The 57,671-nt window shown below is 63.0% G+C and carries 52 protein-coding genes and 1 tRNA gene (2 of these 53 only partly in view); 40 read left to right on the top strand and 13 right to left on the bottom strand.

The window, feature by feature from the left end; genetic code table 11:
* The 3 genes in view from PV760_RS05355 to PV760_RS05365 are tightly spaced (at most 58 nt apart) and all read left to right on the top strand, a layout consistent with a single transcriptional unit that may run on beyond the window.
* Window positions 1–1,325: the 3' portion of a circularly permuted type 2 ATP-grasp protein gene (locus PV760_RS05355; RefSeq protein ID WP_039241274.1), read on the top strand. The gene continues 232 nt to the left of window position 1, outside the view; the window shows 1,325 of its 1,557 coding nt (coding positions 233–1,557); the start codon falls outside the window, past its left edge; its stop codon occupies window positions 1,323–1,325.
* Window positions 1,326–1,383: 58 nt separating this feature from the next.
* Window positions 1,384–2,310, top strand: a complete 927-nt coding sequence (locus tag PV760_RS05360) for an alpha-E domain-containing protein (RefSeq protein WP_018777606.1) — start codon at window positions 1,384–1,386, stop codon at window positions 2,308–2,310.
* On the top strand, window positions 2,307–3,158 hold the full coding sequence (locus PV760_RS05365; RefSeq protein WP_018777607.1) for a transglutaminase family protein: 852 nt from the start codon (window positions 2,307–2,309) through the stop codon (window positions 3,156–3,158). The genes PV760_RS05360 and PV760_RS05365 overlap by 4 nt, the downstream gene beginning before the upstream one ends.
* A 65-nt stretch (window positions 3,159–3,223) precedes the next feature.
* Here the strand turns inward: PV760_RS05365 and PV760_RS05370 are convergent, their stop codons facing one another.
* Both PV760_RS05370 and glgC read right to left on the bottom strand, forming a co-directional pair.
* Window positions 3,224–4,675 (bottom strand): SDR family NAD(P)-dependent oxidoreductase, encoded by a 1,452-nt coding sequence (locus tag PV760_RS05370; protein WP_018777608.1) that lies wholly within the window; start codon window positions 4,673–4,675, stop codon window positions 3,224–3,226.
* 73 nt (window positions 4,676–4,748) lie between these two features.
* Window positions 4,749–6,161, bottom strand: coding sequence for a glucose-1-phosphate adenylyltransferase (gene glgC / locus PV760_RS05375; RefSeq protein WP_018777609.1), 1,413 nt, complete (start codon window positions 6,159–6,161; stop codon window positions 4,749–4,751).
* 93 nt (window positions 6,162–6,254) lie between these two features.
* Here glgC and glgA point away from each other — a divergent pair, with 93 nt between their 5' ends.
* Window positions 6,255–7,451, top strand: a complete 1,197-nt coding sequence (gene glgA, locus PV760_RS05380) for a glycogen synthase (RefSeq protein WP_194496961.1) — start codon at window positions 6,255–6,257, stop codon at window positions 7,449–7,451.
* Between the two features lie 115 nt (window positions 7,452–7,566).
* Here the strand turns inward: glgA and PV760_RS05385 are convergent, their stop codons facing one another.
* Together PV760_RS05385 and PV760_RS05390 are read right to left on the bottom strand one after the other, a co-directional pair.
* Window positions 7,567–9,669 (bottom strand): acyl-CoA dehydrogenase family protein, encoded by a 2,103-nt coding sequence (locus PV760_RS05385; RefSeq protein ID WP_354627315.1) that lies wholly within the window; start codon window positions 9,667–9,669, stop codon window positions 7,567–7,569.
* Between the two features lie 47 nt (window positions 9,670–9,716).
* Complete coding sequence (locus PV760_RS05390) at window positions 9,717–10,418, bottom strand: TetR/AcrR family transcriptional regulator (RefSeq protein WP_354627316.1); 702 nt, start codon at window positions 10,416–10,418, stop codon at window positions 9,717–9,719.
* Between the two features lie 61 nt (window positions 10,419–10,479).
* Here PV760_RS05390 and PV760_RS05395 point away from each other — a divergent pair, with 61 nt between their 5' ends.
* Genes PV760_RS05395 through PV760_RS05405 form a run of 3 tightly spaced genes read left to right on the top strand, consistent with a single transcriptional unit; the run spans window position 10,480 to window position 14,106 of the window.
* Window positions 10,480–11,832 (top strand): acetyl-CoA C-acetyltransferase, encoded by a 1,353-nt coding sequence (locus PV760_RS05395; RefSeq protein ID WP_018777613.1) that lies wholly within the window; start codon window positions 10,480–10,482, stop codon window positions 11,830–11,832.
* A 10-nt stretch (window positions 11,833–11,842) separates the two neighbouring features.
* A complete protein-coding gene (locus PV760_RS05400; protein WP_354627317.1) occupies window positions 11,843–13,183 on the top strand; it encodes a 3-oxoacyl-ACP reductase in 1,341 nt (446 codons plus the stop codon).
* Window positions 13,180–14,106: a MaoC/PaaZ C-terminal domain-containing protein gene (locus PV760_RS05405; protein ID WP_354627318.1), complete on the top strand. Its 927-nt coding sequence runs from the start codon at window positions 13,180–13,182 to the stop codon at window positions 14,104–14,106. The genes PV760_RS05400 and PV760_RS05405 overlap by 4 nt, the downstream gene beginning before the upstream one ends.
* 168 nt (window positions 14,107–14,274) lie before the next feature.
* Here PV760_RS05405 and PV760_RS05410 read toward each other — a convergent pair.
* Window positions 14,275–14,357: transfer RNA gene (locus tag PV760_RS05410), tRNA-Leu, on the bottom strand.
* 264 nt (window positions 14,358–14,621) lie between these two features.
* Between PV760_RS05410 and PV760_RS05415 the strand changes: the two genes are divergently transcribed.
* Window positions 14,622–15,926, top strand: a complete 1,305-nt coding sequence (locus PV760_RS05415; RefSeq protein WP_039241278.1) for a M20/M25/M40 family metallo-hydrolase — start codon at window positions 14,622–14,624, stop codon at window positions 15,924–15,926.
* Window positions 15,927–15,954: 28 nt separating this feature from the next.
* Window positions 15,955–17,115 (top strand): acyl-CoA dehydrogenase family protein, encoded by a 1,161-nt coding sequence (locus tag PV760_RS05420; RefSeq protein WP_079581441.1) that lies wholly within the window; start codon window positions 15,955–15,957, stop codon window positions 17,113–17,115.
* Window positions 17,116–17,151: 36 nt separating this feature from the next.
* Here PV760_RS05420 and PV760_RS05425 read toward each other — a convergent pair whose 3' ends face one another.
* Window positions 17,152–17,385, bottom strand: a complete 234-nt coding sequence (locus tag PV760_RS05425; RefSeq protein WP_011774832.1) for a DUF5703 family protein — start codon at window positions 17,383–17,385, stop codon at window positions 17,152–17,154.
* A 39-nt stretch (window positions 17,386–17,424) separates the two neighbouring features.
* Between PV760_RS05425 and PV760_RS05430 the strand changes: the two genes are divergently transcribed.
* From PV760_RS05430 to PV760_RS05490, 13 genes are all read left to right on the top strand, one after another.
* Window positions 17,425–17,685, top strand: a complete 261-nt coding sequence (locus PV760_RS05430) for a hypothetical protein (RefSeq protein WP_018777618.1) — start codon at window positions 17,425–17,427, stop codon at window positions 17,683–17,685.
* Window positions 17,686–17,955: 270 nt separating this feature from the next.
* Window positions 17,956–19,632: a sugar transferase gene (locus PV760_RS05435; protein ID WP_079581439.1), complete on the top strand. Its 1,677-nt coding sequence runs from the start codon at window positions 17,956–17,958 to the stop codon at window positions 19,630–19,632.
* A 60-nt stretch (window positions 19,633–19,692) separates the two neighbouring features.
* Entirely contained in the window at window positions 19,693–20,802 is a 1,110-nt protein-coding gene (locus PV760_RS05440; RefSeq protein ID WP_018777620.1) for a Gfo/Idh/MocA family protein, read from the top strand.
* Entirely contained in the window at window positions 20,799–21,818 is a 1,020-nt protein-coding gene (locus PV760_RS05445) for an NAD-dependent epimerase/dehydratase family protein (protein WP_055975791.1), read from the top strand. Before PV760_RS05440 ends, PV760_RS05445 begins: the two co-directional genes overlap by 4 nt.
* Window positions 21,815–22,978, top strand: a complete 1,164-nt coding sequence (locus PV760_RS05450) for a DegT/DnrJ/EryC1/StrS family aminotransferase (protein WP_189075565.1) — start codon at window positions 21,815–21,817, stop codon at window positions 22,976–22,978. Before PV760_RS05445 ends, PV760_RS05450 begins: the two co-directional genes overlap by 4 nt.
* Window positions 22,978–23,640 carry an acetyltransferase gene (locus tag PV760_RS05455; protein ID WP_039241284.1) on the top strand — a complete coding sequence of 221 codons (663 nt, stop codon included), beginning with the start codon at window positions 22,978–22,980 and terminating at the stop codon, window positions 23,638–23,640. Before PV760_RS05450 ends, PV760_RS05455 begins: the two co-directional genes overlap by 1 nt.
* Entirely contained in the window at window positions 23,637–25,103 is a 1,467-nt protein-coding gene (locus PV760_RS05460) for an oligosaccharide flippase family protein (RefSeq protein WP_354627319.1), read from the top strand. The genes PV760_RS05455 and PV760_RS05460 overlap by 4 nt, the downstream gene beginning before the upstream one ends.
* A complete protein-coding gene (locus PV760_RS05465) occupies window positions 25,100–26,374 on the top strand; it encodes a glycosyltransferase (RefSeq protein WP_354627320.1) in 1,275 nt (424 codons plus the stop codon). Before PV760_RS05460 ends, PV760_RS05465 begins: the two co-directional genes overlap by 4 nt.
* Window positions 26,374–27,555 (top strand): glycosyltransferase, encoded by a 1,182-nt coding sequence (locus PV760_RS05470; protein WP_354627321.1) that lies wholly within the window; start codon window positions 26,374–26,376, stop codon window positions 27,553–27,555. Before PV760_RS05465 ends, PV760_RS05470 begins: the two co-directional genes overlap by 1 nt.
* Entirely contained in the window at window positions 27,545–28,447 is a 903-nt protein-coding gene (locus PV760_RS05475) for a glycosyltransferase (protein WP_354627322.1), read from the top strand. Before PV760_RS05470 ends, PV760_RS05475 begins: the two co-directional genes overlap by 11 nt.
* 53 nt (window positions 28,448–28,500) lie before the next feature.
* Window positions 28,501–29,283 carry a hypothetical protein gene (locus PV760_RS05480; protein WP_018777628.1) on the top strand — a complete coding sequence of 261 codons (783 nt, stop codon included), beginning with the start codon at window positions 28,501–28,503 and terminating at the stop codon, window positions 29,281–29,283.
* A 2-nt stretch (window positions 29,284–29,285) separates the two neighbouring features.
* Window positions 29,286–30,002 carry a hypothetical protein gene (locus PV760_RS05485; RefSeq protein ID WP_354627323.1) on the top strand — a complete coding sequence of 239 codons (717 nt, stop codon included), beginning with the start codon at window positions 29,286–29,288 and terminating at the stop codon, window positions 30,000–30,002.
* A gap of 31 nt (window positions 30,003–30,033) precedes the next feature.
* A complete protein-coding gene (locus PV760_RS05490) occupies window positions 30,034–31,338 on the top strand; it encodes an O-antigen ligase family protein (protein ID WP_354627324.1) in 1,305 nt (434 codons plus the stop codon).
* A 73-nt stretch (window positions 31,339–31,411) separates the two neighbouring features.
* On the opposite strand, the gene PV760_RS05495 is transcribed toward PV760_RS05490, so the two are convergent.
* The 5 genes from PV760_RS05495 to rfbB form a co-directional block, all read right to left on the bottom strand.
* Window positions 31,412–32,248 carry a glycosyltransferase gene (locus PV760_RS05495; protein WP_354627325.1) on the bottom strand — a complete coding sequence of 279 codons (837 nt, stop codon included), beginning with the start codon at window positions 32,246–32,248 and terminating at the stop codon, window positions 31,412–31,414.
* Window positions 32,248–34,155 carry a WecB/TagA/CpsF family glycosyltransferase gene (locus PV760_RS05500; protein WP_354627326.1) on the bottom strand — a complete coding sequence of 636 codons (1,908 nt, stop codon included), beginning with the start codon at window positions 34,153–34,155 and terminating at the stop codon, window positions 32,248–32,250. Before PV760_RS05500 ends, PV760_RS05495 begins: the two co-directional genes overlap by 1 nt.
* A gap of 224 nt (window positions 34,156–34,379) precedes the next feature.
* A complete protein-coding gene (locus PV760_RS05505; RefSeq protein ID WP_354627327.1) occupies window positions 34,380–35,708 on the bottom strand; it encodes a hypothetical protein in 1,329 nt (442 codons plus the stop codon).
* Between the two features lie 105 nt (window positions 35,709–35,813).
* Window positions 35,814–37,232: a sugar nucleotide-binding protein gene (locus PV760_RS05510; protein WP_354627328.1), complete on the bottom strand. Its 1,419-nt coding sequence runs from the start codon at window positions 37,230–37,232 to the stop codon at window positions 35,814–35,816.
* A 3-nt stretch (window positions 37,233–37,235) separates the two neighbouring features.
* Window positions 37,236–38,240 carry a dTDP-glucose 4,6-dehydratase gene (gene rfbB / locus PV760_RS05515; RefSeq protein WP_179128358.1) on the bottom strand — a complete coding sequence of 335 codons (1,005 nt, stop codon included), beginning with the start codon at window positions 38,238–38,240 and terminating at the stop codon, window positions 37,236–37,238.
* 47 nt (window positions 38,241–38,287) lie between these two features.
* Between rfbB and rfbA the strand changes: the two genes are divergently transcribed.
* Window positions 38,288–39,154 carry a glucose-1-phosphate thymidylyltransferase RfbA gene (rfbA, locus tag PV760_RS05520; protein ID WP_026267147.1) on the top strand — a complete coding sequence of 289 codons (867 nt, stop codon included), beginning with the start codon at window positions 38,288–38,290 and terminating at the stop codon, window positions 39,152–39,154.
* A gap of 5 nt (window positions 39,155–39,159) precedes the next feature.
* Here the strand turns inward: rfbA and PV760_RS05525 are convergent, their stop codons facing one another.
* Window positions 39,160–40,092: an aldo/keto reductase gene (locus tag PV760_RS05525; protein WP_018777637.1), complete on the bottom strand. Its 933-nt coding sequence runs from the start codon at window positions 40,090–40,092 to the stop codon at window positions 39,160–39,162.
* 52 nt (window positions 40,093–40,144) lie between these two features.
* On the opposite strand from PV760_RS05525, the gene PV760_RS05530 reads away from it, so the two are divergent.
* Window positions 40,145–40,978 carry an undecaprenyl-diphosphate phosphatase gene (locus tag PV760_RS05530; protein WP_039241297.1) on the top strand — a complete coding sequence of 278 codons (834 nt, stop codon included), beginning with the start codon at window positions 40,145–40,147 and terminating at the stop codon, window positions 40,976–40,978.
* Window positions 40,979–40,993: 15 nt separating this feature from the next.
* Window positions 40,994–42,271, top strand: coding sequence for a cysteine--1-D-myo-inosityl 2-amino-2-deoxy-alpha-D-glucopyranoside ligase (gene mshC / locus PV760_RS05535; protein WP_354627329.1), 1,278 nt, complete (start codon window positions 40,994–40,996; stop codon window positions 42,269–42,271).
* Between the two features lie 69 nt (window positions 42,272–42,340).
* On the opposite strand, the gene PV760_RS05540 is transcribed toward mshC, so the two are convergent.
* Window positions 42,341–43,246 carry a PAC2 family protein gene (locus PV760_RS05540; RefSeq protein ID WP_354627330.1) on the bottom strand — a complete coding sequence of 302 codons (906 nt, stop codon included), beginning with the start codon at window positions 43,244–43,246 and terminating at the stop codon, window positions 42,341–42,343.
* Between the two features lie 30 nt (window positions 43,247–43,276).
* On the opposite strand from PV760_RS05540, the gene PV760_RS05545 reads away from it, so the two are divergent.
* From PV760_RS05545 to tatC, 15 genes are all read left to right on the top strand, one after another.
* Window positions 43,277–44,089 carry an HAD family hydrolase gene (locus PV760_RS05545; RefSeq protein WP_079581426.1) on the top strand — a complete coding sequence of 271 codons (813 nt, stop codon included), beginning with the start codon at window positions 43,277–43,279 and terminating at the stop codon, window positions 44,087–44,089.
* Entirely contained in the window at window positions 44,090–45,253 is a 1,164-nt protein-coding gene (locus PV760_RS05550; RefSeq protein WP_018777642.1) for a site-2 protease family protein, read from the top strand. It begins immediately after the preceding gene.
* A 113-nt stretch (window positions 45,254–45,366) separates the two neighbouring features.
* Window positions 45,367–46,431: a tRNA (adenine-N1)-methyltransferase gene (locus PV760_RS05555; RefSeq protein ID WP_026267150.1), complete on the top strand. Its 1,065-nt coding sequence runs from the start codon at window positions 45,367–45,369 to the stop codon at window positions 46,429–46,431.
* Window positions 46,432–46,527: 96 nt separating this feature from the next.
* Entirely contained in the window at window positions 46,528–48,336 is a 1,809-nt protein-coding gene (gene arc, locus PV760_RS05560) for a proteasome ATPase (RefSeq protein ID WP_018777644.1), read from the top strand.
* A gap of 50 nt (window positions 48,337–48,386) precedes the next feature.
* The gene (gene dop, locus PV760_RS05565; protein ID WP_018777645.1) at window positions 48,387–50,006 is read left to right on the top strand and encodes a depupylase/deamidase Dop; all 1,620 of its coding nucleotides are present in this window, start codon (window positions 48,387–48,389) and stop codon (window positions 50,004–50,006) included.
* A gap of 120 nt (window positions 50,007–50,126) precedes the next feature.
* Window positions 50,127–50,330, top strand: coding sequence for a ubiquitin-like protein Pup (locus PV760_RS05570; RefSeq protein WP_018777646.1), 204 nt, complete (start codon window positions 50,127–50,129; stop codon window positions 50,328–50,330).
* Window positions 50,331–50,408: 78 nt separating this feature from the next.
* The gene (gene prcB, locus PV760_RS05575; RefSeq protein ID WP_018777647.1) at window positions 50,409–51,218 is read left to right on the top strand and encodes a proteasome subunit beta; all 810 of its coding nucleotides are present in this window, start codon (window positions 50,409–50,411) and stop codon (window positions 51,216–51,218) included.
* A 1-nt stretch (window position 51,219) separates the two neighbouring features.
* Window positions 51,220–51,927 carry a proteasome subunit alpha gene (gene prcA / locus PV760_RS05580; RefSeq protein WP_039241301.1) on the top strand — a complete coding sequence of 236 codons (708 nt, stop codon included), beginning with the start codon at window positions 51,220–51,222 and terminating at the stop codon, window positions 51,925–51,927.
* A gap of 1 nt (window position 51,928) precedes the next feature.
* The gene (gene pafA / locus PV760_RS05585) at window positions 51,929–53,293 is read left to right on the top strand and encodes a Pup--protein ligase (RefSeq protein ID WP_018777649.1); all 1,365 of its coding nucleotides are present in this window, start codon (window positions 51,929–51,931) and stop codon (window positions 53,291–53,293) included.
* Between the two features lie 129 nt (window positions 53,294–53,422).
* On the top strand, window positions 53,423–54,346 hold the full coding sequence (locus tag PV760_RS05590; RefSeq protein ID WP_039241302.1) for an FKBP-type peptidyl-prolyl cis-trans isomerase: 924 nt from the start codon (window positions 53,423–53,425) through the stop codon (window positions 54,344–54,346).
* A gap of 74 nt (window positions 54,347–54,420) precedes the next feature.
* Entirely contained in the window at window positions 54,421–54,816 is a 396-nt protein-coding gene (locus PV760_RS05595) for an FKBP-type peptidyl-prolyl cis-trans isomerase (RefSeq protein WP_017200957.1), read from the top strand.
* 95 nt (window positions 54,817–54,911) lie between these two features.
* Window positions 54,912–56,930: a helix-turn-helix transcriptional regulator gene (locus PV760_RS05600; RefSeq protein WP_200888249.1), complete on the top strand. Its 2,019-nt coding sequence runs from the start codon at window positions 54,912–54,914 to the stop codon at window positions 56,928–56,930.
* A gap of 9 nt (window positions 56,931–56,939) precedes the next feature.
* Window positions 56,940–57,290: a hypothetical protein gene (locus tag PV760_RS05605; protein ID WP_064722161.1), complete on the top strand. Its 351-nt coding sequence runs from the start codon at window positions 56,940–56,942 to the stop codon at window positions 57,288–57,290.
* A 36-nt stretch (window positions 57,291–57,326) separates the two neighbouring features.
* Window positions 57,327–57,611 (top strand): Sec-independent protein translocase subunit TatA, encoded by a 285-nt coding sequence (tatA, locus tag PV760_RS05610; protein ID WP_018777653.1) that lies wholly within the window; start codon window positions 57,327–57,329, stop codon window positions 57,609–57,611.
* Window positions 57,612–57,617: 6 nt separating this feature from the next.
* On the top strand, window positions 57,618–57,671 hold the start of the coding sequence (gene tatC / locus PV760_RS05615; RefSeq protein ID WP_018777654.1) for a twin-arginine translocase subunit TatC. 783 nt of this gene lie beyond the right edge of the window; 54 of the gene's 837 nt are visible here — the first part of the coding sequence; its start codon is at window positions 57,618–57,620; its stop codon lies off the right edge, out of view.

Below are 57,671 nucleotides of genomic sequence, written 5' to 3' on the forward strand. Positions count from 1 at the left end.
TCGTCCCGCGTGTCATCCCGGCTGACGAGTGGGATGTGCTCGAACGCGGAGTTGCCCAGCGGGTCAAAGCACTTGAAGCATTCCTCAACGACGTTTACGGGCGGATGGCCGTAGTGGCCGATGGCGTGATTCCACGCCAGCTCGTCACCACCAGCGCCCATTTCCACCGGGCGGTCCACGGTTTTGAACCCTCCGGCGGCGTCCGCGTCCATGTTTCGGGCATCGACGTCGTCCGTGACGCTGCCGGCACGTTCCGGGTACTCGAGGACAATGTTCGTGTCCCGTCCGGCGTCAGCTACGTGCTGGAAAACCGCAGGGCCATGGCGAAAGGCTTGCCCGAAGCCTTCGGGCAGCAGCACATCAGGCCGGTTGAAGAGTACCCGCGGCGGCTACTGTCGGCGCTGCGCAAGACCGCACCCGCCGGCGTCGATGATCCGACAGTGGTTGTCCTGACCCCGGGTGTCTTCAACAGCGCATATTTCGAACACACACTCCTGGCCGGGCTGATGGGCGTGGAACTGGTGGAAGGCCGGGACCTCATTTGCCGCGGCAACCGCGTCTACATGCGGACCACGGCCGGCGAACAGCGTGTGGATGTCATCTACAAACGCATCGATGACGATTTCCTCGATCCCCTGCAGTTCCGCTCGGATTCGATGCTCGGCTGCCCTGGCCTGGTCAACGCCGCCCGTGCCGGGGGAGTGACCATCGCCAACGCGGTGGGCAACGGCGTGGCCGATGACAAGCTCGTCTACAGCTACGTGCCTGACCTGATCCGGTACTACCTCCACGAAGAACCCATCATCGCCAACGTCGACACTTTCCGGCTTGAGGAAAAGGAAGCCAGGGAACATGTCCTGGACCGCCTCGAGGAACTGGTGGTCAAACCCGTCGACGGTTCGGGTGGAAAGGGGCTGGTCATCGGTCCCGACGCTTCCAAGGAAGAACTGGACGCCTTGCGCAAGCGCGTCATCGCCGATCCCCGCGGCTGGATTGCCCAGCCAGTGCTCCAGCTTTCCACGGTTCCGACACTCTCCGGAGACAAGTTCGGGCCCCGCCACGTCGACTTGCGGCCTTTCGCAGTGAACGACGGCGACGACGTCTGGGTTCTGCCCGGCGGCCTCACCCGGGTTGCCCTCAAGGAGGGCTCGCTGATCGTCAATTCCAGCCAGGGCGGTGGTTCCAAAGACACCTGGGTTCTGGCGAACTCGCCCCAGATGCCGGCCGAGGTGATCCCGCGGCAGTCTGTCACCCTGCGGGAACAGGTTTCCGTATGGCCGGTCGAAAGCAACTGGCGCGACCGCCAAACGGAGCAGCAGCAGTGAACCCGTTCCAACCACCACTTGAACTTCGACATGCACCACGCGAAGGAGGCACAGCCGCATGCTGAGCCGTATTGCTGAGTCACTCTTTTGGATCGGCCGCTACGTAGAGCGGGCCGACGGTACTGCCCGGATCCTGGATGTGCACCTGGAGCGCCTGAACCACCTGCCCCTTGAGGAGCAGCGCAGCGTAGCCAGGGAACTCCTCGCTGTCATGGGTGCCAAGCCCCAGAGCGACGATTTCGGCCTGCCGGAACTGCTTCATGCCCTGGCCTACGACAAACAGAGTGCCTCGTCCATTGCAGGGTCCCTCGGGGCAGCCCGTGAGAACGCACGTCGTGCCAGGGAAACGGTGTCCCAATCCCTTTGGGAGAGCCTGAACACTACGTATTACGGCTTGAACCAGCATCGCAAGGACGTGGTGGGAACGTATCGTTTCTGCAACTGGGTGTTGGAACGAACGGCCATGGTGCGCGGCCTTGCCGACACCACGGTCAGCCACGACGAAAGCTGGCTGTTCATGGTGCTGGGCCGTTCCCTGGAACGTGCGGACATGACTGCCCGCATGCTGTCCACCCGCGATGTCCAGTCCGCTGGTATGTCATGGGTGAACATGCTGCGCTGCGCAGGCGCCTACGAATCCTTCATCCGCACCAGGCGGGCGGCGTTCGGCGACCAGCACGCGGCCGAATTCCTGCTCCTGGACCGCCTGTTCCCGCGCTCCATCGTGTACGCATTGCGCGATGCCGACGAGTGCCTCGCGAAACTGGACCCCTCGGCACAGCGCGTCGGCTTCATCAACGATGCCCGCCGCATTGTGGGACAGGCACGTACCTTCCTCGAGTTCCACCGCACCGATGACCTCATGTCGGAACTGCCTGAGCACATGGAACGTGTGCAGAAGGCCGTGACGCAGGCATCGGACGCGATTTCCCGTAAGTACTTCAATCAGGCTGATGAGCACGCCTGGGTGGGAGAAGTTTCATGACCCGGCTGAGCATCGTCCACAAGACGGCTTACAAGTACAACCGCCGCGTGACGTTGTCCTACAACGAGGCCCGGATGACACCGCTGACCGACGGCCAGCAGGTGGTCCTGGAGTCCTCACTCAAGGTCTCTCCCAACCAGGCCTCGGTCAGCACCTACCGCGACTATTGGGGAACCCGCGTCACCGCTTTCGACATGCAGATGCCCCACGAGAGCCTGGAGGTCCTTGCCACGGCCACCGTGGAAGTGCACCGCACAGAGCGGGTCGCCGTGGAGGACGACATCGTGGGATGGGACGTCATGGCTTCCGAAAAAATCCAGGACGAATTCAGCGATTGGCTTCCGCAGTCACGGCTCAGCGGGCCGGGGGAGGAAGTCCTCGGCATCGTTCCCGGGATTGTCGACGGCAAGAATCCCCACGAAGCCGCACTGGCGGTTTTCGCATGGATGGCCGGCGAGATGACCTATATGAAGGGCACCACCGGGGTGACGACAAACGCAGAACAGGCGTGGTCACAACGGCAGGGGGTATGCCAGGACCTGGCCCACCTTGCCATCGGAGCCTTGCGTTGCAGTGGCATCCCGGCGCGTTACGTTTCCGGCTACATCCATCCCCGGTCCTCGGCAGACATCGGGGAGACGGTGGCCGGCCAGTCCCACGCCTGGCTGGAATGGTGGGACGGGGAATGGCGCAGCTGGGACCCCACCAACCACAAGCCCGCGGGCGACTACCACGTCACTGTTGCCAGGGGACGCGACTACAGGGATGTGCCACCCTTGAAGGGCATCCTCTCCGGCGGCGGCGGATCCGGGCTCTCCGTGTCCGTGGAGATCACCCGGCTCGCATAGGAATCCAAAGACAAGCAAGGCCCCTAAGAAGCATTCTTAAGGGCCTTGCTTGTCTATAAACATTTTTACCAGGGAGACGGTTTGTAATCCTTGAGGAAGACGCCGTACTGGTCCTCGCCCTTTTCACCCATGACGATAGGGTCATACACGCGGGCCGCACCGTCCACCAGGTCCAAGGGAGCGTGGAACCCCTCTTCCATGAGCCGGACCTTGGTGTAGTGGGGACGCTCGTCAGTGATCCATCCGGTGTCCACAGCCGTCATCAGGATGCCGTCAGTGTCCAGCATTTCCTGGGCACTGGTGCGGGTCATCATGTTCAGGGCAGCCTTGGCCATGTTGGTGTGGGGGTGCCCCGGTCCCTTGTAGGCCCGGGAGAACTGGCCTTCCATGGCCGATACGTTCACGATGTATTTCCTGTGGGCCGTGGAACGCTTCATCGCGTCCCGCAACCGGCTGACCAGCAGGAAGGGCGCGGTGACATTGCAGAGCTGGACTTCCAGCATCTCCAAGGGATCCACTTCATCGACAACCTGGGTCCAGCTGTTGATGGAGGCGAGGTCGGGGACCAGGCCGCCGGCGTCGATCGCCGTCCCTGATTCAATCCGTTCCAGCGACGCCGAACCAGTGGAAAGCGCCAGCGAGGTAATGGCGTCGCCTGCCAGGACCGGGTGCTCGGTTACGCTGCTGGCCAGCGCCAATGGATGCTTGTCGTGGGCATGTCCGAACGTCACCAGCTCAGGGCCACCATTGGCAGCGTCAAGCTCGGCAGGCAGCGGCTCATCTTCGGCGTCGACCAGGGGCTTGTAGGCATTTCCTGACCGCCGCACGGTCTGGGCCGCGTTATTGATGATGATGTCCAGGGGACCGGCTTCGTTGAGGGAGTCCGTCAACGCCATGACCTGTGCCGGATCGCGGAGGTCGATGCCAACAATCCTGAGACGGTGCAGCCACTCGCCACTGTCCTCCATCGCTGCGAACCGGCGCGCTGCGTCCTTCGGGAAGCGGGTGGTGATGGTGGTGTGCGCGCCATCCCGGAGAAGGCGCAGGGCAATGTACATGCCGATTTTCGCGCGGCCGCCTGTTAGCAAGGCCCGGCGACCCGTGAGGTCCGTGCGGGCGTCCCGCTTGCTGTGGCTGAATGCTGCACATTCAGGGCACAGCTGGTGGTAGAAGGCATCCACCTGGGTGTAGTGCTTCTTGCAGATGTAACAGGGCCGTGAGCGGATCAAGTGTCCGGCAATCTCACCGGTTGCGGACGGGGCCAGCTTGTTGCCCCGGGTCTCGTCGTCGATCCGGTCCGGGGCGGCTGTTGCCGTCAAAGCGATGACTGCCCGGTCGGCCTCGGCAATGGAATCGCGTTTGGTGACGCGGCGATGGCGCTTGACGGCTTTGAACATCTTGCCGGTGGCACGCCGGACAGCAACGTAGTCCGGGTGCTCCTCGTCGTAGACGTGGATCGTGGTCAGAACCTTGAGGCAGGCCTGGATCTCTTCAGGCGTCAGATCGGTGGAGCTCATTGACCTGATTTTACAGCCTTGGGAGTGTCCGGCCTGCCTCGGGTTCTGTCCGGGTCAGCGCGATGGGCGCAGCCTAGTTCGCGGCACCCTGCGATGCCGGCCCGGCCACGCGGGACTGGATCCCTGCGGCCACCTTTTCTGCGGAGTCGCGAATGTCGGGGTCGTGGTGAGTGGCTGCCTTGACGGCCTCAGGCAGCCCGCGGCGGTACTGGGCAGACAACGCGAGCTCCGCCTCACCGGGTTCCGGAACCAGCTGTCCCTTGGCGAGGACGGTGATGCCCGACTCCGTCACCTTGTACCCGCGGGCTTTATCCAAGGCGGGGTCAAGCCCGATTGCCGCACCCGCGGGCACCTTGACGTTCTTGTCCAGGATGGCCCGCTTGATCACAGCCCCTTCACCGACATAGACCTTGTCCATCAACACCGAGTCCTGGACACGGCTGCCTGCCGCAACGTAGGCATCGTTGGACAGGACGGAGCCTTCCACGATGCCACCGGAAATAACGACGCCGCTGGCCACGATGGAGTCCAGGGCCGTTCCCACCGTGTTGTTCCCGCCGCGGACAAACTTGGCCGGCGGAGAGATGCTCTGACGGGTGTAGATCGGCCACTCGGAGTTGTAAAGGTTGAACACCGGAACGGGGGAGATCAGGTCCATGTGCGCGTCATAGAACGAGTCGATGGTACCGACATCACGCCAGTAGGTACGGTCACGGTCGGTGGCACCGGGAATGTCGTTGAGCGTGAAGTCGTAAACTCCCGCTTCGCCTTGATCGACGAAGTAGGGGATGATGTCGCCACCCATGTCATGTTTGGTATCGAGCCGCTCAGCGTCGACATGCAGAGCCTCAACCAGGGCATCGGCATTGAAGACGTAGTTGCCCATGGACGCCAGGAACTGCGAGGGATCGGCTGCCAGTCCGGGGGTGCTGGCAGGTTTCTCCACGAAGGCGGCGATCTTCTGCGGGTCGTTCTGGTCCACTTCGATGACACCGAACTGATTGGCCATGTTGAGCGGTTGGCGTACCGCCGCAACCGTGGCCTTCGCGCCGCTTGCGATGTGCTGCTCCACCATCTGGGAGAAGTCCATCCGGTAAACGTGGTCCGCGCCGACCACTACCACGATGTCCGGGGCGTCATCATGGATGAGGTTCAGCGATTGGTAGATGGCATTGGCACTGCCAAGGAACCAGCTCTTGCCCACGCGCTGCTGCGCCGGAACGGAAGCCACGTAACGGCCCAGCTGCGTGGACATGCGCCACGTTTCCGAGATGTGCCGGTCAAGACTGTGTGATTTGTACTGAGTCAATACCACGATTTTCAAATATCCCGAATTAACGAGATTCGACAGCGCAAAGTCAATTAACCTGTAGCCGCCAGCAAACGGAACGGCCGGCTTGGCCCGATCCGCCGTCAGCGGCATGAGTCGGTTGCCTTCGCCGCCTGCCAATACGATTGCCAAAACTTTCTTCAACGCCATGGTCACAGCTCCCCGTACGTCTTCGTATCCCCCAAAAGTCCGATTTTCCGGACCCTTTCACACTAGAACACATACGCCGGAACGACTACGTTGGTTAGCGTGCGAATAGACATTGTGACTAAAGAATTCCCTCCGGAAATTTATGGCGGTGCCGGTGTCCACGTTGCCGAGCTCAGCCGGGTGCTGGCGAAGCACGTCGACCTTCATGTCCGGGCGTTCGGCGCGCCCCGTGATGCCGATTACCACGGGGCAACCGTGGCCTCCTACGCCACTCCCGAAGACCTCGGCGGTGCCAACGCTGCACTCCAGACCTTGGGCGTTGATCTCAGGATCGTTCCGGACATTGCGGGAGCGGACCTTGTCCACTCGCACACCTGGTACGCCAACATGGCCGGTCACCTGGCATCGCTGCTGCATGGCATACCCCATGTACTCAGCGCCCACAGCCTGGAACCGCTGCGCCCGTGGAAAGCCGAGCAGCTCGGCGGCGGGTATGCCTTGTCATCATGGGTCGAAAAGACAGCCTACGAAGCTGCCGCCGCCATCATTGCCGTCTCCGATGGCATGCGCCAGGACATCCTCCGCAGCTATCCCGACGTCGATCCCGACAAGGTGCGCGTGGTCCACAACGGCATTGACGTCTCCCTGTGGGAGCGCGACGAGGAAGATGATGCCATTCGGGCGTTGGGCATTGATCCCGCCAAGCCCAGCGTGGTGTTTGTTGGCCGCAACACCCGCCAAAAGGGCGTTCCGTACCTGCTTCGCGCGGCGTCGAGCCTCCCCGACGATGTCCAGTTGGTGCTGTGCCTCGGCGCGGCGGACACTCCCGAGCTTGCCGCTGAAACGGCACGGCTCATCGAGGAGCTGCAGACCAAGCGGCAGGGTGTGGTTCTCATCGAACGGATGCTCCCGCGCCGGGAGCTGATCCAGGTCCTGAGCCATGCCACGGCTTTTGCCTGCCCTTCCATCTACGAACCCCTGGGCATCGTGAACCTGGAAGCGATGGCTTGCGGCGCAGCCGTCGTGGCCAGTGCCACCGGCGGCATTCCGGAAGTGGTCCAGCACGGTGAAACCGGCCTGCTGGTTCCCTTGGAACAGGTCACCGACGGCACCGGCACTCCGCTGGACCCTGGGAAGTTCGTCAGTGATTTCGCCGCCGCCCTCAACCAGGTGGTGTCGGATCCCGCGCGCGCCCGGGAGATGGGTATCGCTGGACGGCGGCGGGCCGAGGACCACTTCTCCTGGGAGTCCATTACGGAGACAACCCTCGAGGTGTACCGCTCAGTGCTGCGCTGACGCCCAGCTTCCCGGGTCCGTCCCGAAAGCACGCCAAACCACGACGGCGCCGCCTCCCTCGGTGGGGACGGCGCCGTCGCGGTTTATCTTCCCAGGCTGTTTGCCGGAAGGTGCATCACTTCGACGGGCGGGATTTTGCCGCTTTCAATGCCAGCAGCGCCTTCTCGTCCGAGGGTGCGCTGCCGCTGGCACGCATTTCGCGGAAATGCCGGCGCGCCTCATCCTGGCGTTCCGCTTCTGCGCCGGTGGCGATCCTGGCCCGGAGGTGCTCGGGGCCATAGCCGAACGCATCAACGAGGTCGACCGCGTGCGGACGGATCTTCACCAGGAGGCGGTTGATGTAAGTACCCACGGTCCTGCCGCGCTGCATGGAAAGCCGGCCGTTCATGAGGTACCAGGAGAGGTGCTTCTCAATGAGGGACAGGCCGAAGAGATCGCGCAACCAGGTGAGCACCCGCTTGGTTCCCTCGTCAGGCGTGCGGGCCAGGGCCTCGGTGAAGGCCTCCCACTGGAGCAGTTCGGCATGGGCCTGGGCTGCTTCGATCAGTTCGTCCTGGTGCTGGTTGAAGAGGGCCGCCGCCTGGTGCTGGGGGAGCTTATTGGCTCCCTTCAACGCCGCGCCGACCTCGGCAACCATGGACTGGACACGGTCCGCGAGCAGTGTGCGCTGGCCTTCTTCGTCGCGCAAGGCCAGGGCGGCTTTTTGCACCGAGCCGGTGTCGGCCACGAACTGGGCAACCTGCCTCAGGCCTGTCCGATGCAGGGCGACACCCGCGGCCTGGTCCACGACGTAGCGGGCCAGCACGCCAAAGTCGGCACTGCGGAATTCCTTGGCGTAATCGGCCAGGAGCCGCTTGGCGACCAGTTGGAGCAGGACAGTGTTGTCACCCTCGAAGGTTACGTAGACGTCGAGGTCCGCACGCAGGGAGGCAAAGCGGTTCTCGATCAGGAAGCCCGCGCCGCCGCATGCTTCCCGGCATTCCTGCAAAGTATCCAGTGCGTGCCAGGTGCTCAGCGGCTTGAGTGCAGCTGCCAGCGTCTCGAGGTCCTGCCGGTCGGCGTCGGTGTCATGGGCGCCGGAGAACACGTCGTCGAACTTCTGGAGCAACTGCTCATGCGCAAAGCTGGCCGCGTAGGTGGTGGCCAATCGCGTGAAGAGCCGGCGCTGGTGCCGCTGGTAGTCCAGCAGCACTTCTTCATCCGTGGGGGAGGAGGCATTGAACTGCCGGCGCTCAGTGGCGTATTGGATGGCCGTCTTGAGGGCTACCTTGCTGGCGGCAACGGCTGCACCATCGAGGGAGACACGCCCCTGGACCAGGGTTCCCAGCATCGTGAAGAAACGACGGCCGGGGCTGGCGATAGTGGAGGTGTACGTGCCGTCCACTGCGACATCGCCGTAGCGGTTTAGCAGGTTGGTGCGCGGGATCCGGACGTTGGTGAAATGGAGGCGTCCGTTGTCGATGCCGTTCAGTCCACCCTTGATGCCATCATCCTCACCGCCGATGCCCGGCAGGAACTCCTTGGTGGCGGGATCCCGGAGTTCCACATAGAAAGCGTGGACGCCGTGGTTGACGTTCCGGGTGATCAGCTGGGCGAACACCACGGCTGCCAGGCCGTCATTGGCCGCGTTGCCGATGTAGTCCTTCCATGCTGCACGGAAGGGGGTGTCGATGACGAACTCCTGGGTGCTGTCGTCGTAGGTGGCCGTAGTGGCGATGCTTGCAACATCAGAGCCGTGGCCGGTCTCCGTCATCGCAAAGCAGCCGGGAATGTCCAGGCTCATGATGCCAGGAAGCCATTTGTCGTGGTGCTCGGACGTGCCCAGGTGCATGACGGCAGAACCGAAGAGGCCCCACTGCACACCGGCCTTGATCTGCAGCGAGGGGTCGGCGGTGACCAGTTCCTCGAAGCCGGCGATGTTGCCGCCGTGGTCGTCCGAGCCACCCAAACGCGTGGGGAAGGCACGGTGGACAGCATTGTTGTCCACCAGGAACTTCAATTGCTCGAAAACGCGGGCGCGGTGCTCCGTGTGGTGCAGCCCCTCGATTTTTTGCACAGCGGGGTTGCCCGCCACCTCACGGGCCTGATGCCGTATATGAGCCCATTTACCCAGGAGTTGCTCGCCGAGCGCCGCGACATCGACCACGGGTTCGGCGGCAGCAACGTCGCGGCTTGCCGGCTTGTTGGCCGATGAGGCCCGATCCACTACTTCAGTCATGTTGTTTCCTTCTTTGGTTCCGATAACTGATGAGTCATTTGCTGGTGTCAGGTGGTGGTCTTGAGTTGAGGTGCGATGCCAAGGCAAAGCCAGTCGGTAATCTGCCCGGCCATGGCCGCCTGGTCGGGCTTGCCAGCGCCTGCGGGGCTCCCCAGCCACATCTCTCCGGCGTTTCGCACCAGCCCGATGGCGGCAGTGGGCCAGTAGACGATCACCGATTCCTTTTCTTCGCCCAGGTGCTCACGCATGGGGGTGGCGATCATCTCCGTGATCTGCTCAAAGAAGTTGCCCAGGGCTCCCGAAGCCGCAATCGCGTCCTGCGCGGAAGCTTCGCCAGGAGACAGGCGCGTGATGAAGGCATAAACGTTGGGACTGGACTCAGCCATCTGCAAGTAGGCCGAAACCATCGCATACAGTCCCTCGCGGGGGGTTTGGGCCAGTTGCGCAGCTTCCTTCATCCGGCGCTGCATCTGGCCCAGGACTACTTCTCCCATGGCCTGTTGCAGCCCTGCCTTGTCACCGAAATAGCGGTAGAACACGGATTTGGAAGTGCCCGCCGCGCCGGCGATGTCCTCCATCGAGGCATCGCTTCCCAGCCGGTGGACGGCCCTGCGGGCTGCCTTGATGAGTTCGCGACGACGTTCCTCGCGGTGGGATTGCCATCGCGCGGCCCTGCCGTCTACGGCGGAGGGGGCCTCTCCCGGGAGAACCTCGGGGGCGGTGGGGATTTCCTGACGGTGGCTGTTCACGATACCCAGCGTATCAGGTACGCTGGGTATCAGTAACTGGCATTAATCGAAGGAGACAAGCATGGCTGCAGCAGACGTGACCCCGGGCGAGAACCCCGAGCGCACTACGACACCCGCGGCAACGCGCCGCGCCTTCATTGTGGGCGGCAACCGCATCCCGTTCGCCCGCACCGGCGGAGCCTACGTGAAGTCCTCCAACCAGGACATGCTCACAGCAGCACTTGAGGGGCTGATCGCACGGTTCGGGCTGCAGGACGAACGCATCGGCGAGGTAGCGGCCGGGGCGGTGCTGAAGCATTCACGGGACTTCAACCTCACCCGCGAAGCAGTGCTGGGCTCGGCCCTGTCACCGGAAACCCCTGCCTACGACCTCCAGCAGGCCTGCGCAACAGGCCTGGAGACCGTGCTGGGGTTGTCGAACAAGATCAAGCTGGGCCAGATAGAGTCCGGCATTGCCGGTGGCGTCGACTCGGCGTCCGATGCGCCCATCGCGGTCAGTGAAGGCCTCAGGGAGATCCTGCTGGACCTTAACCGCGCCAAGACTCCCGTTCAGAAGCTGAAGATCATCGGCCGCATCCGCCCCAAGGATCTGGCTCCCGATGCCCCCAACACCGGAGAGCCCCGCACGGGCCTGTCCATGGGAGAACACCAGGCCCTCACCACAGCCCAGTGGAACATCAGCCGCGAGGCACAGGATGAGCTGGCCTTCAACAGCCACCGCAACCTCGCAGCCGCCTACGAACGGGGCTTCTTCGATGACCTCCTGACCCCGTACCGGGGCCTCAGCCGTGACTCCAACCTCCGCCCCGACACCACGCTCGAGAAGCTCTCAACGCTGAAACCCGTGTTTGGCAAGAACCTTGGGTCCGAGGCAACAATGACCGCCGGCAACTCCACGCCGCTGACTGATGGCGCATCAACAGTACTTCTGGCCACCGAAGAATGGGCCGATGAGCACAGCCTGCCCAAGCTGGCCACCGTGTTGGACGGCGAGGCGGCCGCCGTCGATTTCGTCCATGGCAAGGACGGGCTCCTGATGGCTCCGGTCTTCGCCGTCCCGCGCCTGCTGGCCCGCCACGGCCTGACGTTCGAGGACATTGACTTCTTCGAAATCCATGAGGCCTTCGCCGGAACCGTCCTGAGCACCCTGGCTGCCTGGGAGGATGAGGAATTCGGCCGCACGCGCCTTGGGCTTGACGGCGCCCTCGGCAAGGTCGACCGGGCCAAGCTCAACGTCAACGGTTCATCCCTGGCCGCAGGGCATCCCTTTGCCGCTACCGGCGGACGGATCGTCGCCTCCCTCGCAAAGATGCTGCACGAAAAGGGATCCGTGGACGGGCGCCCTGCGCGCGGCCTGATCTCCGTATGCGCCGCAGGCGGCCAGGGCGTCGTCGCGATTCTGGAAGCAGCCTAGGGGGAACTCCATGACAGACAAGTACACACAGATCGTCAGCCACGGACTGGGCAGGAACGTCGCCCGGAAACTGGGACTGCCACAGCCGGTGGAGCTTCGACGCTACCAACCCGGAGCACCGCTGATAACCGGCCCCGTACTGGTCAGCGGTGACAGCGCCGGAAGCGACGACATCGCCACCACCCTTCTCGGCTGGGGCCTGGACGTCCGCCGGAATGCGCTCCCCAAGGAAAAGCTGGGCGCCATCATCCTTGTGCTGGATGCTGTGCAGCACCCGGAGGACCTTGGCAAGCCTGTCCTCAAGGCGGCCGCCTCCCTGCGGGACCTCGCTCCCAACGCCCGGGTGGTGACGATTTCGCGGACCCCCCAGTCCGCACCGTCACCGGCGTCGGCGGCCGCCCGCCAAGGCATTGACGGACTCCTGCGGTCCCTGGCCAAGGAGCTGCGGGCCGGGGCGACAGCCAACGGAATACTCCTCGACGACGAGCTGGCAACAACCAGTCCGTCTGCGCTCGGCGCCCTGCGCTTCTTCCTGTCGGGCCGCTCGGCGTACGTTGACGGACAGTTCCTGACGGTCTCCTCGACGTCGGGGGCGCTGCCTACGGACTCCGACAAGCCGCTGGCCGGCAAGGTCGCAGTTGTTACCGGAGCTGCCAGGGGCATCGGTGCTGCCATTGCCCGCACCCTGCACCGCGATGGGGCGAAAGTGGTCCTGGTGGACATTCCGGCGGCCGGCGACCATCTGGCCGCTGTCGCCAATGACGTCATGGGCACCGCGCTCCAGCTCGACATCAGCCGTGATGACGCAGGGCATCGGATCATTGAACACGCCGTGGAACGCTACGGCCGGCTGGACATCGTGGTGCACAACGCCGGAATCACCCGCGACAGGCTCCTGGCCAACATGGACGAGGTCCGGTGGCAGTCCGTGATGGCGGTCAACATCGCGGCGCAACTGAGGATCAATGAGGCCCTTCTGGCATCGGAGCACTTCAGGACCTCTCCGCGCATCGTTTCAGTGGCCTCCACCAGCGGAATCGCCGGCAACAGGGGCCAGACCAACTACGGGGCGTCCAAAGGTGGCGTGATCGGCATGGTCAGGTCGACGGCGGCCCTGCTGGAGCCATACGGCGGCACCATCAATGCCGTCGCACCTGGATTCATTGAAACCGAGATGACAGCCAAGATGCCTTTGGCCATCCGCGAAGCGGCAAGGCGGCTGAACTCCCTTAAACAAGGCGGCCAACCACAGGACGTAGCCGAAGCAATTGCCTTCCTCGCCAGCGACGCCGCCGGCGGGATCTCCGGAGGAGTGCTGCGGGTCTGCGGGCAACAGCTGGTGGGAGCATGAACACGCCACACGCGGTGGTTCTTGAGGAGCTTCCGTCGCTGTCCCGGCTTTACGTCAACGCAGCGACGACGGCGGCCCGCCGGCGCGTACTGGGCGCAAATTCAGGCGGAACCAGGTTGCCGGCGGTCAGCCACGAGGTCCGGGACGTCAGGGCCGACGTCGAAAACCTGACCGCCTACCAGCACTTGGTGGGGGAGACGGCCAGCGACACCCTCCCGGCCGGCTATGTCCATGCACTGGCGTTCCCGGTGTCCATGAGTGTGATGAACCGGGACGATTTCCCTTTACCGCTCCTTGGCATGATCCACCTCAGGAACCATGTGGAGCAGCACATGCCCATCCACTTCACCGAAACCCTGGACATCAAGTCCTGGGCGGAGAACATGACAGGGCATCGCGCAGGGACCCAGCTGGACGTTGTTGCTGAAGTCCGTTCCGATTCCAATGGGACGCTGCTGTGGCGCGGGGTGTCCACCTACCTCGCCAAAGGCGTTTTCCTGCCGGGCATCGATAAGGCGGGAACCGCACATGGATCTTCCGCCCCAGCCGATTTTTCACCTCCGGATCCCACAGCCCTCTGGCAGCTTGGCCTGGACATCGGGCGGAGCTATGCCGCGGTGTCGGGTGACTTCAATCCAATCCACCTGAGCGTCCTGTCAGCGAAAGCACTGGGCATGAGGGGCTCGATTGCCCATGGGATGTATCTGGCCTCCCGGGCGTTGGCAGACGTTGGAGCTGCCAAGTCGGAGGCTTTTACCTGGAAGGTCACGTTCGAGGCTCCTGTTTTCCTTCCTGCACGGGTGGCCTTGGATATTGCGACAGTCCAGTCCGCGTCGGGGGCGTGGGAGCGCTCGGAGTACATCGCTTGGAATCCGCGCAGCGGTAGGCGCCATTTCCTGGGCTCCGTTTCAGCATTGTCGTGAACCATGTCCGGTAAGCGGCGGCCCCTTCGGTGGGCGCCGCTTACCGGATCGACAAATGAAGAAACAATAGTGACCAACGTCGCAGAGGCGGCCTCGACTACGGCTCGCAGCAGTTCGTGATGGAAACAAACAAGGCCTGGAATCCGTGGATTCCAGGCCTTGGTATTGTGCGCGGAGGGGGACTTGAACCCCCACCCCCTTTCGAGGACTAGCACCTCAAGCTAGCGCGTCTGCCATTCCGCCACCCGCGCAGGTGGTGTTCAGCAGGAGCAGTAAGCACCTTGCGGCGCTTCATATTCCTCCGAAGCAGCGAGAAAAACTCTAACACGGTTTCAGGTGCCTGAAAAATCGGCAGGAGCCGCCAGGCACGGGTGAGGCCCCGGGGACCCTTGGGGCCGTGGAGTTCCTGACTCGGGGCGCAACTGGTGAGTAGGCTAAAGGTACACGGGACGGGCTGCGGATGAAGCAGTCCGCGTCGCCGGAACCTGCAGCCCAGCCACGCAAGGAGAGTTTCCATGTCTGCCATCCGCCCTGAAGACGAAGTTGTCAGGATCTGCCAGGAGCTCATCCGCATCGATTCCTCGAACTACGGCGACGACACCGGTCCCGGGGAGCGGGCAGCAGCCGAATACACGGCCGGACTCATCACTGAAGTAGGCCTGGAAGCGGAAATTTTCGAATCGGCCCCTGGCCGCGCCAACGTCGTAACCCGCATGGCAGGCGAAGATCCCGGTGCGGACGCGTTGGTTGTGCACGGACACCTGGACGTCGTGCCCGCGCTGAAGGACCAATGGAGCGTGGATCCCTTCAGCGGCGAATTGAAGGACGGGCTGGTGTGGGGCCGCGGAGCCGTGGACATGAAGGACATGGACGCGATGATCCTGTCCGTCATGCGTGACTTCGCCCGGACCGGCCGCAAGCCAAAGCGGGATATCATTTTCGCTTTCTTCGCCGATGAAGAGGCCGGCGGCACCTACGGTGCCAGGTACGCGGTGGAGCACCGCCGTGAGCTGTTCGACGGGGCCACGGAAGCCATCTCCGAAGTGGGTGGTTTCTCCGCGACCATCGGCGGGCAGCGGACCTACCTGCTCCAAACTGCCGAGAAGGGCCTGTCCTGGTTGCGGCTGGTGGCCCACGGAAGGGCGGGACACGGTTCCCAGATCAACACTGACAACGCTGTGACCAGGCTGGCAGCCGCGGTTACCCGTATTGGCGAATACAAATGGCCTGTTGAGCTGACCCCTACCACCCGGCAATTCCTGGACGGCGTGACTGAACTGACCGGCGTCGAGTTCGACGCTGACAACCCTGACATCCTCCTCAAGGAGCTCGGCACGGTCTCACGCTTCGTGGGTGCCACCTTGCAGAATACGTCCAACCCCACCTTCCTGCGTTCGGGCTACAAGCACAACGTCATTCCCGAGTCCGCCGAGGCCTTCGTCGACTGCCGTACCCTGCCTGGGCAGCAGGAGCTGGTGTTCGAGACCATCAAGCAACTTGCCGGCGACGGAATCGACATCAGCTACGTCAATAAGGACGTTTCCTTGGAAGTGCCTTTTGCCGGCAACCTTGTCGATTCCATGATCGATGCCCTCCACTCCGAGGACCCCGGGGCCAAGGTCCTGCCCTACACCCTCTCCGGCGGCACGGACAACAAGTCACTGAGCAAGATCGGCATCACCGGGTACGGCTTTGCGCCCCTGATGCTGCCGGACGAGCTCGATTTCACCGGAATGTTCCATGGTGTTGACGAGCGGGTGCCCGCAGAGTCACTCCAGTTCGGCGCCCGCGTCCTGAATACCCTGCTGAGCAACTACTAAACGGCACCCACCACAAGGAGGCCCTGCTTTGACTCCCGAAGAAATCCTTCCCGACGCCCTGCTGGAAAGACTGCGGGGCCGTGCTGCCGGGTACGACCACAACAACCAGTTCTTCCATGAGGACCTGGAAGAACTGGCAGCCGCCGGTTACCTCAAGCTGTTCGTGCCGGAGCACGACGGCGGCTTGGGGCTTGGTCTCGAAGCGGTAGCTGCGCTGCAGCAGCGGCTCGCAACGGCTGCCCCGGCCACCGCCCTGGCGGTGAACATGCACTTGGTGTGGACCGGCGTCGCGCGCGTCATGGCGGCCAGGGGTGACGATTCCCTGGACTTCGTCCTCAAGGAAGCCGGGAAGGGCGAAATCTTCGCCTTCGGTATATCGGAGGCCGGCAATGATTCCATGCTGTTTGATTCGGGCACCGTTGCCGAACCTTTGGCTGACGGCAGTTACCGCTTCACCGGCCGGAAGATCTTCACCAGCCTCTCGCGTGGCTGGACGCGGCTGGGGACGTTCGGCAAGGACCCGGAAGCCAGGGAGGGTGAGGGCGAATTGGTGTTCGGCTTCCTCCGCCGTGACGAACCCGGGCATGAGACCCTCAGCGACTGGGACACCCTGGGCATGCGGGCCAGTGCTTCGAACACGACGCTGCTGCATGGAGCGGTCATCCCGGCCGAACGCATCTTCCGGAAACTGCCTGTGGGTCCCAACAAGGACTTGCTGATCTTCGCCATCTTCGCGTGCTTTGAGACGTTGCTTGCCGCCGTCTATACGGGCGTTGCCGAGAGGGCGTTCACGCTTGCGGTGGAGAATGTGAAGCGTCGCGTGTCGGCGAAATACGGTGGCCGCAGTTACGCGCAGGACCCGGACATCCGGTGGAAAGTGGCCGACGCTGCTTTGGCGATGGACGGGATCTACCCTCAGATCTCAGCGGTGGCCCGCGACGTCGACACCATGGTGGACCACGGGGCCCAATGGTTCCCCAAGCTTGTGGGGATCAAGTCCCGCGCCACCGAAAACGCCCGGCATGTGGTGGACCTGGCCATCCGGGTCACCGGAGGATCAAGCTACTTCCGTGGCTCGGAGATGGAGCGGCTGTACAGGGACGTCCTGGCGGGAATCTTCCATCCATCCAACGACGAATCAGCCCACAACACAGTTGCCAGCGCCTGGCTGGGACCACTCGAGGGCTAGTCGAACGAACTGCGTGCGTCGAAGGAGCTTGGGCACCTAGACGGTGCGCTGCACGGAGTAGACCTTGCGGCGCAGCCAGAATCGTCGTCCGCCACCGAGATAGAGGACGCTGCGCTCCAGTTCCCACTTGCCGTACTCTGAGTGCTCGGCCAGCCGGCGCCGGGCGTCGGGCAGTGAATCATCAGGCCCCACCGTCAGAACGAGGTATTCGTACTGACGTGCGTAGTCTCGTTGGCGCTCCACGGAGCTGCCTGGAAATTGTTCTCTCATCCCTCTCCATTTTCGTCTTTTTCCGGCTAACGTGAAGTCATGAGCATCGATCCGCGTGTCGCGCTTCAATCATTTACCGCCGCCCTGGAAGAACATCTCGCCGCTGCATCGGCACGACGCGGTGAGGGCGACCCCACCGTCGAAGCCGCCTTCTTCGCCGTTGCTGACGCCTTCGAAGTCTACGAAGACGCCCTCTACGAGTCATTTTCAGAGGTCACGCCTCTCCAGGTTTTCGAGGATGAGGATGAAGATGAGGAAGAGGACGACGAAGACGAGGCGCTCGAGAGCGTAGACGACTGATTTTCCGTTGTACCGGCCGCCACACGGCGGCCGGTTTTTTGTGCCCTTTTCGCGGGTTCGGCCTTGGTGAAACGGTGCGGATTTCCGGGCTTTTCCCTGTCCTCGCGGTCAAGCAAAACACGTAGTGCCCCGACGGCCAGCTAGGTACTCGCACGTAGGACCCTTGGGCAATACTGCGCAAACTTGAGTACCGACTACTGGTGCGCCCCCTTGCGGCCAAAGCTTCACTGATATGTAGGCAATGGACGGTCTGCAAAGAAGGCTGACAAGGTGAAAGTTCCAGTCGTACGTTTAGGCAAGGCGGCAGCACCCAAGGGTGCGGGCCATGCTGCCGTGGGACCAGCCTTCCCAGTGGACCCGGTCACTGCCCACGTCAATCCGCCGGTGTCTCCCTGGATTGACAAGTCCGTTGCTGCACAACGGACTAAAAAGGCGGGACTGGCGGCGCCCAGGCCGGATGTCACCCTGGACCTCGTGCCGCCAGTCACCCACCGCCACTCACGCGTCAAGCCCCCGCAGCGGAACCGGCTGGGCTGGACGCGCTTCCTGACCACCTCCCTGACAGTCTCCGACACCATACTGGTCTCAGCCGCCGTCTCAGCCGGCTATGCACTCAATACCGGGGGACTGCCCTTCACAGACGGAACTTCCGGGTTCCCGCGCCAACTGACCCTGGTGGTGATCCTGGGCATCATCTGGCTCGCCGCCCTGGAGGTCTACCGGACCAGGGATCCGAAAGTACTGGGAGTTGGACCGGAAGAATACAAACGGGTGCTCTCAGCGAGCTTCAGGGTGTTCGGCTTCCTGGCAATCGTCGCAGTGGTTTTCCGTGTTGAATCGGTAAGCTCCTACGTTCTTGTCTCCCTGCCACTGGGCATCGTGGCGCTGACAGGCAGCAGATGGGGCTTCCGTAGGTGGCTGACCCGCGAAAAATCACGGGGGCGCTGCCTGACCCGCGCCATCGTGGTGGGAGAACCACAGGACGTCCGGTACGTGATCAAGCAGATCAACCGGAAGTCAGGTGCCCCCTACGACATCCTCGGCGCATGCCTCCCGGGGGCCAGGCGTGGGGCGGTGCTGGTCGTAGACCAGGTCCGTGTCCCCGTTCTGTCATCCATCTACGGGATAGCGCACACGGTCCGCCAAACCGGAGCGAATGCCGTCATCGTCGCCGGACCCTTGCCCGGCGGAAACCAATTCATCCAGGAACTCGGCTGGCGCTTGGAAGAAGACGCCGCCGAACTCGTCCTGGCCGCAACGCTGACCAATGTGGCCGGCCCCCGGATCCACTGGCGGCCCGTGGAAGGCCTGCCACTGATGCACGTGGACATTCCGCACTACTCCGGAGGCAAGCACACCCTCAAGCGATTGATGGATATCGCCGTTTCTTCCCTGGCACTGGTTGTCCTCTCGCCGGTCCTGTTGGCCCTTGCCATGATCGTCAAAGCAGACAGTCCCGGTCCTGTGCTCTTCCGCCAGCAACGCATAGGAAAGCAAGGCACCACGTTCCAGATGCTCAAATTCCGTTCCATGGTGGTTGACGCCGAAGCGCGCTTGGAGGAACTGGACAACCAGGACGAAGGAGCAGGCGTACTTTTCAAAATCCGCGGTGACCCACGTGTCACGACATGTGGCCGGTGGATGCGCAAGTACTCCTTGGACGAACTGCCGCAGTTCTGGAACGTCCTTGCAGGCGACATGAGCCTGGTCGGCCCACGGCCACCGCTGGCGCGGGAAGTGAATGGGTATGAACGACACACCCATCGCCGGCTCCTGATCAAGCCCGGCATCACCGGGCTCTGGCAAATCAACGGACGGTCCGACCTCCCCTGGGATGAGGCTGTCCGGCTCGATCTCTACTACGTGGAGAACTGGTCCATCGCGGGGGACTTGATGATCATGTGGCGCACTTTCCGGGCCATGATCCGGCCATCGGGTGCCTATTAGCCACCGCCCGCAAGGCAAGGCAACAAGAAACCTGCTACCTATACAGAATCCGAGTGGGAAATGAGCATACGAACTATTCCATCTGGACAACTCAACGGCAACGGTCACCGGCCCAAGCTGCGCATTGCGGTGGTCGGCGCCGGTTATTGGGGTCCCAACCTCGCACGGAACCTCAAAGCCAGCCCGGACTGGGATCTCGTAGCCATCTGCGACCTGGACGTTGAGCGCGGCATGAAGCTCGCCGAATCGGTGGGTGGGGTGGCCGTCGTCGAGTCTTTGGACGAACTGCTGGACGACTACAACCTGGACGCCGTGGCCGTCGCAACCCCGGCGCACACGCACCACGGCGTAGTGATGACGGCCCTGCGCGCGGGCAAGCACGTCCTGGTGGAGAAACCGCTGGCTGACAGCCGCGCCAAGGGACTGGAAATGGTGGACGAAGCCAAAGCCAGGGGACTGGTGCTGATGGCCGACCACACTTACTGCTTTACCCCGGCGGTCCTCAAAATCCAGGAACTGGTGGCCAGCGGCGCCTTGGGCGACATCCTCTATGTTGACTCGGTCCGGATCAACCTCGGGCTCGTCCAACCCGATGTCAACGTGTTCTGGGACTTGGCGCCCCACGACCTCTCCATCCTCGACTTTGTCCTGCCGGGCGGCCTGCACCCCACCGAAATTTCGGCCCACGGCGCGGATCCCCTCGGTACCGGCCGCGACTGCGTCGGGCACTTGACCTTCGGACTGCCCAATGACGCCATGGTCCACATCCACGTCAACTGGCTCAGCCCCACCAAAATCCGGCAGATGATCATCGGAGGGTCAAAGAGGACCCTCGTCTGGGATGACTTGAATCCGCAGCAACGGCTCAGCGTTTACGACCGCGGCGTCAGCCTGGAGCAACAACCCCGATCGGCTGCAGACAAGAAAGCTTCGGCCATCTCGTACCGTCTTGGCGACACGTGGTCACCGGCCCTCCAGGAGCGCGAACCGCTGGGACAAGTGGTGGCTGAACTCGCTACCTCCATCCGGAACCACACGATGCCCCGCACCAGCGGCGAATCCGGGCTCAGGGTCTTGTCCGTCCTGGAGGCCGTGACGCAAAGCCTCGGCACGGATGGACGGTCCACCATCGTGGCCGGCAATGAGACGAATCTCCAGGTTGTGCGATGAAAGAGCTCTTGGGCGCCAACGTGCTGGTCACCGGAGGCGCCGGAACCATCGGCTCCACCGTGGTGGACCAACTGCTCGACGCAGGCGTGGCCCACGTCGACGTTTTGGACAACCTGGTGCGCGGCAGACGCGCGAACCTGGACCAGGCTTTGGGCGGCGAGCGCGTCTCCCTGGTCGAAGGTGACCTGCGGGACCGTGACCTCGTCAACGACCTCACCCGCGGCAAAGACCTCGTGTTCCACCAGGCCGCCATCCGCATCACCCAGTGCGCAGAAGAACCACGCCTGGCACTCGAAGTTCTGGTGGACGGCACTTTCAACGTCTACGAAGCAGCCGTGGACCACAAAGTGGGCAAACTCGTCTCCGCGTCAAGCGCGTCCGTGTACGGGATGGCTGAACAGTTTCCCACCAGGGAAAACCATCACCACCACAACAACGACACCTTCTACGGCGCGGCAAAGTCCTTCAACGAAGGGATGGCCAGGAGCTTCCGGGCCATGTCCGGCCTGGACTACGTCCTGCTGCGCTACTTCAACGTATACGGACCCCGCATGGACGTCCATGGGCTCTACACCGAAGTCCTCGTGCGCTGGATGGAACGGATCGACGACGGCCAGCCACCCATGATCTTCGGCAGCGGTGACCAAACCATGGACTTCGTCCACACCCACGACGTCGCCCGGGCCAACATCCTGGCAGCTGTCAGCGATGTGCGTGAAGGCGTCTACAACGTCGCCAGCGGAACCGAAACCAGCCTGGCTGAGCTGGCGCAGACCCTCCTGAATGTCATGGGTTCAAGCCTGCATCTCGAGCACGGTCCGGAGCGTGCCGTCAACGGCGTGGCCCGGCGCCTGGCGGACACCACCGCAGCACGTAAAGACCTGGGTTTCGAAGCAGCCATTGGACTGGAGGACGGTCTGCGTACTTTGGTCTCATGGTGGCGGCCGCTCCGTGCGGAAATAGCAGCCGCCCGCCTCGTGGCCCACCCCGCCGTCCCCGCAGCAGGTGCGCGATGACCATCTCCGAGACGCGCCTGGCCCGTATCGACGTCATGAAACCCTGGCTTGGCGAAGAGGAAGCCCAAGCAGTGGCCGAAGTGATTGCCTCCGGGTGGGTGGCCCAAGGACCCAAGGTCCGTCAGTTCGAAGAAGCCTTCGCGGCGGAGCAATTGGCAGGTCACGCAGTGGCTACCTCCAGCTGCACTTCAGCCCTGCACCTGGCGCTCGCGGTCGCCGGCGTTGGACCGGGTGATGACGTCGTTGTCCCGTCATTTTCCTTCATTGCCACAGCGAACGCGGCTACTTACATGGGAGCACGCCCTGTGTTCGCCGACGTCGACCTCCAGACAGGGTGCGTGACAGCCGAGACCGTGGAAAGAGCCCTGACTCAGGAAACCAAGGCAGTCATCGCCGTGGACCAAGGCGGGGTGCCCGTTGACCTGGATCCCATCAGGGCCCTGTGTGAGCCCCGCGGGATCATCGTGGTGGAAGACGCAGCCTGCGCCATTGGCTCCCGCTACCACGGCCGCCCTGTCGGTGCCGGCGCGGAGGTGGCAGCCTGGTCCTTCCACCCGCGCAAGATCCTCACGACGGGAGAGGGCGGCATGCTCTCAACTCCACGGCAGGACTTCGCGGACAGGGCACGACGCCTCCGGGAACATGCCATGAGCGTTTCGGCCTCGGACCGGCACGCCAGCATCCTCGCACCGGCCGAAGAGTACCTCGAAGTCGGGTTCAACTACCGCATGACCGACCTTCAGGCCGCCGTCGGACTCGTCCAACTGGGCCGCCTCCGGGAAGCCGTCCAACGGCGTCGTGAACTGGCCGCAAACTACGCGAACGCGTTTGCCGGCGTCGCAGGCCTCCGCCTGGTCGGCGACCCGGACTACGGGACCGGCAACTTCCAATCCTGCTGGCTGGAAATCGGGCCGGCGTTTCCCCTCGGGAGGGACGGACTGATGGGCCATCTTGCACAGGACGGCATTTCAGCCCGGCGGGGCATCATGGCAGCCCACCGCCAACCCGCCTACGCGGGCAAGGACACCGGCGGGGCGTCCCTTGAGGTCACGAACTGGCTGACTGACCATACGCTCATCCTGCCGCTGTACCACCAGCTGGCCCTCCACGACCAGGTCCGGGTCATCGACTCGGTCCTGCGGGCATCGAGGCACCCATAATGAGCGAACTTCTCCTCATCGCTGCCAGCGGCCTCGCCCGTGAGGTACTGGCCATGGTCCGCAGCAGCGGCCCGTTCGACGTCATCGGAATCCTCGACGACGACGAGGACAAAGCCGGCCGGGTGGTCGACGGTGCACACGTCCTTGGGCCCATCCGTGACGCCCTGAAGTTCCCCCACGCGTTGCTGCTGGTCTGCATCGGATCAGGTAGCGGCCGCGAGGGTGTGGTGATGCGGTTACGAAGCCTCGGGCTTGACGAAGAACGCTACGCCACAGCCATAGATCCCTCCGTCAACGTTCCGGAGGGGTGCGTGATCGGCCGGGGGAGCATCATCCTGGCCCACGTCAGCATGACGGCGTCAGTGACCATCGGCAATCACGTTGTCGCCATGCCCGGGGTCACCTTCACCCACGACGACGTCATCAGTGACTTCGCCACATTCGCATCAGGCGTTTCCCTGGGCGGCAACGTTCGGGTCGGCCGGGCGGCCTACATCGGCATGAACGCCAGTGTCCGGGAGGGCCGGTCCATCGGGGCCAAAGCGACCATTGGCATGGGAGCGGCCGTTCTGAACGATGTTCCCGACGACGAGACCTGGGCCGGTGTCCCGGCCCGGGTGATCAGGCGCGGCAATACGCCTGCGCTGGAGGGGGCCCAGTGACGCTCAAGAGCCCGGTTACCCAGCGGAAGGGACCAACCCCCACAAGGGCGTTCGTGATCAGCGTCGTCAACGCCTTTATCACCAAGCTGGGGACCATTGGAATCGGTATAGCGTTGGCGCGGCTGCTGGGGCCTGAGGAATTCGGGACCTACGCGGTGGCGTTCATTGCGCTCGTCGCCGTCCTGAGCTTCAACGAATTGGGCGTCAGCCTGGCGATCGTACGCTGGCCGGGGGACCCCAAGGAAATAGCCGCCACAGTCACCACCATCTCCGTAGTCTGCAGTGTCCTGCTGTTCGGGCTCTCGTACGCGGTTGCACCCCTCTTCACAGCGGCCATGGGAAACGAGGCAGCAACGGACGTGGTCAGGGCCTTGGCCTTCTGCATCGTGCTCAACGGGCTGGTGGCCACGCCCGCGGCCCTGTTGCAGCGCAACTTCCGCCAGGGACAACGGATGGTCATCGACCAAGTCAATGTGTGGCTCGGGGCGGGCGTTTCGTTGATCCTGGTGATCGCCGGAATGGGAGCCATGAGCCTGGCAGTGGGCCGGGTCCTGGCCAGCCTCGTAGCGGCCGTCCTGTTCCTTGTTTACTCGCCCCTGCCGTACCGGTTCGGATTCTCACCGCTCTCCGCGAAACAGCTCCTGGCTTTCGGACTTCCCCTGGCAGGTGCGAGCGCTGTGGTCTTTGCCGTGGGTTACGTCGACCAACTCATCGCCGGGCGGCTGTTTGGCCCGGTGGTCCTCGGCTTCTATGTCATGGCCTTCAACATGGCCGGGTGGCCCTCGAGTTTGTTGTCCCAACCCCTGCGAAGCGTGGCGCCGCCGACCTTCGCCAGGCTCCAGGACCGGCCGGATGACATGAGGGCGGCCTTGCTGGCGATGATCGGAGCAGTGTCGGCCATGGTGTTGCCCGTCTCGGCGGTGATGGTGGGGTGCGCCCTTCCCCTTGTCAATGTCGTCTACGGTGAAGCCTGGGCCCCGGCGGGCATGGCGCTGATGTGGTTGGCGCCCCTCACGGTCCTCCGGATCCTCCATGAGCTGCTGTACGACTACCTCGTGGTCCTGGGTTCGTCCCTGTCCATCTTGAATGTGCAGCTCGTGGCTCTGATCGCGCTCGTTCCGGCGCTGCTGGCAGGCGGTGCGCTCGCAGGGATGCCTGGGCTGGCAGCGGCTCCTGTGCTGGTGGCCCTGCTGGTGACCTCGCCGCTGTATCTCCGGGCTCTCCGGAAGGCAGGTGTGCCGCTCCTGGCCGTGGGAAAACGCTTGGGACTTCCCACGGTCATGGCAGCACTGACTGCAGCCGGCTGCTACGCAATCACCCGGTTCCTGGATTCCCCTGTGGTCGCTGTCCTCGTTTCCACGGGACTGGGAGTCGTCGCGATGGCGGCAATCATGGGGCTTCGACGGCAGGACCTGCGGGACGTCCGGATGTGGGGGCGTGGACGGGAGGTGGCCGCGACATGAGGATCCTGATCTACCCGCACGATCTGCGCATGGGCGGCAGCCAATTGAACGCCATCGAACTCGGTGCCGCAATCAGGCAACTGGGCCATGAGGTCATTCTCTTTGGACAGCCCGGGCCCCTCGTCGAAAGGGGAGCAGAGCTTGGGTTGGAGTTTGTCCCCGCACCTGCACCAGGGAAGCGACCTTCCCCATCGGTCATCAGAACTTTGGTGCGCACCGTCCGCGAGCGCCGGATCGACGTCGTTCACGGCTACGAATGGCCCCCGGCGCTGGAGTGCCTGGCGGCCTCCAGGCTGGTGCCGGACACCACCGCGGTGGCCACGGTGATGTCCATGGCAGTGGCTCCGTTCATCCCCAGGTCCATGCCGCTGATGGTGGGCACTGAACAGATCCGGCAGGGCGAGCTGTCCTCCGGACGCCACCGTGTCCATTTGCTGGAACCGCCCGTGGACATCATGGCCAACCGCGTGGTCGATGACGCGGACCTGGAAGGGTTTCGCGCACGGTGGGGACTGCATGGCGACTTTTTCACGATGGTTTGCGTCTCCCGCTTGGCCAAGGAACTCAAGCTTGAAGGCATCCTGTCGGCGATTGATGCCGCGGGACAACTCGCCCGGGATCTCCCGGTGCATCTGCTGATCACAGGTTCAGGCCCGGCGGAATCCGTGGTCAGAGCCCAGGCCGAACGCGTCAACGCGGCGACAGGGGAAAACACGGTTATTCTCACCGGTGAACTTGCTGACCCCAGACCGGCCTACGCTGCTGCCGACGTCGTCCTGGGCATGGGCGGCTCCGCCCTCCGGGGGCTATCGTTCGCCAAACCGCTCGTTGTCCAGGGCGAAGGAGGCTTCTGGGAACTTCTCACTCCAGAGTCCCTGCCGGTGTTCCTTTGGCAGGGCTGGTATGGTTCCGGTCCGGGTTCGACCGGTACCGGGACCGACGCGCTGGTAACCATCTTGAGGGCTCTCCACACGGACGAGCTGCTGAGGAAGTCATTAGGCTCTTTCGGCCGATCGGTGGTCGAAGACAGGTTTTCACTCACTTCCGCGGCGCAACACCAAACCGAGTTGTACCAGCGCTTCCTGGCCGGCGCTCCCGCGACGCGGTCCCGTTTGTGGGCTGAAACCATCGCCGGGGTGCAGTACTCCTCCTATGTGGTTCGCCGACGTTATCAGCGCCTCCGTGGCCACCAGCCCGCTGAAGACTTCAACGCCCGTCCTGTCGCCGTCCGTGCTGCCGCGGCCGGGCAACTCGTCTCAGGGGAGGCGTGATGGACACGATCATGTACATCTCCGGTGGCCAATGGGATGGCCTGCCCGGAACTGATCGGCTGCTGGCTGAGTCCTTGGCAGAGACAGGCCCGGTCCTCTGGGTTGACCAACCTGCCCCTGTCTTCCGGTTCGCAGATGTCCGGAACCACACGGTGAGGAGTCTTCGCGGGATCCCGGAGACCATGACACCGCACTTGTCGCGCTTGCGGCTTCCTGCTCCGCCGTTCTTCAGCAGCACGCTTGGCCGTCCCCTGACCGAAGCCATTGCACGTCACTGCATGGATAACGCCATGAAGACCGCAGGCGGTCCAGTGTCGGCGGTCGTCAATGCCTCCCCGGTTGTAGCGTTCCCTGACCGTGGCAGCGGCGTGCGGCTGCTGCATCTGACGGATGACTGGCTGGCCGCAGCTGAATTGATCGGATTTCCCTCCGGCTATCTGAGGCGCTCCCTGGAACGCAACATCGGGACGGCCGATGTCATCACCGCTGTCTCAGCAGGCCTGGCCGCCAAGATGTCCCATTTCTCGGGACGGCCCGTGCAGGTTCTTCCCAATGGGTGCCGTCCACCGGCCAGCCCGTCCACAGACGAGCACCGGAGGCCGGTCGCGGTCCTGGTGGGACAACTCAACGAACGATTGGACCTTGACGTGCTGGAGTCGTTGGCCGACGCCGGGCTCAGCCTTCTGGTCATTGGTCCGCGGACTGAGTCCAACCCGATAACCAGGCTGAGGCTGGACGCCTTTCTGGAGCGAAGCAACGTGGATTGGCGTGGACCTCTGGCCCCTGATGACGTACGGCGGCTGCTTCTGACCGCAGCCGTCGGGATCACCCCTTATGCCGACACGGAATTCAATAGATCCAGCTTCCCCCTGAAAACGTTGGAATACCTGTCGTCGGGCTTGCCCGTGGTCGCCACGGACCTGCCTTCCGTTCGATCGCTGCAGTGCAGCGCTTTAGCTGTGGCAAGCAGCCGTGCGGCATTCGTGGATCTGGTCAGGGCTGCCCTGCAGGAGCCTCCGGACCGGGAGCAACGTGAAGAGATGCGGCGCGTCGCGGAGGCGAACTCCTGGGACGTCCGGGCCGCCAGTATCAGGGATCTGTGCCGGCAACCGGGAGGCGGGCGCAACACCAAGTTGCGCACGACAGTTCAATCCGTTCGAGGAGCAAGCCATGAACGTTGATAAGCCGGGGAACCCGCCGTCGGGTATTGACCACGTGTTGCTCACTAGGTTCAATCTTCCTTCCCGGGGCTTTGAGAGCCTGGTCCGGGCCCAGGAAGGCTGGCTGAGGGACCGGATTGCTTTGTTCGAGCGCTACTGTCTACCCTCCGTGAAGGCACAGACCAACCGGGACTTCCGGTGGATCATCTACTTTGATCCGGAGAGTCCGGCCTGGCTGCTGGACCGCGTGCTTGGGCTGAACCGTGAAGGGACCTTCGTGCCCCTGTTCAGGACAGAAGTCAGCCCGTCCGAACTGCTTGAGGACATCAGGACAGTCACAGGGGGCGGACGTGGCACACTGCTCACCACCAACCTGGACAACGACGACGGGTTGGCCATCGATTTCGTGGACCGGGTGCAAAAAGCGGCCCACGATGCTGGAAACTCAGCGATCTACCTCGTATCCGGCCTGGTGATGGGAAAGGGTTCTGTTTTCCTAAGGAACGACCCCCGTAACGCGTTTTGCTCCGTCAGCGCCCCCTGGTCCGCTCCTGTGACGTGCTGGGCTGCATGGCACAACCGGCTGGGCCAATCCATGAAGGTCACATCGCTGCGCGGTGCACCTGGGTGGTTGCAGCTGGTCCACGATCACAATGTCAGCAACAGAATCCGCGGCCGGCGCGTTTCCCCCAAGCCTTACAGGGCACTTTTCCCGGCCCTTTTGGCGGATGCTCCCATCCCCACTGCAAGTTCCATCATCGTGGATCGGGTCTTTGAGTCTCCCCTCCGGGCGTTACGGGAGCTCGCCCGGAAGGCTGCCAAGGCCGTGACCATCGCGCTGCTTGGAACCCAGGGCATCGATCGCGTCAAGACGCTGCTTGCCAACCGGAGAAGCACAGTGTCCAGGACCTGAGCCGTACGACTGGTCCAAACCCAAAGACACTCAACGAAAGGTAAGAGCAGGACATGCAGGTACAAAAGATACTGAAAAGCCTGATACGCCGATGGTTCATCGTCGTGTTGGGTCTTGCCGTGACCGCAGGCGCCTGCTTCTTCCTCCAGCAGAACGCGCCCGACAACTACAAAGCCCAGGCGAGCCTGGTCCTCCTGCCCTCCACCAAAAGCGTCGGAGAAGCCGGTAATCCATATCTGGGGCTGGGCGGCATGAGCGAGGCCCTGGATATCCTCACCCGCAAGATGTCCTCCGAGGAGTTCAAGGAGACCATCCGTGAACAAAGCGGGGCCAGCACCTTCACTGCTGAAGCCGACAAAGGAACAAGCGGTGCAATCCTCCTCATCACAGCCTCCTCACCCGACTCCGGCCAGGCCCTCAAGATCCTGGATACTGTGATGAACCAGGCACCCGTGGCCCTGACCGAGCTGCAGGACGTCCTCAACGTGCCAACAACTTCCCGCATTTCCACGATGAAACTGCTTGAGGACAGCAAAGCAGTTCCCGAGGTCAAAGCCCGGACTCAACTGCTCCTGGTCACCGCTGCCGGCGGCGTCGCGTTCAGCATCATGCTTACCGTACTCATCGACGGGTTGCTCCTGTCCCGGAAACACCGCAAGAGCACAGAACCCACCGACAAGCCCGCCGGATCCAAACCGCCCACGCCGCCGGCTACCAGGCAAAGGAAACCTTCCTCGACGGAACGGTTTTCAAGCAACCGGCCCACAACGGACGAACCGGCACACCTCGCGGGTGAAACTGCCAGTGTCGTACCCAGTTCCTACAGGCCGGGATAACCATGACCGCAGCCATCCTTCTCCGTATCCTGGGCAGGCGCTGGTACATCGTGGCCATCGGGATAGCCATCGGACTGGCGTCCCTGGGCGCGGTCCGGTCCGCTGAGCCTGTCTACTGGACCAAGGCGGAAGTTACGTTCGTCGCTCCGGACCGCGAACCGGCCTACTGGATACCCGGTGACGACTACGCGTCGCTGGTGGACTTCGCGGCCATGGTGGAGCGACGTGTCAACTACGACTCAGCATCTGTGGATCTCACGCTCTCCAGCGGAACCCTTTATGGTGCCGGGGTCCGGCACGGCTACTCAGTGACCCTGCTCAACAGCGGCGGCCAATGGGCCAAGAGCTTCCGATGGCCGGTCCTATCCGTGCAGGTGGTCGACTCCAGCGCACAAAAGGTGAAGGACGTGCTCCAAAACGTTGTCGACGGCATCAATGACGCTTCCCTGGCCCTCCAGCAGGAGGCAGGTGTCCAACAAGCCCTCATCACCACCCTCACGTCGCCGTCCAGCCCTGAGATCGTGTTCGGCGGAGGCACCCAACTCAACCGCGTCAAAGGCGCAGTATTCTGGGTTGGCCTAGCCGCCACACTTTCCATCCTGGCCGCAGTCATTGTTGATTCACGGCCCCGTCGCCGCAGAATCCTGCACAAGGGCGGCTCAAGCGTCCAACGTCCCGACATCCCGCACGCAAAGGTGAACTCCCGTGTACCGGGCTAACGGGTTACTACATCGAGACGGCATCCAGGGGGTGGCCCGGAAGTCCGATGCGCCCCTGTTCCTCACCATCTACCTGGTGCTCACATGTGCCCTGCCGTCAAACATGGTGATAGCGTCCCTGGGGTCCATCGGCCGGCCAAGCACGCTCTTCGCCCTCCTGGCCCTCGCGTGGTGGATCCTGCACCAGCTGCGCCGCACGACACCATCAATCAGGCGGTGGCATCCCTTGCGGGTGGCACTGGCAGCCTTCCTCCTCGTCGCAGCATCCAGTTACGCCTACGCCATGGTCAGGGGATTGCCGGAAAGCGAAGCCAGCCCCGCAGACGCGGGCCTCCTACGGCTCGCAGGATGGGCCGGGATCCTGCTCATAGCAACTGACGGCCTGACAACCCGCGAAAGCGTCAGGACGCTGCTCCGCAGGATCGCCCTGGCCGGGGGACTGACAGCATTGCTGGGCCTGCTCCAGTTCGCCACCGGCTCGTCCCTCATCGAATGGATCAGGATACCGGGCCTCAGCGTCAGCTCGGAGCTGGCAAACATCGATTCCCGGGGAGGCTTTGTCCGCGCGGCCGGCATGTCGTTGCATCCCCTTGAATACGGGGTAGTCCTCTCCACCTCGCTGCCGATAGCCATCACCCTCGCCCTCAACGACACCACCAAGCGCCGGCTGCTGTGGTGGCTCCCCGTTGGCCTGATATCCGTAGCTGCCATGCTCTCCGTCTCCCGGGCCGCACTGATCTGCATGGCATTGGCTTTCCTCATCTTCCTGCCGGTATGGCCCAAACAGCTCCGGCGGAAGGCCGTGATGGTTTCAGCCCTCCTGGTGGCAGTGATCTACGTAGTGACGCCAGGCATGATCGGAACACTCTTGGGCCTTTTCACCATAGGGACCGACGACCCCAGCATCAGTTCAAGAACCAACGGCTACTCCACCGCCTTCGGAATGGCGAGCCAGAACTTGCTGTTGGGCCGTGGCTTCGGCACCTTCCTCCCCGCGTACGTCATCGTTGACAACCAATACCTGGGGCTCCTGGTCGAACTCGGCATAGCAGGCCTGATCGCCTTCCTGCTGCTGGTCTTTGCCGGCATCCTCTGCGCCTGGCAGGCCAGGAAGTCGGCCAGGGACAACGAACTGCGCCAAATGAGCCAGTCAGTCCTTGCAAGCGTCGCCGCAGCCGCATTGGCCTTCGGATTCTTCGACGCCTTCGCCTTCCCCATGGCAGCCAGCCTCCTGTTCCTTATGCTGGGCATCTCCGGGGCGCTATGGCGCATATCGCGCAGGGAAACGACGGAGGCACAGATCCAGGAGAAAGCCGCAACCTCGGGGGACAGCTGAGACAGGGGACAGCTGGGACCGGGGACAGCTGGGACCGGGGACAGCTGAGACAGGATCAAGGCAGGGCAACCGTCTATCGGCGGCTCTCATCCCGCTCCCACACAGGAGCAGAGATGCCGGAGACCCCGGCACGACGACGACCCGCCACCGCGAACACCGCATAGACGGCCGCATCGAAAGCCGTCCGCGGCCCACGCACCGAGGCAAGCAACTGCCGCACGGTCCGTGACAAGGACGCCCCACCAGCCACTACATCCTGCTCGGCATTTCCCCGATACGTTCGCCGCAGGACAGCCAACAAGGCGCCAGAGGTCCTGGGCGTCCGGACGACCACCGGCTCCGTAGCAAGAACCGCCTTCTCCTGCTCATCAAAGAGCCTGTCCACGAAATAGTCATCACCCGTGAGCGCAGGAAAGACCCCCATACGGAGATGCCCTGAGTGGCTCAGGGCATAGGCACCAGCACCCCACAGACCCTGCGCATTGCCCGGGATCCTGCTGCGGGCACGGTAGTAAGCCCGGACAGGCGCAGAAGCGCCCTGTGTGTCGTATCGGAAGGCCGGCCGGGCAGCCAGTAAGGTCCCATCCTGCAACGCTGCAAATACCTCAGCAAGGGCCGTGGCGCTGACCTCAATGTCCGCGTCCAGATAGAGGCGGGGCCACAACCGGGTGCATTGGTCGCCGGCATTGAGCGCTGCCGTCTTTGACGCCTCCGGCACCTGAAGTACCGAAACCCCCTGCCACTGGGACGCGATCGCCTCCGTCCCATCGCTACAGCCGTTGCAGGCCACCACAACATCCACCGTGCCCCACCCAATGACCTCCCGCAGCGACCCAAGGGTACGCCCGATGACGGCAGCCTCATTATGGGCGGGGATAATCACAGCGCCCGAGGGGAACGCCCCCACCATCAGAGGACCCCGCCAACATTGCGTACGGCATGCGGCAGGCGATCCCACCGCCGTCGGCTGGCCACTGCCCAGGCAGCTTCCAGATGACCCGGCTTTCCCAACCGGGCCACCTCAGCGGCGAGAACGGCACCGCGAAACGCCATGACCCGACCCGGCCCAAGATACTTCTCCGCATAACGGACCCTGTTCACAGACATCAAGGCAGTCAACTGAGGCGAAGCCCCGGACCCACCGCGTTGATGCCACATCCGCGCGGAAGGCTCAAACCAGATGGAATACCCCGCCTCCCGCATACGGTGGCAGTAGTCCGTCTCTTCCGAATACAGGAAAAACCGTTCATCCCAGGCTCCCACGGCCTTAGCCGCACCGGCATCCAGCAAAAGCGCGGCACCCGTTGCCCACTCAACCCGATGCCCGTGCAAATAGCTCTCTTCATCAAAGTCCATCTCGGACAACCACCCAGGGCGTTTCCTCACATGGCTGCCCAGCGCGGCGTCACCCAGCGCTCGCAGGATTCCCGGCTCACGGCGCAGCGAAGGGTAGACGCTCCCGTCGTCGTCCAGCAGGACAGGCACCACCATCCCGGCGCCGGACCGTACCATGCGTCTGCGCATTGCACTGATGGCACCCTCCTCGATACGGAGATCGGGATTGAGGATGAGGTAGGTGGCCGCTTCTCCGGCTTCTGAAAGTGCGGCGTTGATGCCCCCGGCGTATCCGAGGTTCCCTCCGGTTTTTATGGCAATGACGTCGGGAAATTGTGCCAGCGCCTCAAGCGTGTGGTCGTTGGGGGAGTTGTCGGCCACCACCACCTTGATCGACTGGCCCAAGGCCTCCTTCCGCAGGCCCCGGACCAAGGGCCCGATATCGTCCTCGTTGTTGTAAGTGACGACGACGACGGCGACATCGGCTGCAGCCCTGGCAGGGAGGAAAGACCCCGGAGCGCGGCTGGGCGCACGCTCCGGGACATCCCTGGAAGGCAAGGACCTGTTGGACGGCAGGGATAAGCCACTGTCCCTGCGCAACCGCACATAGGCTTCCGGGCCTTCCACGAGGTACCGCCGGGCAAGACGGCGTGGTTCCAACGCAAGCCGCCAAGCCCACTCAAGGCTGTTGGAACTCACCCATGAAGGGGCCCGCCGGATGTGGCCTGCCAGAAAGTCCACCACCGCTCCGAAAGCCAGCAGTACCTTGGCTCCGGTCAGGGCTCCGTACTCTGATATCCAAAGTTCCTGCCGGGGTTTTCCCAAGCCGACGATCAGGATGTCAGGGGCTGTCAACGCGATCATTGCTGCCAGCTCCCGGGAAGCGTGGTCATCCCCAAGAGTGCTCCGTGGCGGTGCCCACCATCCAGTGACCGCAAGCTTTGGCCGTTCCACCTCGAATTTGGCCCGTATCCGTTCCTGGGTCTGAACCGACCCGCCAAGGAACCCGATACTGAGGCCCCTTCGTTCTGCCTCATCCAACAAAGGGTCCACGAGATCGCTGCCCGCCAGCCTCGGCCATGTCCGTGCGGTGAGGCGCCGGGCCTCAGTAGCCAGCGGGGCGCCGTCGATAAGCGTCAACCACTCCAGGGACCGGGACCGTTCCAGGGTCTCCTCCCACCGGCTCCCGGAGCCGAAATGACGTATGTGGTCCAAATTGGCTGAGCACACTCCCAGGGGCGGTGCGCCGGTAGCGCCGGCCCTGCCCAGGATCTCCTGAATTGCCGGGTCGAACTCCATGAGCTTTACGGGGACGCCGCCCAGATTGACCCAGCGCTCCGGGGACGTGGCGGCGGGCGTCCCGCCGTCATCCATCGGCCTCTGGAGCAGGAGGCTGCGGCCACTGAGCCCGCTGGTCAGGGGGCGGTGGCGGACTGCACCGTGGAGGGCATTTCGGGTAGGCAGGACTTTGGGTAGCAGCATTCTTGGCTCCAGGCTCGGGTCAAGCTCAAGGCATAACCATGTGGCCCACGATCCGTGGCTGCTGCACTGCCAGGATCGTGGATGGCGGACAAACGCCGCCACATCGACATGTTCACTTGAGTTGTCTCCCGGCCTCCTGCCAGAGGCTGCCGTAGAGCTACTTTAGGACGATTTTCCGGTGTCCGCCAGAGCCCTGGGCGGCCTTTGCCGGGACAGTACGCGCCTTAAAGCGCGATGCGGTAGACATGGTGCGTGTATTCGTTCGGGAAAGCATCCGTGAATTTCCCGCCCTGAATGTGAATCGACCGGTTCTCGCCCAACACCTCCACGGCGGACCCGGTGATCCCGCCCGGGAGAGTGAAGGTCCTGCTTCCGGTGAGCCCGTCGTCCGTCATCGCGAAAATATAGGCACTTCCGTCCTTGGCTTTGAGCATCGTGTCGGTCCCCTCGCCAAAATCCCAAACGTAGGACTGGGTGTTGATGACAGGCGCCAATGAAGTGATGGCGTGATTCACGACCGCCGCTGCAGCCACTTGGTCCTTCAAGCAGGCAGCGCTGTGTATCCGGGCGTCCTGGAAAGCGTCGCCGCTGATGCAATCGTTGACGTTTTGCTGGTCCGGGGACTGGCTGAACCACACGATGCCCCGGGCCTCATGGATGATCGACGCCCACACCTGGGCTTGGACTTGCTCGGGGCCCAACTGCTTGTAACCGCCTGTGGAACCGCCGGTGCTGATCACAGTGGGCAGAGCCCAGAGTGGTGCCTGTACGCCCCGCGCGGCATTGATTTCCTGCTGGAGCTGCATGATTTTGCCGTAGCTCGAGGCCGTGCGGCAGTTCACTGGGGCGATGGGATTCTGTTCCTTGGGCGTCCGCCACCTGAGCGTCCCGTCGCCCCAATCGCACTGGGGGACGGCGTAGAAGTACTGGTCCACGGAGTTCACGTTCGCAGTGCTGAAATAGTCCATCGACAACTGCATGGGCACGTCATAGGTGATGATCCCCGAGGTCCAGTTCGCGTAGGTGAACCTGCCCGTGGCTGCGGGATCATGCTGGGCTGCCAACTGCTTCATGTGGGCGAGCCCGGCTACGGGGTCATACCTGCCGTCCACTTCGTCGTCCAGGACGCTCCCCACCTGCCGGTCCCAGCCGGCCGGTGCGTCCTTGGTCGCGAAAAGGGTGAACATGCCGTGCGCGGAGATGGCTGCACTGGATGCGTCCGGGTTCCCTTGGACGTAAGTGTTGATGCCCAGCGATTTGTCGTAGGCCAGTTGCGCATCGCTTCCAGGGGACCCGTACCAGATCGCGATGGGAAAGAAGGACGGATCGCTCCAGCCGGCTGCGGTTGCCTTGGCAAACTGTCGCCAGTACGCCGGTCCGCCTTCCCACGGAATCCTGGGCAGCTCGTGGAACGCGTCCGCTGCTTCCACGGGGGCTGCCGTGGGGTCCGGCTGCGGAAGGGCAGCTGTCCTGGGTACGGTGCCAGGTATCGTGCTCGCCCAGAACAGCAGGCCAAACGTCAAGGCCATCGTGGTGAAGTAGCGAACCCGCATAGCGTCATCTTCTTCCGCAACCCAATGATGAGTACCTCAAAGGATGGCACCAGCTTCGCGAATCCGTAACCCGCCGTCGTCAATTGCTCCTGGTGCGGGCCGCGTTCAGGAGGGCCTTTGTCCAGTCATGTGTTGGAGATAATCGGCCAGCCGCTGTGAGGCGTCCGGGGGAGCGAAGCCCACTGCCGAAATTTTGCCGAGGTCCAGGACGCTGTTGGCCGGCCGCGGTGCCATCTCCGGTTTGTTGTACTCGGCTGTACTGATCGGGCGCACCAGGCGCGGGTCCGCTCCGCACAGCCGGTAGACGTCCGCAGCAACATCTGCCCAGCTCTGATTGCCGCCGCTGTTGCTGAGGTTGTAGGTTCCATGCGGGGCCCGGGAGTCGAGCAGGTGCCGGATCCCTGCGGCGAGGTCCTCGGCAAAGCTCAAGCGGCCAAGCTGGTCATCGACCACTCCCGGTGATGCACCTTTTGCAGCAAGGCCGGCCATGGTCCGAACAAAGTTCTTTCCGTCGCCGACCACCCAACTGGTCCTGACGATGTAGTGCCGCGGCACGGTACCCGCGGCGATGTCACCGGCGGCCTTGCTCTGTCCGTACACACCCAAAGGTGAGAAGGGTTCGTCCTCCCGGTGAGGCTTGACGGTCCCGTCAAAGACGTAATCGCTGGATACATGGACCAGGGTTAGAGAATGGTCGACGGCGGTGGCCGCCAACCGGGATACGGCGGCTGCGTTGATTGTCCAGGCAGCTGCACGGCCTTCAGGGCTTTCGGCAGCGTCAACCGCGGTAAATGCCGCGGCGTTGATGATCGTGGAGTAATCGCGCCAGTTCACTGACCGGTAGGAATCCTCGCTGGTGATGTCAAAGTCCCGGCGGCCGGCGAAGTCCACGGTGGTGTCGCCGTCGAATGCTTGCCGGAGCGCGGTGCCCAATTGGCCGCAGGCCCCCAGCACGAGCGTGCGCCGCTTCTCCATCGGACTGACGCCGGCCAGACTTGGGTGGTTCTTGTCCTGGTCCGAAAGGATGGCCTCGCTGAGGGGTATCGGCCAGGGAACAGCGACCTGTTCGTCGGCAAGATTCAGGAAGGTGTAGTTCTGCTGGGCCTCAGGGCTCCAATGGTCGTTCACGAGATAGGTGTAGGCGGTGTCGGCCTCCAGTGTCTGGAAGGCGTTGCCCACGCCACGGGGCACGAACACGGCTTGGCCAGGCGTCAACTCCGCCGTGAACAGGACACCGAAAGTCGGTCCTTTCCGGAGGTCCACCCAGGCCCCGAAAATACGACCGGAGGCCAAGGAGACGAACTTATCCCACGGCTCGGCATGGATGCCCCGCGTAGTGCCGCGTACGGCGTTGAAGGATATGTTGTTCTGCACGGGCCCGAAGTCCGGCAGTCCGGCAGCCAGCATTTTCCTGCGGTGCCAGTTCTCCTTGAACCAACCGCGGCCGTCGGTATGGACAGGGAGTTCGAAAAGCACCAACCCCGGGATCGGAGTCGGAGTGGAAGCCAGTTCCCGCGGGTCCACGGCCTAGTGCCCTTGACCTGCATATTTTGACTCCGTGACCGCTTTCTGAGGACGCCACCAGTCTTCGTTGCTTCTGTACCACTGCACGGTCTCTGCCAGGCCGGAGGCAAAGTCGGAGAACCGGGGCGTCCAGCCGAGCTCCCTGCGCAGCTTGGTGGAGTCGATGGCGTAACGCAGATCGTGCCCGGGCCGGTCCTTGACGAGGTCGTAGGCGTCAGGTTGTTGTCCATCGAGGGCGAGGAGCATTTCCACTACCTCGCGGTTCGATCGCTCGCCATCTGCCCCGACCAGGTAGGTTTCACCCACCCGGCCACGTTCAAGGATGGTCAAAACCGCGGAGGAATGGTCTTCCACATGGATCCAGTCCCGGACGTTTAATCCTTGCCCGTACAACCGCGGGCGCACGCCGTCCAGGATATTGGTGATCTGCCGCGGAATGAACTTCTCAACATGCTGGTAGGGACCGTAATTGTTGGAGCAATTGCTGATGGTCGCCTTCAGGCCGAACGAACGCACCCATGCCCGCACCAACATATCCGAGCCTGCCTTGGTGGCCGAGTAGGGGCTCGTCGGGCGGTAAACGGAGTCTTCAGTGAACTTGCGGCGTTCGTCCAAGGCCAGGTCTCCATACACTTCATCCGTGGAGATGTGATGGAAGCGTGTTCCATGCCGGCGGGCAGCCTCGATGAGAGTAAAGGTTCCCGCCAGGTTGGTATCCATGAACGGACGTGGATCCGCCAGGGAGTTGTCGTTGTGCGATTCTGCAGCGAAGTGGACGACGGCGTCCACCGAGGATGTCAGCGCGTCCACAACGCCGGCATCGCAGATATCGCCTTTTTGAAAATCGAAACGGCCGGACGGCAGCCCCGACAGGGATTCCATGTTGCCGGCGTAGGTCAATTTGTCCAGGACCGTGACATGGAGGCCGGTGTGCTCCATGATGAAGTGAACAAAATTGCATCCGATGAATCCGGCCCCGCCGGTGACAAGGATTCTCTGCATGGCCATAGCGTAACCGTCATGGACGGTGATGTGCAGCGGGAGAGGACAGCTAGATGCGCGGAATTATTCTTGCCGGTGGCACAGGATCCCGGCTTCATCCGATTACGCTCGCCATCAGTAAACAATTGGTTCCGGTTTTTGATAAACCGATGATTTACTACCCGCTGTGCACCCTGATGCTGGCGGGAATCCGGGACATCCTGATCATCACTACGCCTGCCGACGGCCATCAATTCGAAAATCTCCTGGGGGATGGCTCGCAATTCGGCGTAAATCTGAGTTACGCCCGTCAGCCCACTCCCGATGGCCTCGCCCAGGCGTTCATCCTGGGCGAGGAACACATCGGCAGCGGCAAAGTGGCGCTCATCCTCGGCGACAATATCTTCAATGGCCCCGGCATGGGCAACCAGCTCCGGCATTATGCCGATGTCGACGGCGGTGCAATTTTCGGCTATTGGGTCAAGGACCCGTCCGCTTACGGCGTGGTGGAATTCGACGACGACGGCCTGGCTGTTTCCATTGAAGAGAAGCCTGCCGTTCCCAAAAGCAACTACGCGGTTCCCGGCCTTTACTTTTATGACAACAATGTGGTTGCCATGGCAAAAGACCTTCAACCGTCTCCGCGCGGGGAGCTGGAAATCACTGACATCAACCGCAAGTACATGGAACTTGGACGGTTGCATGTGCAGAAGTTCCCGAGGGGTACAGCTTGGCTGGACACGGGAACCTTCAGCGACCTCAACGATGCATCCAATTACGTCCGGACCACCGAGAACAGGCAGGGCTTGAAAATCGGGGCCCCGGAAGAGGTGGCGTGGCGGATGGGATACCTGACCGACGACGAACTGCGCCGGCAAGCCGCGAAACTGGCCAAAAGCGGCTACGGCAGCTACCTGTTGGACATCCTGGACCGGCGCTGACAGCGCTAGGCTGCAGAAACGTCCTCCAGGGCCCTGGCAATCTCCGTTGGGAGCACGGACAATTGCGCGTCCAGCAATTCCTTGAGCTGGACAGCGTTCCTGGGTCCCACGACCGCGGAGGAAACCCCCGGCCGGGAAAGCAGCCAGCTCAATGAGACATCCAGCGGTGACCGGCCCAGACCACGTGCGGCCATTGCCACCGCTTCCACGACCCGGGACTCCCGGGGTTCCAGATAAGGCTCAACGTAACCGGCAAGCCTGCCCTGCGCTGCGCGGGAATCAGCGGGAATCTGTCCGCGGTACTTTCCGCTGAGCACACCACGTCCCAGCGGGGCCCAGGCCATCAAGCCAAGGCCTGCGTCCTCCACGGCAGGGATCAGTTCTTCTTCGGCTTTGCGGTTGACCAGTGAGTATTCGGACTGGTTGGCCACCAGCGTGAATCCGGCCACGGCCGCTGCCTTGGCCGTCTGCCAGCCGTTGTAGTTGGAAATGCCCACGTAGCGCGCCCGCCCGCTCCGCTGGGCCAATTCCAGGGCGGAGAGGGTCTCTTCCAGGGGCACGTTCGGGTCCCATTCCTGGGCGAACCAGATGTCGATATAGTCCGTTCCGAGCCTCGCCAGGCTCGCATCCAGGGCAGAAAGCAACGCGCCCCGGGAAGCGTTGATGCTGCGGCGTGTTTCTGATGACGACACGCCGGCCTTCGTGGAGATCACCACCTCGGAACGGGCTACAACATCGCCGAGCATGGAACCCAGCATTGCCTCGGCCTGGCCCTGCGCGTAGGAAGCTGCCGTATCCACAACCGTCCCTCCGGCGGCAACGAATGCGTGGAGCAATTCGGCAGCGTCTTGCTCATCGGTCTCCTGGGCCCATGACATGGTTCCGAGGGACAAGGAGGACACGCGGAACCCACTGTTCCCGACATAACGCTGCTGCATAGCTGCTAGCTTACGGGCAGTTACCAGTCTTCATGACGTAGGGTCTATTCACGTGAACTGGATAGAAGCAGCCTTGCTGGGCCTTGTGCAGGGCCTCACCGAATTCCTCCCGATTTCCTCGAGCGCGCATCTGCGGATCGTCGGCTCATTCCTTCCGAATGCAGCCGATCCCGGGGCGGCATTTACTGCCATTACGCAGTTGGGAACCGAGACCGCCGTGATCGTCTATTTCTGGCGCGACATCGTCCGTATTGTGCGGGCCTGGTTTGGCTCGCTGACGGGCAAGGTGGAAAGAAACGACCCCGATGCCCGCATGGGTTGGCTGGTCATTCTTGGCAGCCTGCCCATCATCGTTCTTGGATTGTTGTTCCAGGACCAGATCGAGTCTGTGCTCCGCAGCATGTGGATTGTGGCCACCATGCTGATTGTCTTCGGCATGATTCTGGCCGTCGCCGACGCCGTGGGGCGGCAGGAGCGCGACCTGACGCAATTGAGCTACAAGCACGGCATTCTCTATGGCTTCGCGCAGGCCATGGCCCTGATCCCGGGCGTCTCCCGCTCCGGCGGCACGATCACCGCCGGCCTGCTCATGGGCTATACCCGTGAAGCAGCAGCACGCTATTCCTTCCTGCTCGCCATACCGGCCGTGTTCGGCAGTGGGCTCTACCAGCTGTACAAGACGGTCTCGAATGAAGGTTTGGCTGGACCTTACGGCCTGCCCGAAACGGCCCTGGCCACCGTCATTGCCTTCGTTGTGGGTTACGTCATCATTGGCTGGTTCCTGAAATTCGTGTCCACGCGGAGTTACCGGCTCTTCGTTTGGTACCGCATCCTTCTCGGGCTGGCCTTGTATGTCTTGCTCGGTTTCGGTGTGATCAGTGCCTAGCACTAAGGTTGAGTCGTGAAATCGTGGATCTCCCGCCCTGTACCTGAGCTGCCCGGCAGCATGCCGCCCATCCGGCTGTACGACACCGCCGTCGGCCGTGTCGTGGAGGTGGAGCGGCAGGCGGAACAATCCATGTACGTCTGTGGCATCACGCCCTACGACGCAACGCACATGGGCCATGCTGCAAGCTATGTCTCGTTCGATCTGCTGAACCGGGCGTGGCGCGACGCGGGCGTCCGGGTCTCCTACGTCCAAAACGTTACGGACGTCGACGACCCCCTCCTGGAGCGGGCCACCGCTACGGGCGTTGACTGGCGTGATCTGGCACAAAGCCAGATCGACCTGTTCCAAACCGACATGGATGCCCTGAACGTTCTCGCACCAAATCACTACATCGGTGCCGTCGAGGCCATCCCCGACATCGTGCCCGCCATCGAGAAACTCATCGCCGACGGTGTCGCCTATCGCGTCCAGGGCAGCGACGGCGAGCCCGACGGCGACGTCTACTACGACGTCGAAACCGCCGGAAAGCGCTCCAGCGCCACTGACGCCTGGAAGCTGGGCGAGGTCTCCGGCCTGGGCGAAACCGAAATGCTCACGTTGTTCGCCGAGCGCGGGGGAGACCCCACCCGGCCAGGCAAGCGAAACGCGCTGGACCCCCTGCTGTGGCGGGTCGCCCGTGACGGTGAGCCCAGCTGGCCGGGAGCAGGTCTCGGAGCCGGCAGGCCCGGATGGCACATCGAATGTACCGTGATCGCGCAGAAGTACCTCCCTGCGCCATTCACAGTGCAGGGTGGGGGATCGGACCTGATTTTCCCCCACCACGAAATGGGAGCCGGCCACGCCTATTCACTCTCCGGCGTTCCGCTGGCCCGCCACTACTGCCACGCCGGCATGGTGGGTCTGGACGGCGAAAAGATGAGCAAATCAAAGGGAAACCTGGTGCTCGTTTCCAAACTCCGCGCAGCCGGTGAAGAACCTGCCGCCATCCGCCTGGCAATCCTTGCCAACCACTACCGCTCGGACTGGTCCTGGACCAGTGAGGGTTTTGCTGCAGCCAAGGACAGGCTCGCACTCTGGCGGGCAGCCCTGGAACAGGCCACGGCCGGTTCGGCGGGCAACCTCGTTTCCGCCATGCGGGATGAACTGGCCAACGACCTCAACGCCCCCGGCGCGCTGGCCGCCGTCGACCAGTGGGCCAAGGACGCCGTAAGCAACGGGGCGGAAGCGTCCGCCCAGGACGCGGCACTGGCTTCCGACGCCATCGACGCTTTACTCGGGGTGGAACTCTAAGTCCCTAACCCCGGCAAAAAGAACGGCCCCGACGAGTGTCGGGGCCGTTCCTTTTGCGGTACGGGGTCCTTACGGGCGCTCTTTACCGCGTCGCTTAAGGTAACGCTCGAATTCCCGGGCAATGGACTCACCGGAGGCTTCCGGAAGGTCTGCTGTGTCCTTCGCTTCCTCCAACTGGCGCACATACGCGGCAATTTCAGGGTCTTCCGTTGCAAGTTCATCCACCCCGCGTTCCCATGCCTCAGACTCCTCGGCGAGTGCATGGCTGTCCAGTGGTACCTGGAGCAGATCCTCGATCCGGTGCAGGATAGCAAGCTGGGCTTTTGGGGAGGGCGGCTGCGCAACGTAGTGCGGGACTGCCGCCCACAGGGATACCGTCGGCAGGCCCGCCAGCAAGGCGAATTCGGCAAGGACTCCCACGATGCCTACGGGGCCCTCGTACTGTGATGCTTCCAGGTTGAGGCGTTCCCGCAAGGAGTTGTCTTCGGTGGTGGTGCTGACCGGAATGGGCCGGCTGTGCGGAACGTCGGCAAGCAACGCGCCCACCAGGATGACGGCGTCCACCTTCAGTGCTTCAGCGTGCACCAAAAGTTCGGTTGTGTAGGCGCGCCACCGGTAGGAAGGTTCAGTTCCGAGGACAAAAACGACGTCCACGTTGCTGCCGGGAACGGCTGCCTTATAGATCCGGGTCGATGGCCATTTAACTTTGCGGGCACCTGAAGAAGTGCGCCGCACGGTGGGCCTGGTGAACTGGAAATCGTAATATTCCTCGGCGTCCACGGTGGCAACCTTCTTGCCGTCCCATAGTTTGTTCAGGTAGTGCAGGGCATCGCTGGCAGCTTCACCGGCGTCGTTCCAGCCCTCAAATGCAGCGATCATTACGGTGACACGCTGGCCTTCCGCGGGTTCCTTCAGGAAACGCTCGGGCTCCGCGGTGATGTCCTGCCCTTCGGGGGTCCCGTCCACACTGTTCATCCACTCACCCTACGTCGAAGACCCTGATGGATGCATGGCATTTCGTGTCAACGCGTGTCCCATATTCGCCCACAGCACAACGCCAGGACTGTCGACCACCAGGTTCCACGTAGACTGGAAACCATGCATTCGTTACCCAGCCAGCCCCTCCTCAAAGCCGTGCTCTGGGATATGGATGGCACACTCGTGGATACCGAACCCTATTGGATCGCTGCCGAACGAGCCTTGGTGGAGTCGTATGGCGGCACTTGGTCGCACCAGCAGGCCATGCAGCTTGTGGGACAGTCCCTGCTTCATTCGGCTGCCGTTCTGCAGGCGGCCGGTGTCGGGCTTGAGGCCCGTGAAATCGTGGACACCCTCAGCGCGCAAGTCATCGCCGAGGTTCGCCGGGAAGTCCCGTGGCGGCCAGGCGCGCGTGAACTGCTGGATGAGCTTCACACCGCGGGCATCCGTTGCGCGCTGGTGACCATGTCGGAAGGCCCCCTCGCCGGCGTGGTGGTGGAGAGCCTACCCAAGCCCTACTTCGAGTTCATGGTCACAGGCGACACCGTCACCAACGGAAAGCCACACCCGGAGGCCTACCTGACGGCGGTCGAACGCCTTAGGCTGGACGACCCCTCCCTGACCATCCACCATTGCGTGGCCTTGGAAGATTCCGTACCCGGCGCTACTGCCGCCATCGCTTCAGGCGTCGTAACGGTGGGAATTCCGCATCAGGTACCCCTGCCGGAGGACCCCCGCATGATCACGTGGCCCACTCTCGCGGGCCGGACCACCTCGGACGTCGAGCAGCTGGTTTTCGACCGCTTCCCGTCAGTCAACCTCGTTGAAGGGGCCAACTAGGTGAGCAGTCCCACCACTCCGCACCATGTTGTGACAAAGAGGGAAGGCATCCCACTGGGCAGGATCGCCGGCGTTCCTGTGTACCTGGCATATTCGTGGTTCGTTATCGCCGCCATCACGGTTGTCTTCTACGGCCCGGTTGTCATTGACTTGTTCCCGGGCATTGGCAACTGGGGATACCTGGTTGGGCTGGCCATCGCCTTGCTGCTTGCTGTGTCGGTGCTGATCCACGAACTGGCACACGCGCTGAGCGCCCGGGCGTTCGGGTGGCCCAGCGAGAAAATCGTCCTCAATCTCTGGGGCGGGCACACGCAGTTCGAGAACTTCACGGCTTCCCCGGGCCGCTCCGTCACCGTTGCCCTGGCGGGACCGGCTTCAAACTTCGTCATCGCCGGAGTGATGTGGGCGATTCTGTCAACGGACACCCTGACCGGCGTACCCGCCATGCTCGCGGACATCCTGCGACTGGCAAACCTGGTGATCGGTATCTTCAACGTCCTGCCCGGTATGCCGCTGGACGGCGGCCGGCTGGTGGAATCCGCTGTATGGAAAGCCACCGGCAGCCAGGACAAGGGAACCATTGCAGCCGGCTGGTCGGGCCGGATCATCGTGGTTGCCCTGGTCATCTGGTTCATCGTTGTGCCCTTCCTGCAAGGGCAGCTCCCCAACCTGATGTACACGGTTATTACTGTCCTCGTCTGCGGTTTCCTGTGGATGAGCGCTTCGAGCTCCATCCATCACGCGAAGCTGCGCAGCAGGCTGTATCTGGTCAGTGCCGCCGGTCTGGCAGAGCCCGCTGTCGGCGTGCCGAACACGGCTACCGTGGCTGATGTCCTGGCCATCGCACCCGCGGGGAGTCCCGCCGTCGTGATCTGCGGCCCCGATGGCAGGCCGCAAGGAGTGGTGGACAGCGGTGCCACCGCCAGCGTCCCGCCGGAAGCCACGACGACGACGCCCGTCACCGCGGTTGCCCACGCCCTGGCAGCAGGGGCTTACGTCCCGGAATGGTCAAAGGGGCAGGAACTGATCCAGTACTTGGCTCGCCTGGAGGGCGGCGAATACGCTGTGGTGGACCATAACGGAATCGTCACCGGCCTTCTCCGCCAGGAGGCCGTAGTGACAGCCATAACAGGTAAGGAAGCCCGCAGGAGCGGTCGCCCCTGACCATGCGCCCGGTAGAGTTACATGCCGGTCGTCAAAGCAAAGAACCCATTCTGCCTGGCGCCACCAGCCAGCAACACGTCGCGGCCCAGCCGTACAAGAGCGAGGAAAACCACATGAGCAGCGAAACCGCCGCCCCCGAGGCCAGCGCAGGCCCTGACGAGGCAGCCACAGGCTCCGCCCCGCAGCCGACGGGCGCTGCGCGGCGTCGCGGGCCGTTCCGTGTGGGCGAGCGGGTCCAGCTCACTGACGAACGCGGCCGCATGAACACCATCACCCTGGAAGTCGGCGGGGCGTTCCACACCCACCGCGGTTTCCTGAACCACGATGAAATCATCGGCAAAGTGGACGGTTCCGTGGTCAGCAACAACGTCGGCCAGCAGTACCAGACTCTGCGCCCGCTGTTGTCCGACTTCGTCTTGTCCATGCCGCGTGGGGCCGCAGTTGTCTACCCCAAAGACGCCGGCCAGATTGTCACCATGGCCGATATATTCCCCGGCGCACGGGTTGTGGAAGCAGGCGTTGGATCCGGCGCGCTGTCCATTTCCCTGCTCCGTGCAGTTGGCGATGGTGGCTACCTGCACTCCTTCGAACGCCGCGAAGAATTCGCGGACATCGCCAGGGGCAACGTCGAGACAATCTTCGGCGGCCCCCACCCCGCGTGGCAGATTTCCCTCGGTGATTTCCAGGAGGAAGTCGTCAAGGCCGAAGCACCCGGGTCCGTGGACCGGGTCGTCCTGGACATGCTTGCCCCGTGGGAGTGCTTGGACGCGGTGGCAACGGTCCTGGCCCCTGGCGGCGTCTGGATCAACTACGTAGCCACTGTCACCCAGTTGTCCCGCACAGCTGAGGCCATCCGCGCTGATGGACGCTTTACCGAGCCTGACGCCTGGGAGTCCATGGTCCGCGGCTGGCACCTCGAAGGCCTGGCCGTCCGTCCCGACCACCGCATGGTGGCCCACACCGGCTTCCTGCTGGTCACCCGCCGGCTGGCTGATGGCGTAACCGGGATTTCCGTGAAGCGTCGTCCTTCCAAGACCGAATTCAGCGAAGAGGACCTCAACGCCTGGACCCCCGGCGCAGTCGGGGAACGCTCCGTATCGGACAAAAAGCTCCGCCGGGCCGCCCGTGACGCCATCGCCGGCACCAACGTCCAGGACGACCCCACGGTCACAAACTGAAAAGGTCACAATAGGGTCCGTATTCCGGATGTCACCCAGCACCCTGCGCTTTTCGGGACTAAGGTCTTGTTAAGCGCAGGAAGGGGCTGATGAATCGTGGATACGCCAAACAACGACCTTGGACGGCCGACGCCGGAGGATGCAAACACAGCGGCAGAGGAGAGGGCGGACCGGGGTCCCGCCCCGGTTCAACCGCAGGAACCTTCGACGGACCTGACTGTTGCCGAACGGCAGATCAACATCCTTCGGGACAAACTCCGCCACATTGACCGCCAGCTGGCTGCCGCCACGCAGAACAACAGCAAGCTTGTCAGCATGCTGGAAACTGCCAAGGCCGAAATACTTCGTCTCAAAGGGGCACTGGAGCAAGAAGGACAGCCGCCCTACAGCTTCGGCACGGTGCTCCAGATCAACCCCCGGAAGCAGCCGGCCCCCGGTAACTCCGGGCAGGCGGCCACCGAAGAGTCAGTGGACATCTTCAATGCGGGCCGAAAGATGCGGGTGGGCGTCAGCCCGCTGGTGAACCTCAACCAGCTGGCTGTCGGCCAGGAAGTCCTGCTCAATGAGGCGCTCCTTATCGTGGCAGGGCTCGGATACGAGCGGGCCGGCGAGCTGGTCACCCTGAAGGAAATGCTGGGCAAGGACCGCGCCTTGGTGGTCGGCCGCGCCGACGAAGAACGGGTGGTCCGGCTCTCCGGTGCCCTCCAGGAACTTCACTTGAAGGTCGGCGACGCCTTGTCACTGGACTCGCGGACGGGTTACGCCTTGGAGAAGGTCCCGCGCGCCGAAGTGGAGAACCTGGTCCTGGAGGAAGTCCCGGACATCACCTACCAGGACATCGGCGGACTTGGTCCCCAGATCGAACAGATACGCGACGCCGTCGAACTGCCGTTCCTGCATCCGGACCTTTACCGCGAACATGGCCTGAAGGCCCCCAAGGGAATCCTGCTCTATGGCCCTCCGGGTTGCGGCAAGACCCTCATCGCCAAAGCGGTGGCAAACTCCCTTGCGGCCCGCGCGGCAGAACGCGCCGGCAACACCGACCTCAAGAGCTACTTCCTGAACATCAAGGGCCCCGAGCTCCTGGACAAGTACGTGGGCGAGACTGAGCGCCACATCCGCCTGATTTTTGCGCGGGCCCGCGAAAAGGCCTCGGACGGCAGCCCCGTCGTAGTTTTCTTCGATGAGATGGACTCCCTCTTCCGCACCCGCGGCACCGGGGTCTCATCCGACGTCGAAACCACCATCGTGCCGCAGCTGCTCAGCGAAATCGACGGCGTGGAGCGTTTGGACAACGTGATCGTCATTGGTGCCTCCAACCGCGAGGACATGATCGATCCCGCCATCCTCCGTCCGGGACGGCTGGACGTAAAAGTAAAGATCCAGCGGCCTGATGCCGAAGCAGCGGCGGACATTTTCGGCAAGTACATCACCACGGACCTGCCGTTCCATGCCCAGGACCTCGCCGAGTACGGGGGAGACGTCCAGGCCACAGTGGATGCCATGGTCCAGCGCACCGTGGAAGCCATGTATTCCACCGAGAAGTCCAATGAATACCTCGAGGTCACGTACGCCAACGGTGACACCGAGATGCTCTACTTCAAGGACTTCAATTCGGGCGCCGTCGTCCAGAACGTGGTGGACAGAGCCAAGAAGTACGCCATTAAGGACCTTCTGACCAACAACCAGAAGGGTCTTCGGATCGAGCACCTGCTGCGCGCGGTGGTGGATGAGTTCCGCGAGCACGAGGACATGCCGAACACCACGAACCCGGATGACTGGGCACGGATTTCGGGCAAGAAGGGTGAACGGATCACTTACATCCGTACCATCGTCCAGGGCAAGGCCGGTCAGGAACCGGGCAAGTCCATCGAAACCACAGCCAACACGGGCCAGTACCTGTGACAGCAAGACCCGAAGGTACACAGGCCGGAAGCTTGCCTGCAGGCGGTGCAATGCGTGTCATGGGCTCGGAAACGGAATACGGTATCCACGCGCCGTCGGCACCCGGCGCGAACGCCACCATGATGTCCGCCAGGATCATCCAGGCCTACGCCACTGTGACCCGGCAACGGGCGGCAGGAGGAGCGGAGACGCGTTGGGACTACACCGACGAAGAGCCGCTGCACGACGCCCGGGGCTGGACCGTGGACCGCGCGGCTGCCGACCCCAGCCAGCTCACCGACCAGCCACCGGTTCTCGACGCCGAAGCCGTCGCCTTGGCGTACGGCCGGCAGGAACTGGAGCTGGATGGCGCGGATGAATCCGGTTCACTGCTGATGAACATGGTCCTGGGCAACGGTGCGCGTCTCTACGTGGATCATGCGCACCCGGAGTATTCCAGCCCGGAGGTCACCAACCCCAGGGATGCCGTGACCTGGGATGCAGCCGGCGACGTCGTAGCGCTTGCCACAGTCCGGAAGGTTGCTGCTGATACCAGCCTGCCTGCCATAAACCTCTACAAGAACAACACCGACAACAAGTCGGTCTCCTATGGCTCACACGAGAACTACCTCATGCCACGTTCGGTTCCATTCGGTGACATCATCCGGGGCCTGACGCCGTTCTTCGTGTCCCGGCAGGTGACCTGCGGTGCTGGTCGCGTTGGCTTGGGGCAGGACAGTTCCACCCCCGGTTACCAGATCAGCCAACGGGCCGATTTCTTCGAAGCGGAGGTGGGGCTGGAGACCACGATCCGCCGTCCCATCATCAACACCCGGGACGAACCGCACGCCACGGCGGACAAGTATCGCCGCTTGCACGTCATCATCGGGGACGCGAACCTCAGCCAGGCCTCCAACTACCTCAAGTTCGGGACCACAGCCATGGTCCTGAGCCTCATCGAAGCCGGTCAGGCGCCCAAAATCGAGGTCCACGAGCCGGTCCAGGCGCTTCAGGCCGTCAGCCATGACACAACGCTTGCTGCTACAGTCCGGCTGCTGGATGGACGCAGGGTGACGGCCCTGGACCTTCAATGGATGTACTACGAGGCCGCGGCAAAACTTGCCCAGGAAACCGGTGTGGCTGATTCGGTGACCGGAGACGGCCACACCCACGACGTCCTCCTGCGCTGGGAATCCACGTTGACTGCTCTGGGATCCGATGTCGGATCTGCGGCGTCTTCCGTGGAGTGGGTGGCCAAGAAATCGATCCTAGAAGGGTACCGGAACAGGGACGGACTGGGCTGGGACGACGCCAGGCTTGGCCTGGTGGACCTGCAGTGGTCCGATATCCGGCCCGAGAAAGGGCTGTACTACCGGCTGCTCTCCAACAACCGCATGACGCGCGTGGTGGACGACGCCGACATCGCCCGGGCGGTGACGGAGCCGCCGTCGGACACCCGCGCATATTTCCGCGGCCGGTGCGTTTCGAGGTTCGGCCGGGACGTTGTCGGCGCCAGCTGGGACTCGGTCATTTTCGACGTTCCAGGGCTGGGAAAGCTCCAGCGGGTACCAACCCGCGAGCCCTTGCGGGGGACGCAGGCCCTGACCGGCGCATTGTTCGACCGCCACCAGGATGCCGGTGCGTTCCTGGCCGAATTGCTGGGCCAGAATCCGCCGGCGGCAAGGGCCTGAGAACGTGTCCGGCACAGCAACATTCGTACTTGTCCAAAGCCGTACGAAGCGGCCCGCAGCGTGGCAATATGGCAGTAGGAAGTCCCCAATTTCAGGGGACTGACAGTAGGGAGAAAGAAAATGGCAGCTCAGGAACAGCAACAACCACAGTCACGGGAAACCGAAGCAGAAGTGGACGTCCCGGAGGCTCCGCCTGCAGCGCCCGAAGCCCAGGCATCCGAGGCAACACAGGGCGTGGATGATCTCCTCGACGAAATCGACGGCGTGCTGGAATCCAATGCCGAAGAATTCGTCAGGGCTTTCGTCCAAAAGGGCGGCCAGTAACCGGCCCGTACAAGGATTCACAACCCGGACGGCGTGAGGCCGCCGGGCACCGGAACGCAGAGTCGAAGGAGTGCAGCAATGCAGGACCCATCAAACGGCCCCCTGGCCACCCAGGCAACGTCTTCATTTACCGAGCATCTCCAACGCTCTCGTCCTGAACTCCTTCCCTTCAGCCAGGCGCTTCCCGCCGGCACCGTGCCGTCATCGCCGCACGCCACCACGATCGTCGCACTGACGTATGCGGGCGGCGTGCTGATGGCGGGCGATCGCCGCGCCACGATGGGCAATGTCATCGCCAGCCGGCACATCGAGAAAGTTTTTCCGGCCGATGAATATTCGGTGCTGGGCATCGCCGGCACGGCCGGCCTGGCCATCGACATCACCAGGCTGTTCCAAGTGGAGCTGGAGCATTACGAAAAAATAGAGGGAACGCTCCTGAGCCTGGTGGGCAAGGCCAACCGCCTGGGGGCCATGATCCGCGGAAATCTCCCGATGGCGATGCAGGGGATGGCCGTTATCCCGCTGTTCGCCGGATTCGACCACGTCAGCGGTATTGGCCGGCTGTTCTCCTACGACGTCACGGGCGGCCGCTATGAAGAACAGGAACACCACTCAGTAGGCTCAGGATCGGTGTTTGCCAGGGGCGCCCTGAAGAAGCTGTGGAAGCCCAACCTTTCCGAGGAAGACGCGGTCGCTGTTGCAGTCGAAGCCCTGTACGACGCCGCGGACGACGATTCCGCGACCGGCGGTCCGGACCCTGTCCGCCAACTTTGGCCGGTGGTCTATACCGTGAACAGAGCCGGTAACCGAAGGGTCCCGGAGCGCGACCTCGCAGCAATCGCCGGAGCAATCGTTGAATCGCGCGCCATCGCCGGACGGGAGGCCTGACATGACGCAGCAGTTCTATGTTTCTCCGGAACAACTGATGAAGGACCGCGCGGACTTCGCCCGGAAGGGCATCGCCCGTGGCCGATCCGTAGTGGTCATCAGCTGCGCCGACGGCATCGCCCTGATCGCGGAGAACCCGTCACCATCCCTGCATAAGATCGGGGAGATCTACGACAAAATTGCCTTCGCAGCGGTGGGCAAGTACAACGAGTTCGAGAGCCTGCGGCAAGCCGGGGTCCGCTATGCCGACGTCCGCGGTTACTCGTACGACCGCGAAGACGTCACGGCCCGCGGGCTGGCCAGCGTGTACGCACAAAGCCTGGGAGCTGTGTTCACTGCAGAACAAAAGCCTTTCGAGGTGGAATTGGCGGTAGCGGAGGTCGCTGCGGCACAGGAGCAGGACCACCTCTACCGGCTGACCTTCGACGGTTCCATCGCCGATGAGAACGGTTTCGTGGTCATGGGCGGCCTGGCAGATCAAATTTCCGACGTCGTCCGCGGGGCTTGGGAGTCCGAGCTCAGTTTGGCCGGCGCCATGCGTCTGGCCCTGCGCGCGCTGGCGGTCGACAAGGAAGTGGAAGCCCTTCCGGCCACCGCTGTCGAGGCGGCAGTCCTCTACCGCGCGTCGGAGAGCCACCGCGGATCACGCAGGGCGTTCCGACGCCTGCTGCCCGAGGACATGACCCGGTTGCTCAACGAGGAGGCCTGAGATGGACAAACGAATATTCGGCATCGAAACAGAGTTCGGGATTTCCTATTCCAGCCCGGATTCACGCCCGCTGGCGCCTGAGGAAGTGGCCCGGTACCTCTTCAGGAAGGTCGTCAGCTGGGGAAGGTCTTCGAACGTCTTCCTGACGAACGGCTCGCGGCTTTACCTGGACGTAGGCTCGCACCCGGAATATGCCACAGCCGAGTGCGATGACCTTGCCCAGCTCATCGCGCACGACCGGGCGGGCGAGCTCATTCTCGACGACCTCGTGGACGAAGCGCAGACAAGGCTCGCCGCAGAGGGATTCAACGGAACCGTCTATCTCTTCAAGAACAATACGGATTCGGCCGGCAACTCCTACGGCAGCCATGAGAACTACCTGATTCCGCGCCGCGGGGAATTCTCCCGCCTGGCGGAGATCCTGATTCCGTTCCTGGTCACCCGTCAGTTGATCGCAGGGGCGGGCAAGGTCCTGAAGACTCCGCACGGAGCCACCTTTGCCTTCTCCCAACGCGCCGACCACATCTGGGAAGGCGTGTCATCGGCAACCACCCGATCACGTCCCATCATCAACACGCGCGACGAGCCCCATGCGGATGCCGAGTTCTACCGCCGCCTTCACGTGATCGTGGGGGACTCAAACATGTCCGAAACCTCGGCTCTGCTCAAGGTCGGCACCGTCGACCTGATCCTCCGCATGATCGAGTCCGGTGTCATCATGCGGGACATGCGCATGGAAAACCCCATCCGCAGCATCCGCGAGATCTCCCATGACCTCACAGGCCGGGCGCTCGTCCGGCTCGCCAACGGCAGGCAACTCACGGCCCTTGATATCCAGCGCGAGTACCTGACCAAAGTCACGGAGTTCGTGGCGGCCAACGGCGCCCACAATCAGCATGTTCCGCTCATCCTTGACTTGTGGAAGCGAACGCTGGACGCCATCGAGTCCGGTGACACCAGCACCATCGACACCGAGGTCGACTGGGCCATCAAGAAGAAGCTCATGGACAGCTATATGCGGCGGCATGGACTCAGCCTGGATTCGCCGCGGATCGCGCAATTGGACCTGACCTACCATGACATCTCAAGGCAGCGGGGTCTGTTCTTCCTGCTCCAGTCCAGGGGAGCTGCGCGCAGGCTGGTCACGGAGACCGACGTCAAGGACGCCGTGGATGCACCACCGCAGACCACCCGTGCAAAGTTGCGCGGGGATTTTGTCCGTCGGGCACAAGAGCTCGGCCGTGACTACACCGTCGACTGGGTCCACCTGAAGCTCAACGACCGCGCACACCAGACCATCCTCTGCAAGGATCCCTTCCGGAGCGAAGATGAGCGGGTGGATGCCCTCTTGGACTCCATGGGCTGAACGTCCCTATAAGCTGGCTCCCAGCTTTCCGGGCTATTCTGGATAGTGGTCTCTTTCCAGGAGACAACCTGCTTGGAGGCGCCTTGCGCTGTTCCGAGTGTCCCTTGCCCCGACGAAAGTGTCTTTTTTGTGCGCCGACTCCTAGCAATTCTCCTTCCTGCCCTGCTGCTCATTACCGCGTGCGGCGGAAGCAACCCGGCCGCCGAGCCCACCAGCCAGTCCGCCGGTGACCTCTCCAAGCTCGACTCCGTGAAAGTGACGGATAACGGTAACGACAAGGCCCCCGGCGTTGAGTTCTCGAAGCCGCTGAGCGTCACCGAGCCCACCGTCAAGGTGGTTGTCGAAGGTGACGGAGAGCGCGTAAAGGCCGGCCAGACAGCTGAGCTTGTCTACGTGGCCGTCGACGGCAACGACGGCAAGACGGTGGAAGACGCCTACACCAACGGGCCTCAGCCGATCGACTTGACGGACGAACTGAAGTCCGGCAACAAGCAGATCTACAACGCAATCGTTGGAGCCAAGATCGGCTCACAGATTGCCTTCGCAGCTCCCGGCAACGCCTCGGCTTCACCGGCCGCCTCTACGCAGCTGGTCGTCTTCAAGCTGCTCTCGGCCAAGGATCCGGCCCCCGTGCTGGACAAGCCCGAAGGCGATACTGTCACTCCTCCCGCCGGTCTGCCGACGGTGAAGGAAGACGACAAGGGAATCCCGCAGATCTCCGTTGACGGTGTTGCTGCTCCCAAGGAACTTATTGCCCAGGATCTCATCAAGGGCAAGGGTGCAGTCGTCAAGGCAACCGACACCTTGACCGTGAACTACGTAGGCGTGAACCTCGTGGGCGGTACCAAGTTCGATTCCAGTTACGACCGCGGAAAGTCCACCAGTTTCCCGCTCACCGGCGTAATCAAGGGCTGGACCCAGGGGCTGGAGGGCAAGACTGTCGGCTCCCGCGTGCTCTTGGTGATTCCGCAGGACCTCGCCTACGGCGCAGCCGGGCAGGGCGAAGCCAAGGGCGACCTCGTCTTCGTCGTGGACATCCTGGGCGTTAAGTAACCCCAGCGGAAAATGCAGGCACTGGCTTAGGCTGGTTCCTGACACCAATTCATCACTGACACCAAGGAGTACCCATGTCATTTGGTCAGCGTGACTTCGACCGCACCAAGCCGGAGATCGATTTCCCCGAAGGCGACGTCCCCACGGACCTCGTCATCACGGACCTCATCGAGGGCACGGGTCCTGAGGCCAAGGCCGGGGACACCGTGTCCACCCACTATGTTGGCGTTGCCTGGTCCACCGGCGAAGAGTTCGACGCTTCCTGGGGCCGTGGGGCTCCCCTTGACTTCCGCGTCGGAGTCGGCCAGGTCATCCAGGGCTGGGACCAGGGCCTCCTGGGCATGAAGGTTGGCGGCCGCCGTCGCCTGGAAATCCCCTCGGAGCTGGCCTACGGCTCCCGCGGCGCCGGTGGGGCCATCAAGCCGAACGAAGCACTGATCTTCGTGGTTGACCTCGTAGCTGTCCGCTAGGAACCAGCTGTTCTGCAGGGCGCGTCATCTCCCGGTTCAACCGGCAGGTGACGCGCCTTGCTGTTTTCCCGCTGGACTTTAGTAACGTAGCAACCGTGTCCGCATCCCGCACTGAACGACTCCTGAACCTTCTGCTTGCTTTGCTCAACACCAAGGTGGGGCTCTCACGCTCCGTGCTGCGCGAAAAGGTTTACCACGATACCGCCGGAAACGATGTCTCCTTTGGGCGCATGTTTGAGCGTGACAAGGCCGACCTCAAGCAGTTCGGCTTCGAGGTGGAGACATTGATGGACCCCAGCAGCTTCGGCGCCGATGACCCTGCCTCAGCGCGCTACAGGATCGGTAAGGACTCCAACAGGCTGCCGGAAGTGAAGCTGACTCCGGCAGAGTGCACGGTCCTCCTTCTGGCCGCCCAACTGTGGGAGCGCGCTGCCCTGGGAAATGCTGCCGCCAATGCCGTCCGTAAGTTGCAGGCCGCCGGCGGATTCACCGACGTCGAACTTCCTGCGGGGGTTCAGCCGCGGATCAAACCAGCCGGACAGGCTTTCGACGACGTCGTTGCCGCCATGCATGGCAGGCACCCCGTCCGTTTCGGCTACCTCGCCATCAGCACCGGCCGCGAGGAAACCCGCGAGGTGGAGCCATGGGGACTCGGCAGCCGCTTCGGCCAGTGGTACCTGGTGGGCTTCGACAGGGGGAGAGGCGCCAAGAGAATCTTCCGGCTCTCGCGGATGACCACCGCACTGACCTTGGTGGCGGGCAGCAGTTTTGAACCTCCGGCAGGCTTCAACGCCAAGGCTGAGCTCGCTGCGCTCAACGAGCTGCCACTTCAAAAGGCCATCCTGGATGTGGACAAAGACCGCTTGCTGGCGCTGCGCAAGAGGGCAATCGCCACCGGACAGTCCGCTGACGGGGGAGTCCGTGACCGGATCCAGGTTGATTTCAGGGATCCCGAACAACTCGCCGAGGAGCTGGCGTCCTACGGCCCGCAGGTGAAGGTGGCAGAACCGGCCGACTTGCGCACCGCCGTCGTCCGACGCCTGAAGGCTGCAGAGGACTTTGGCGCCGCACCGGCAGTGGAGGTGGGGTTCCCCGAAGCGGGACGCGCACCGCGCGCCCGGAAGCGCACTTCGGAAGACCAGTTGGCAAGGATGCTGCAGTTGGTGCCGTTCCTGGTCCATCACCAGGGCCTGCATATCCAGGAGGTCGCTGACCGTTTCGGCGTCTCCCGCAAGGACCTGATCGATGACCTCAAAATCCTCATCTGTTCGGGCCTTCCCGAGGGTTACCCGGATGATCTGCTGGACATACAGTGGGAAAACGATCATGTGTATATCTCGGAGCATCTGGACCTGAACAGGCCGGTCCGTTTCAGTGAGGACGAGGCCGCCGCGTTGCTGACCGGCCTGGCCATGCTGGGGGATCTGCCCGTACTGGCTGGCGTGGCCGGCGACGAAGCCGGCAGTGCACTGGAATCTGTCACCATCAAGCTGACCGGCGCTGCAGGGCAGGCCGGCCGCTTGGCCGGTTCAGTGGCCGGCCAGTCGGTGGCACCGGAACAGTCCGAGGCCTTTGCCACCATCACGCAGGCGATCAGGGACGGGCAACAGCTGCGTCTGCGGTATTTGTCGCTGCAGCGCGATGAGGTAACCGAGCGGGACGTCGACCCTTTGCGGCTCTATTCGATGGACAACACCTGGTATTTCGAGGCCTACTGCCACAGCAAGGCCGGAATCAGGAATTTCAGGTTGGACAGGGTGGAGTCGCTGGAACCGAATGGCCGGGCCGTGGCGGGCCCCGCACCGACCGGCCAGGACTTCCCCGCGCGGCTGTTTACCCCCAGCGACGACGACCTCCAGGTGGTGCTCCAGCTGACCCGCCAGGGTGCCGGGCTTGCCGATGACTACTATGCGGAACGCACCGCCCAACTGCCCGACGGCGGCCTGCTCGCCGAGGTGCGGTTCGGTGACGCAGGGTGGTTGCCCATGTTCGTGGCACAGCATGGTGGAACGGTACGGATCCTCCAGCCAAAGGCCCTGCAAGACAAGGCCCTCGCCTGGGTGAGGGCTGCCCTGGCGCAGTACGACTCTGCTTCCGACGCCCAGGCTGGCTAGACTACTCAGATGCCTTGGTGGTTCTGGATCCTGTTGTGGATCGCACTCGTAGCTCTTGCCCTGCTCCTTCACTTGACCTTGGGTTATCGCTTGTTCAGGAAATTCATGGCCACTGTTCATGATTTGGGCGACGCCGGGAAACGTTTCAGCAACCTTTCTCCTGCCGCGGAAACCTCCGATGTGGAGGTCGCCGAAGACCGCGCCGCACCGGGATCCGCAATTTTTGCCTCCCCGGATCAGATGCGTCATGATTACCTGACGGCCAAAGCCTTCCGGCAGGAAGTTCGCCGCCAAAAGCGTGTCCAACGCAAAGCGGAGCGGGGTCAGCCGCAATCCCTGCACGACATTGAATTCAGATAGACGTAGGATGTATCCAAAAGGAAAGGACCTCCCCACATGAGGCTCGAAGGCTGGCATCTCATCATCATCATCGTCCTGGCTCTGGTGCTTTTTGCCGCACCGAAGCTGCCGTCCATGGCGCGCAGCATTGGGCAGTCGATGCGTATTTTCAAGTCTGAAGTCCGGGAAATGAAGAAGGACGGTTCTTCAGAGGCGAAGGACTCCCAGGACGGTTCCGACGCCGTTGAAGGCAAGGTCGTGGGCCACCCGGACGCCAAGACACAGAACGTGAAGGCACAGAACACCGGCGAGACCGACGTTCCGCCCTCCAACCGCGTCTAAAGAGAAGTGGTAGAGACGAAGGGGCGCAAGGCCAACCCCGAAGCCCGGATGGCGCTTCTT

Origin of the sequence: Paenarthrobacter sp. CC6 (genome assembly GCF_040560085.1) — a bacterium.
Lineage (GTDB): Bacteria > Actinomycetota > Actinomycetes > Actinomycetales > Micrococcaceae > Arthrobacter > Arthrobacter nicotinovorans.

Bases quoted from the DNA above. Each gene is read 5' to 3' on its own strand.
- PV760_RS05525 (WP_018777637.1), bottom strand. From the start codon at position 40,092: ATGCAGCAGCGTTATGTCGGGAACAGTGGGTTCCGCGTGTCCTCCTTG.
- PV760_RS05595 (WP_017200957.1), top strand. From the start codon at position 54,421: ATGTCATTTGGTCAGCGTGACTTCGACCGCACCAAGCCGGAGATCGAT.
- PV760_RS05385 (WP_354627315.1), bottom strand. From the start codon at position 9,669: ATGACTGAAGTAGTGGATCGGGCCTCATCGGCCAACAAGCCGGCAAGC.
- PV760_RS05475 (WP_354627322.1), top strand. From the start codon at position 27,545: ATGAACGTTGATAAGCCGGGGAACCCGCCGTCGGGTATTGACCACGTG.
- PV760_RS05440 (WP_018777620.1), top strand. From the start codon at position 19,693: ATGAGCATACGAACTATTCCATCTGGACAACTCAACGGCAACGGTCAC.
- PV760_RS05405 (WP_354627318.1), top strand. From the start codon at position 13,180: ATGAACACGCCACACGCGGTGGTTCTTGAGGAGCTTCCGTCGCTGTCC.
- PV760_RS05500 (WP_354627326.1), bottom strand. From the start codon at position 34,155: ATGCTGCTACCCAAAGTCCTGCCTACCCGAAATGCCCTCCACGGTGCA.
- PV760_RS05470 (WP_354627321.1), top strand. From the start codon at position 26,374: ATGGACACGATCATGTACATCTCCGGTGGCCAATGGGATGGCCTGCCC.
- PV760_RS05465 (WP_354627320.1), top strand. From the start codon at position 25,100: ATGAGGATCCTGATCTACCCGCACGATCTGCGCATGGGCGGCAGCCAA.
- dop (WP_018777645.1), top strand. From the start codon at position 48,387: ATGCGTGTCATGGGCTCGGAAACGGAATACGGTATCCACGCGCCGTCG.
- PV760_RS05480 (WP_018777628.1), top strand. From the start codon at position 28,501: ATGCAGGTACAAAAGATACTGAAAAGCCTGATACGCCGATGGTTCATC.
- rfbB (WP_179128358.1), bottom strand. From the start codon at position 38,240: ATGGCCATGCAGAGAATCCTTGTCACCGGCGGGGCCGGATTCATCGGA.
- PV760_RS05485 (WP_354627323.1), top strand. From the start codon at position 29,286: ATGACCGCAGCCATCCTTCTCCGTATCCTGGGCAGGCGCTGGTACATC.
- PV760_RS05365 (WP_018777607.1), top strand. From the start codon at position 2,307: ATGACCCGGCTGAGCATCGTCCACAAGACGGCTTACAAGTACAACCGC.
- PV760_RS05555 (WP_026267150.1), top strand. From the start codon at position 45,367: ATGAGCAGCGAAACCGCCGCCCCCGAGGCCAGCGCAGGCCCTGACGAG.
- PV760_RS05360 (WP_018777606.1), top strand. From the start codon at position 1,384: ATGCTGAGCCGTATTGCTGAGTCACTCTTTTGGATCGGCCGCTACGTA.
- prcA (WP_039241301.1), top strand. From the start codon at position 51,220: ATGACGCAGCAGTTCTATGTTTCTCCGGAACAACTGATGAAGGACCGC.
- PV760_RS05545 (WP_079581426.1), top strand. From the start codon at position 43,277: ATGCATGGCATTTCGTGTCAACGCGTGTCCCATATTCGCCCACAGCAC.
- PV760_RS05395 (WP_018777613.1), top strand. From the start codon at position 10,480: ATGGCTGCAGCAGACGTGACCCCGGGCGAGAACCCCGAGCGCACTACG.
- prcB (WP_018777647.1), top strand. From the start codon at position 50,409: ATGCAGGACCCATCAAACGGCCCCCTGGCCACCCAGGCAACGTCTTCA.
- PV760_RS05400 (WP_354627317.1), top strand. From the start codon at position 11,843: ATGACAGACAAGTACACACAGATCGTCAGCCACGGACTGGGCAGGAAC.
- PV760_RS05495 (WP_354627325.1), bottom strand. From the start codon at position 32,248: ATGGTGGGGGCGTTCCCCTCGGGCGCTGTGATTATCCCCGCCCATAAT.
- PV760_RS05415 (WP_039241278.1), top strand. From the start codon at position 14,622: ATGTCTGCCATCCGCCCTGAAGACGAAGTTGTCAGGATCTGCCAGGAG.
- PV760_RS05445 (WP_055975791.1), top strand. From the start codon at position 20,799: ATGAAAGAGCTCTTGGGCGCCAACGTGCTGGTCACCGGAGGCGCCGGA.
- PV760_RS05370 (WP_018777608.1), bottom strand. From the start codon at position 4,675: ATGAGCTCCACCGATCTGACGCCTGAAGAGATCCAGGCCTGCCTCAAG.
- PV760_RS05455 (WP_039241284.1), top strand. From the start codon at position 22,978: ATGAGCGAACTTCTCCTCATCGCTGCCAGCGGCCTCGCCCGTGAGGTA.
- PV760_RS05430 (WP_018777618.1), top strand. From the start codon at position 17,425: ATGAGCATCGATCCGCGTGTCGCGCTTCAATCATTTACCGCCGCCCTG.
- PV760_RS05605 (WP_064722161.1), top strand. From the start codon at position 56,940: ATGCCTTGGTGGTTCTGGATCCTGTTGTGGATCGCACTCGTAGCTCTT.
- rfbA (WP_026267147.1), top strand. From the start codon at position 38,288: ATGCGCGGAATTATTCTTGCCGGTGGCACAGGATCCCGGCTTCATCCG.
- PV760_RS05505 (WP_354627327.1), bottom strand. From the start codon at position 35,708: ATGCGGGTTCGCTACTTCACCACGATGGCCTTGACGTTTGGCCTGCTG.
- PV760_RS05425 (WP_011774832.1), bottom strand. From the start codon at position 17,385: ATGAGAGAACAATTTCCAGGCAGCTCCGTGGAGCGCCAACGAGACTAC.
- PV760_RS05450 (WP_189075565.1), top strand. From the start codon at position 21,815: ATGACCATCTCCGAGACGCGCCTGGCCCGTATCGACGTCATGAAACCC.
- pafA (WP_018777649.1), top strand. From the start codon at position 51,929: ATGGACAAACGAATATTCGGCATCGAAACAGAGTTCGGGATTTCCTAT.
- tatA (WP_018777653.1), top strand. From the start codon at position 57,327: ATGAGGCTCGAAGGCTGGCATCTCATCATCATCATCGTCCTGGCTCTG.
- PV760_RS05540 (WP_354627330.1), bottom strand. From the start codon at position 43,246: ATGAACAGTGTGGACGGGACCCCCGAAGGGCAGGACATCACCGCGGAG.
- PV760_RS05570 (WP_018777646.1), top strand. From the start codon at position 50,127: ATGGCAGCTCAGGAACAGCAACAACCACAGTCACGGGAAACCGAAGCA.